The sequence below is a fragment of the Streptomyces sp. T028 genome, from assembly GCF_048159505.1.
Lineage (GTDB): Bacteria > Actinomycetota > Actinomycetes > Streptomycetales > Streptomycetaceae > Streptomyces.
In genome coordinates this window covers 113,438-166,279 of record NZ_JBLRVZ010000015.1, presented here as the reverse complement: position 1 = coordinate 166,279, position 52,842 = coordinate 113,438, and the positions used below count along the sequence as shown (strand labels likewise).

Here is a 52,842-nt window from a genome sequence, read left to right as displayed (position 1 = left end):
TCTTGCGTTTCCGACTCTATCAGATCTTTTCTCGATCCGATTTCCTCGGTGCTTTCCAGGTTCCCGCTTTTGTTTCGCGGTTTCCTTTCCGGCGGTTCCGACTTTATCAGAAGTTCCGGGCCGGTCTGACCGGCGGTCGTTTTCCGATTCATCGGGGGGCTTCTGCGGAATCCATGTTCCGAGTTGCCGATAGATTTTCACTGCTGCCGACCGGACCACATCCAGTTCCAGGCAACTGTTCGAATCTACCTCCCCGCGCACTCCGTGTCAACGGCTCTTGCGGGGCGAGGAGGAGACTAGCAGCTCAGATGGGCGGTTCGCACATCAGGCGGCTGTCGGCACGGTCGCGCTGCGCTCGGTTGCCTCAACGTCGCCCGTGTCGCCGGCGCGTGCCGCTCTGCCGCCCAGGACATAGACGTACGAGAGGAAGGCCAGCTCGGCGGCGACGCCGATGGTGATGCGGGCCCAGGTGGGCAGGCCCGAAGGGGTGACGAAGCCTTCGATGGCGCCCGAGACGAAGAGGACCAGGGCAAGGCCGATCGCCATGGCGATGGTGGCTCTGCCTTCTTCGGCGAGGGCGGTGCGCCGGGAGCGCGGGCCGGGGTCGATGACGGTCCAGCCGAGCCGGAGGCCGGTGCCGGCGGCGACGAAGACTGCGGTCAGTTCGAGCAAGCCGTGCGGGAGGACCAGGCCGAGGAAGGTGTCGAGTCGGCCCGCCGAGGACATGAGGCCGGCGCCGACACCGAGGTTGAGCATGTTCTGGAAGAGGATCCAGAGCACCGGAAGGCCCAGGAAGACCCCCAGGACCAGGCACATCGCAGCGGCCTGGGCGTTGTTCGTCCACACCTGGGCGGCGAACGAAGCGGCCGGGTGGCTGGAGTAATAGGTCTCGTACTGGCCGCCGGGACGCGTGAGCTCGCGCAGTTCTTCGGGGGCCGCTATGGAGGCCTGTACTTCCGGGTGGGTGCCGATCCACCAGCCCAGGAGGGCGGCGACGACGGTGGAGAGGAGTGCGGTGGGGACCCACCAGTGGCGCGAGCGGTAGACGGCGGCGGGGAAGCTCTCCGTGAGGAAGCGCGTGACATCGTGCCAGGAGGCGCGGCGGCTTCCGACGACGGCGCTACGCGCGCGTGCCACGAGTTGGGTGAGCCGGCCGGTGAGGTGGGGGTCGGGGGCTGTGGACTGGATGAGGGAGAGGTGGGTGGCGGTGCGCTGGTAGAGGGTGACGAGTTCGTCCGTCTCTGCGCCGGTGAGGCGGCGACGTCGCCGTAGGAGGGCGTCGAGGCGGTCCCATTCGGCTCGGTGGGCGGAGACGAAGACGTCGAGGTCCATCGGTGTGCCTGCTCCTCGGCTGTGCGTCGGCTGCCGGTGGTGAGGGTCAGCTTGTCGTACTGCGGCGCGATGTGGGCTCAGCTTGGCAGACTGGCCGTTCCAGAGGCAGGTCGGGAAGGGGCGGCGGGCGTGAGTGAGCTGGTGACGGGTGAGGCGGTGGCGTTGGAGCTGCAGCCCGCCAGGCTGCCGAGCAGGGCGCTGGCCGTGTTGCTGGATCTGGTCGTGCTTCTGGTCGTCTATGTGGTTGTGAGTGTCGTGCTCGTGCTGTCGACTGCCTCTTTGGACGAGGCGGCGCGGATGGCGGTGTCGATCGCCACGTTCCTGTTGGTTCTGGTGGGTGGGCCGATCGCGGTGGAGACGCTCAGTCATGGGCGGTCGCTGGGGAAGGCGGCGTGCGGGTTGCGTGTCGTGCGGGACGACGGTGGCCCGATCCGTTTCCGGCATGCGTTGGTGCGGGGTGCGCTCGGGGTGGTGGAGATTCTGCTGACGTTCGGGGTGGTGGCGTGTGTCGCGTCGCTGGTGTCGGCGCGGGGGCGGCGGCTCGGTGATGTGTTCGCCGGGACTCTGGTCGTGCGGGAACGGGTGCCGGTGGGGCGGGGTGGTTTCGTGCCTCCTCCTCCGCCGTGGTTGGCGGGGCGGTTCCAGGAGCTTGATCTTTCGGCGGTGCCGGACGGGTTGTGGCTGGCGATACGCCAGTACCTGGGGCGGATGAATCAGCTGGATCCTCAGGTGGGCTGGGCGATGGCGGGGCGGCTGGCGGGTGAGCTGGCTGAGCGGACGGGGATGCCGGTGCCGCCGGGTGTGCCGCCGGCCGCTTATCTGGCTGCGGTGGTGCAGGAGCGGCAGGTTCGAGAGGCGCGGCGGACGTTCGGGAGTGGTCCGGGTGCGGGTGGGGCGGGTGCGGGTGGTGGCTTCAGCCCGCCGTCGTCGTACGGGCCTGCCGTGCCGCAGGCGCCTTCGGCTCCGCACGGTCCGTCGGCTCCGCACGGTCTGTCGGATCAGGGCGGCTCCTCGGGTGTGGATGGTGGTCGGAGCGAGGGGCGGGGCACCGGGTTCGTGCCGCCTGTGTAGGGCCGTCTGGGGTGCGTTCAGGTGAACGTCGACGGGGGTGATTCGAGGTCGTCGAGTTCGATGCCGGGGGCTGCGAGGACCACGTCGCCGGCGATGTGCACGGTGTGCTGTTCGCCTGTGTCCAGGGCTGTGACCTGGTATTCGTCCACGGTCAAGGGGGCGTTGTCAGTGGCGTGTGTTTCTCTGTTCACGAGGGCCCAGGACTGGTCGACGGTGCGGGGGGCGAGGACCGGGTCGGTGAAGGCGACGAGTCGTACGCGGGTGGCCGCGGAGGAGGGGGTGAGGCGCAGGAGGCGGGTGGTGGCGATGAGGAATGCGGGTGAGGTGCCGGTGAAGGCGTGTGCGGGGGCGTTGCCTTCGGTGGCGTGGGTTCCGGTGGGGTCGGTGCGGACCCAGGTCACGCCGTCCAGTGCGGCGCCGCGGACCTGCCAGCTGCTCGCGTGGAGTTCGAGGCGGAGGGGGCGGCCGAGGTCGTCGAGGGTGAGGTCGACGGAGCCGGTGTGATCGCCGGTGGGGGTGGTCAGCTGGGAGACGTAGCGCCAGCCGGAGGGGCCGGGGGCGCAGTGGAAGTGCTCGTGTGCGAGGGGGGTGTGATCGTGCGGATCGTGGAGCGAATAGCGGCCGCGGGGCATGGGGGTCCTGGGGTCTGACGGGCTGGTCGGGGCGCCGCGGCGGTCCGGCCGAGGGGCCGAAGGGGCAGGCCCCCGACACGGGGGTGCGGGGGCCTGTCTCTGAGGTACTGCTGGACTGCTGCTTGCTGCTGCGGGCTCGGGAGCTCGCGGGCGGCTCAGTAGCGGTAGTGGTCCGGCTTGTACGGGCCCTCGACCTCGACGCCGATGTAGGAGGCCTGCTCCGGGCGGAGCGTCGTCAGCTTCACGCCGAGCGAGTCGAGGTGGAGGCGGGCGACCTTCTCGTCCAGGTGCTTGGGCAGCGTGTAGACGCCGATCGGGTACTCGTCGGGCTTGGTGAACAGCTCGATCTGGGCCAGGGTCTGGTCCGCGAAGGAGTTGGACATCACGAACGAGGGGTGGCCGGTGGCGTTGCCCAGGTTCAGCAGGCGGCCCTCGGACAGGACGATGATCACCTTGCCGTCGGGGAAGGTCCAGGTGTGGACCTGCGGCTTGACCTCGTCCTTGACGATGCCGGGGAGCTTGGCGAGGCCGGCCATGTCGATCTCGTTGTCGAAGTGGCCGATGTTGCCGACGATGGCCTGGTGCTTCATCTTGGCCATGTCGGAGGCCATGATGATGTCCTTGTTGCCGGTGGTGGTGATGAAGATGTCGGCCTTGTCGATGACCTCGTCGAGGGTCGTGACCTGGTAGCCGTCCATCGCGGCCTGGAGGGCGCAGATGGGGTCGATCTCGGTGACGATGACGCGGGCGCCCTGGCCGCGCAGTGACTCGGCGCAGCCCTTGCCGACGTCGCCGTAGCCGCAGACGACGGCGGTCTTGCCGCCGATGAGGACGTCGGTGGCGCGGTTGATGCCGTCGATGAGGGAGTGGCGGCAGCCGTACTTGTTGTCGAACTTCGACTTGGTGACGGCGTCGTTGACGTTGATCGCCGGGAAGAGGAGGGCGCCGTCGCGCTGCATCTCGTAGAGGCGGTGGACGCCGGTGGTGGTCTCCTCGGTGACGCCGCGGATCTCCGAGGCGAGCTGGGTCCACTTCTGGGAGCCCTCGGTGATGGTGCGGTTGAGGAGTTCGAGGATGACGCGGTGTTCGTCGTTCTCGGCGGTGTCGACGGAGGGGACCTTGCCGGCCTTCTCGTACTCGACGCCCTTGTGGACGAGGAGGGTGGCGTCACCGCCGTCGTCGAGGATCATGTTGGGGCCGCCGGTGGGGCTGTTCGGCCAGGTGAGGGCCTGCTCGGTGCACCACCAGTACTCCTCCAGGGTCTCGCCCTTCCAGGCGAAGACCGGGATGCCCTGCGGGTTGTCGGGCGTGCCGTTCGGGCCGACGGCGACGGCGGCGGCCGCGTGGTCCTGGGTGGAGAAGATGTTGCAGGACACCCAGCGGACCTCGGCGCCGAGGGCGACCAGGGTCTCGATGAGGACGGCGGTCTGCACGGTCATGTGCAGGGAGCCCATGATGCGGGCGCCGGCCAGCGGCTGGGCGGCGGCGAATTCCTTGCGGATCGACATCAGGCCGGGCATCTCGTGCTCGGCGAGGGTGATCTCCTTGCGGCCGAAGGTGGCCAGGGAGAGGTCGGCGACCTTGAAGTCCTGTCGGTTGTCGACAGTCGTCATGGTGAGCTGCTCCTCGGGGGTTGGGTCGAGGTGTGGGTACGGCTGGTCTGCGCGGCGGCGGACACAGGGGTGCCCTGAGGGGACACAGGCATGCCCGCGTGCGCGCAGCGCAGTCCGTCGGAGGCCCTCTCTCCCTCGGTCGGTCCGCTTCGGGACCGCCCGACCGCCATCAGCAGCGACGTCTGGCTCTCGTCCAAGCTACACCGGAGGTGGCGGGCGGCCCCAGTCCGTCTGCGAACAGATCGCGCCGTTCCCGGTCGGTGAGGGGGGATGGCCGCAGGGCCCGTCGGTGGTTCGGCGGGCCCTGCGGGGAGGTGTGTCGGGGGTGGTCAGTGGTCGGCGGGGTGCCGGTCGGGGCCGCCCGGGGTGGCCTCGGGGTCGGGGCCCTTGGCGGCTTTGGTCTCGCTGTAGATGTCGGGTTCGAGGTAGATGGCGCGGGCGATGGGGACTGCTTCGCGGATGCGGGCCTCGGCGGCGTCGATGGCGGTGGCGACCTCGGCGGCGGTGTTGTCGTGCCGGACGGCGATCTTGGCGGCGACGAGGAGTTCCTCGGGGCCGAGGTGGAGGGTGCGCATGTGGATGATGCCGGTCACGGTGTCGCCGTCGACGATCGCGGCCTCGATCTTCTGGACCTCTTCGAGGCCGGCGGATTCGCCGAGGAGGAGGGACTTGGTCTCGGCGGCGAGGACGAGGGCGATGAGGACGAGGAGGACACCGATGCAGACGGTGCCGATGCCGTCCCAGATGCCGTCGCCGGTGAGGAGGGCGAGGCCGACGCCGCCGAGGGCGAGGATCAGGCCGATGAGGGCGCCGAAGTCCTCGAGGAGGACGACGGGGAGTTCGGGGGCCTTGGCGCGGCGGACGAACTGGGACCAGGAGAGGGAGCCGCGGAGTTCGTTGGACTCCTTGATGGCGGTGCGGAAGGAGAAGCTCTCGGCGATGATCGCGAAGACGAGGACGCCGACGGGCCAGTACCAGTGCTCGATCTCGTGGGGGTGCTTGATCTTCTCGTAGCCCTCGTAGATGGCGAACATGCCGCCGACGGAGAAGAGGACGATGGAGACGAGGAAGGCGTAGATGTAGCGCTCGCGGCCGTAGCCGAAGGGGTGCTGGGGGGTGGCTTCGCGCTGGGCCTTCTTGCCGCCGACGAGGAGGAGGGCCTGGTTTCCGGAGTCGGCGAGGGAGTGGACGCCTTCGGCGAGCATCGACGAGGAGCCGCTGAAGGCGAACGCCACGAATTTCGATGCCGCGATGGCGAGGTTGGCGCCGAGTGCCGCCACGATCGCCTTGGTGCCGCCTGACGCGCTCATGTGTTCGCGTTGTCCCTTCGCCTGCGTACGTGCCTCGTACGTCCGGTTCGCCGTCCGGGGTCTTTGCCCGGCCTTTGCCGGGGGGCCATTGTTGCAGCCCTGTCCGGCGGCGGTTCGTCAGGTGTCCACAAGGCCGGTCAGACAATCACAGTGGCACGGAAGAGGGTGCCGGCTCCGGACACCTCGGCCTTCTCGCCGGCGGGGACGAAGACCGACTGGCCGGGGGCGAGTTCGTGCTCTCCGGCTCGTACCGTTCCGGCCGTGCAGAGCAGGATCTGCGGGGTGTCGCGGGTGAGGGCGTGGGTGTCGGAGCTCTCGGGGAGGACGTACCGGGAGAGGCGGAACTCGTCGATGGGGGTCTCGTAGACCTCTTCGCCGTCGGGGGACGCCTCGGGGCGCAGGACGCCGGGGTCGCCGGGTTCGAAGCGGACGATGCGCAGGAGTTCGGGGACGTCGACGTGTTTGGGGGTGAGGCCGCAGCGCAGGACGTTGTCGGAGTTGGCCATGATCTCGACCCCGAGTCCGCTGAGGTAGGCGTGCGGGATGCCGGCGCCGAGGAAGAGGGCCTCGCCGGGCTGGAGCCGGACGTGGTTGAGGAGCATGGCGGCGATGACGCCGGGGTCGCCGGGGTAGTGGTGGGCGATGCCGGCGTAGGGGGTGTAGTCGCCGCCGAGGCGGTCGCAGGCGGCGGCCGCGGCCGTGACGGTGTGGGGCATGTCGTCGGGGTCGGCGGTGAGGACCGCGGTGAGGACCTCGCGCAGGGCGGCGTCTTCGGGGTGGGCGTGCAGGAGGTCGACGTAGGGCTTGAGGGAGTCGACGCCGAGGCCGTCGAGGAGGGCGGCGGCCCGGAGAGGGTGGCGGAAGCCGCACAGACCGTCGAACTCGGTGAGGGCGCAGATGAGTTCGGGCTTGTGGTTGGCGTCCTTGTAGTTGCGGTGGGGGGCGTCCGCGGGGATGCCGCGGCGCTCTTCGTCGTCGTAGCCCTCCTTGGCCTGGGCGAGGTCCGGGTGGACCTGGAGGGAGAGGGGGGCGCCGGCGGCGAGGAGCTTGAGGAGGAAGGGCAGGCGGGGGCCGAACCTGGTCACGGCGCGTTCGCCGAGTTCGCGCCGTGGGTCGGTGTCGATCACCTCGACGAGGGTGCCGCGTCCGGTGCGGGACGGGGCGCCGGGGTGGGCGCCCATCCACATCTCCGCCTGGGGTTCGCCGGTCGGCTCGGTGCCGAGCAGGTGCGGGATGGCGGTGGGGGAACCCCAGGCGTAGGGGCGGATGGTGTTGTCGAGGCGGTCCATCGGGTTCTCTGCCTGTCTGTCCGGCGCTGCTTGTCTGGTCGGGCTGTGGTGGGGCCCGCGCTTCACGCGCGTGTGGGCTTCAGCGTGTGGGCTTCAGATCAGGCCTGCGAGGCGAGCGCCAGGTAAACGGCGGCGAAATCCGTGGTGGCGATCAGTTCGGCGAGGGTGACGAGTTCGTCGCCGTCGTCGGGTTCGAGTTCGCTGATCGGCGTGTCGTGGCTGAGGGCCAGGTCGCGGGCGGAGGGGGCGGCGGTGAGGCCGCCGATGGGGCGGTCGCGCAGGAGCACCACGCGCGCGTGCAGGGCGGGGGCTTCCTCGACGCGGTCGCGGAAGAAGTCCTCGGGGTCGGCGCTGGCGGCGAGGGGGCCTGCGAGGAGGGCGCTGTGTTCGGCGAGGGCCTCAGGGAGTTCGGCGACGAGTGCGGGGCGGCCGGCGAGTTCGGCGAGGGCGGAGGCGAAGCGGCGGCCGGCGGGGCCCGCGGAGGTGCCTTCGGTCCAGATCACCGGGAGGGCGTCGGCGAGTTCGGCGGCCAGGGTCTTCGCCGGGTTGCTGTAGGTGGCGATGGCGGGGCCGCAGCGTTCGGCGACCTGGTCGAGGCGGTCGGCGACCTTCTCGAGCGCGTCGCCCGGCGCGGAGAGCAGGGCGATGCGGTCGAGGAGCGCGAGGAGGGGGGTGAGCAGGGCCCACAGGACGCCGGGGGCGGAGGCGGCGACGGGGGGCTGTTCGTCGTGTTCGTACGGGGCGGTCGCCATCGGTACGAACATGCCGTGCGCGGCGTCGGCGGCGTCGGTGAGGGGCGTACGGGCGGGGGCCACGGCGACGACGGTGCAGCCTCGGCGGTAGGCCTGCTCGGCGAGGAGGGCGAGGCCGGGTTCGGTGCCGTCGGGGGTGGCGATGAGGAGGAGGTCGACGGAGCCGGCCCAGCCGGGGAGTTCCCAGCGTAGGGCGCCCGCGGCGGGGGCGACGCCGGTGGGGGCGAGGCGGATGACCGGGCAGGAGGCGCCGGCGAGGGTGCCGAGGAGGTCGGCGACGCAGGTGGCGGCGGCGCCGGGTCCCGCGATGAGGATGGCGCGGGGGCGGCCGTCGGGCTTGAGGTCGTTCACCCCGGCTTCGGCGGCGTGGCGGGCGGCGGTACGCACGCGTGCGCCCGCTTCGGCCGCGCCCCGCAGGAGGGCTCGGCGGTCGGCCTCGGCGAGGGCCTCCGGCGTGTCGAGCAGTGAGTCGTCGAGCATGGCGGGGGTCTCCGATCGCCGGGGGGTCGTCGGGGGTGCCGGGGTGAGGTGCGCGGTGGTGCCGGTTCGGGCGATACGGCGGTGCCGGCGGGCCCGGGCCGGTCGGCGGGGTGGGCTGCGGCCGCGCGGCGGCGGGCCTCTGCGTCAGGCGGGGCGGCGGGCTGCGTTACGCGGGGCGGCGGGCCTCGTCGACGAGGAGGACGGGGATGCCGTCGCGGACGGGGTACGCCAGGCCGCAGTCCTGGCCCGTGCAGATCAGCTCCGCGTCCTGCTCCTTGAGGGGGGCGTGGCAGGCCGGGCAGGCGAGGATCTCCAGGAGGCCGGCTTCGAGCGGCATGAGGTGTCCCTTCGGGTGGGTGTGGGGGCGGCTGGATGTGCCTGGTCAGCGTACCGCTGGTGGGGGTGGGGTGGTGGGTGGTGTCGCCCCGCCGCCTTTACCCGTTCCCTGCCCAGGGGCTGCGCCCCTTCGGCCCCGCCTGGGCTCGCCCCTGGGCCCCGGTGCCCGGGAAGGTTCACGCTCGGATGATGGCCAGGGCCTCGTCCCTGATCTTGGTCATGGTGGGTTCGTCGCGGGCCTCGGCGTTGAGGCGGAGGAGGGGTTCGGTGTTGGAGGGGCGGACGTTGAACCACCAGTCGGCGGTGGAGACGGTGAGGCCGTCGAGTTCGTCGAGGGTGACGTCGGGGCGGCCGGCGTAGGCCGCCTTGATCGCGGCGATGCGGTCCGCCTGGTCGGCGACGGTGGAGTTGATCTCGCCGGAGCCGGCGTAGCGGTCGTACGCGTCGACGAGCGACGACAGGGGGCTCTGCCGGCCGCCGAGGGCCGCCAGGACGTGGAGGGCGGCCAGCATGCCGGTGTCGGCGTTCCAGAAGTCCTTGAAGTAGTAGTGGGCGGAGTGCTCGCCGCCGAAGATCGCGCCGGAGCGGGCCATCTCCGCCTTGATGAAGGAGTGGCCGACGCGGGTGCGGACGGGGCTGCCGCCGTTCTCCTCGACCACCTCGGGGACGGTCCGGGAGGTGATCAGGTTGTGGATGATCGTGCCGCGGCCGCCGTTGCGGGCGAGTTCGCGGGTGGCGACGAGGGCGGTGATCGCGGACGGGGAGACCGGGTCGCCGTGTTCGTCGACGACGAAGCAGCGGTCGGCGTCGCCGTCGAAGGCGAGGCCGAGGTCGGCGGACTCCTCGCGGACGCGCCGCTGCAGGTCCACGAGGTTCGCCGGGTCGAGGGGGTTGGCCTCGTGGTTGGGGAAGGTGCCGTCGAGTTCGAAGTACATGGGGACGACGGTCAGGGGCAGGCCGTCGAACACGGTGGGGACGGTGTGGCCGCCCATGCCGTTGCCCGCGTCGACCACGACCTTCAGGGGGCGGATGGAGGTCAGGTCGACGAGTGAGCGCAGGTGCGCCGCGTAGTCCTTCAACGTGTCGGTCCGTGTGACGGTTCCCGGCACGGCTGCGGGCTCGGGCGCGCCGGTGTCCGTCCAGCGCTCCACGAGTTCGCGGATCTCGGTGAGGCCGGTGTCCTGGCCGACGGGGGCGGCGCCGGCGCGGCAGAGCTTGATGCCGTTGTACCGGGCGGGGTTGTGCGAGGCGGTGAACATGGCGCCGGGCAGGTTCAGGGCCCCGGAGGCGTAGTAGAGCTGGTCCGTGGAGCAGAGGCCGATCTCGGTGACGTGGACGCCGAGTGCCGCCGCCCCGCGCGCGAAGGCGCCGCTCAGGCCGGGTGAGGAGGGGCGCATGTCGTGGCCGACGACGATCGCCTCGGCGCCGGTCACCTGGGCGAAGGCCGCTCCGAAGAGTTCGGCGAGGGACTCGTCCCACTGGTCCGGGACCACCCCGCGGACGTCGTACGCCTTCACGATCTGCGACAGATCAGCAGCCACGGGCCACCCTTCCTGAAAGTCCTGTTCAGTCGCCACAAACTACCCGGAACGGTTCACCGGCTGCTGTGAGTCCGCGCAGTGGACCCGCAGAAGTAACCTTGCGCACCAACCCGGGACACACGGGCGTCGGAGAGTCGCCCGAAAGAGCGGCGCGGCGCCCGGGCGGCGTTGGAGAGCGTCCGGCCGGCGGGAACGCGGTGGGCGAGGCAGGTGACGAGAACGGCCGTCAGAAGGCCTGTGAGGCCCGCGAGATGGGCTTTGGGCGGGGCGGGCGAGTCGGCGGCGGGTTCGGTTCGGGTTCCGTCACGCGGAAAGCGGTTTCTCGCTTCTCCGCCGCTTCATGTGGCTGTGGCCGTGACAAGCGTGCGGCAGCGGGGCGTCGGACCGTGCGCGGTGGGGCCGGGGCGTAACGGGCTCAGTTGTCCGGTGAGCGCAGGACGCGCAGGTGGCCGCGGCGGGCGACCTCCATCGGGTCCGCACCGCGTCCGCCGCCGCCGGCCTGTGCCGCGCGCTCCTGCGGGCGGGCCGCCTCACGGACGGCGTTGGCAAGCGCTTCCAGGTCGTCACCGCTGGGCCGTGCGGGAGCCGAGCCGTCCAGCAGGCGGACGACCTCCCAGCCGCGCGGGGCGGTCAGGCGCTCGGAGTGCTCGGCGCACAGGTCGTAGCAGTGGGGTTCGGCGTAGGTGGCGAGCGGGCCGAGGACCGCGGTCGAGTCGGCGTAGACGTACGTCAGCGTCGCGACGGCGGGTCGGCCGCAGGCGGTTCGCGAACAGCGACGTACAGGGCTCACGACGTTGGACGGTACCGCACTCTTGAGCGGGCCGCGACGACTCTCCACCAGGTCACTCCACCGTGTCGTGTTGTGAAACGCCCCACGGGCCTCTCCAGTCATACCCCGCTGACCTGCACGAACACCAGTCATCTAGAGGAAGAAGACGGAGCCTCTCGGTCATCGGGTGGTGCAAACAGGAACAAATGCCATGAGTTAACCGGTCTCGGAGAGATACGGAATCGAGCCCAACCTTGGCTGGAATGGTCATCCTGCGACATGGGGTACGGGCCGGGCGGGAGCTGTCCGGGATGCCGCGTGGGGGCCGGGCGGCCGGTCTCGGCGGGGTCTACCCTTCCGTAGTGATGGACAGCCCCGTACCGCCCCGTGCCGCAGGCCCCGGGCCCCGCCGCCGCGATCGCCACGGCCGGGGCATGCGGGGACCGATCGCTCCCCCTCAGGTGCCGTTGGCCGCGAGCCGCGCCGACGCGTTCGCCGATCTGGTGCAGGACTCCGTGGAACGGCTGGAGCGGCGCTGGCCGCAGCTCGCCGAGATCGACTTCATGGTCCTCGAGGTGCCGCGCCCGGCCGCGGCCGGGGAGCCGTGGAACGATGAGGCGGTGCCCCTTGGCGGGACGGTTCCCGCGCGCGAGGGACGGCGGCCGCGGGTCGTCGTCTACCGGCGGCCGGTCGAGATCCGCACCAAGGGGCGCGACGAACGGGCCGCGCTGGTGCACGAGGTCGTGGTGGAACAGGTGGCGGAGCTGCTGGGGCTGACCCCGGAGACGGTGGATCCGCGCTACGGCGACGAGGACTGACGACCGTCCCCGTCCGTTCATGTGACCCGGCCGGGTTACTTCTGCAGCACCGCCATGTCCTCGTCCGCCTGGGGGACCTCGACCGTGCCCCGGTCGTCCGGCAGGGTCTGGACGGTGAAGCCCTGGACGCCCTTCCCCGTCGTCGCCAGGGTGCGGGCGGCGTAGACCGGGGTGTCGGTGAGGGGTTCCACCGTCAGGGCGAAGGTGCCCTTCAGGCCTGCCGGGACGGGGAGTTCGACGTCCTGGGTCGTACCGGACTTGATCGTGTACGTCTTGGAGGCGGCCGTTCCTCCCTCGCTGCCCGCGGACGCGGTGACCTTCACCTTGGCGGTCCCCTTGGGGGCGGTCAGGGAGAGGGTGGTGCCCTTGGCGGTGTTGTCGGCGGCGGACGCGCGCGTGCCGACCGGCGCGGAGGCGGGGATGAACGCCGACTCCTGGTTGCCGTCCTTGCCGCGCAGCACCCGTACGGCCGCGACGACCGGCACCGACCGGTCCGTCGGCGTCAGGACGATCGAGCCGGCCTCGCCGCGCGTGACGTCGCCGAGGTCGACGGCGGTCGTCATACCTGCCTTGACGTGCACGGTCTCGTGGCCGGCCGGGGTGATCAGGCCGGTCGGGGAGGCGAGTTGGACCTTCAGGTCGGCGTCGGCGCCGCCCGGCGCGTGGGCGATCAGCCGGACCGCGGTGGCGTCCTTGGGGATGCCGGGGATGACCAGGCTCGGCGCCGGGTCGGTGGCGGCGGCCAGCCAGTCGCCGCCGAGCTTGTCGTCCAGGGCCTGCACCGAGGCGCCCACGCGGCCGCTGCGGACGTTGACGTGGACGGTGACGTCGTCCTCCTTCGCGCCGGTCAGCGTGGACAGCAGGATCGGCTCGCTGGAGTGCGGCGGGACGGTGATGCCCTCCCCCACCGTGGTCTGCAGGGCGCCGTCCTTGCCGTAGAGCTCGATGTCGGCGACGGCGGCGGAGTCGTCCGGGTTGGTGAGGTGGACGTAGTCCGTGCGGTCGGCGGCCGTGCCGGCGCCCGGGAACCAGAACTCCGTGTCCGCGGCGGTGCAGGTGACGCCCTGCAGCCCGCGGCCGGAGCCGGCGGCGACCTCGGTGGTCTCCTGGACCGTCCAGCCGGGCGCGAACTTCCCCTCGGCGGTGCCCATGAGCGCGGGCGACTCCCCGCCGGAGGTGTCCCCGGTGGCGGGCGTGCCGGGCTCCTTGGGGGTCACCACCGATTTGTCGTCCTTCTCGGACTTCTCGTCGGCCTTGTCGCTCTTGTCGGTCTTCTTCTCGTCCGTGTCGGTCGTGCTGTCGTCCTTGTCGCTCGCCTCGTCGTCGGCCGTGTCCGCCGACTCCTCGGTGGCGGCGAGGAGTTCGGCCGTGCCGTCGCCGCCCGTGCCCTTGGTGACGGGCGTGAAGGACGTGTACGACGTCTTGGCGACGTCGGAGGTGCTGGGCGGCGGGCAGAGCAGGCTCGTGCGCTCCACGGGCAGCACGGCGGCCGCCTTGGCGGAGTCGTCCGTACCGGCGGCCTTGGGCTCGCTGAGTGTGGCGAACCCGGTGACGGCGGCGAGCGCGGCCGTGCCGGCGATCAGGGACAGGGTCGTGCGGTTCACTGCTGGCTCCCGTCGGGACGCTCGCTGCCGGTGCCGTGGGGGTGCTGCTGCTGCGCCGGGTCGTAGGCCTGGTCGTAGGCGGGGTCGTAGCCCTGGTTGGCGTAGCCCTGGTCATAGCCGTACGTCTGTTCGTACGGCGCCTGCCCGCCCTGGCCGTCGTAGGCGTAGGGGTCGTACTGGCCGGCCTGGTAGGGGTCGTAGGACTGCTGGTCGTAGGTGCCCGCCGGGTACTGCTGGGTGCCCTGGTACTGCTCGCCCTGGTAGCCGCCGTACTCGGCGCCCGCGTAGCTCGGCTGGTCCCAGTCGCCGTACGACTGCTGTTGCGGGAGGGCGACCGGGGTCTGGTCCGGTGCATCCTCGGGTGCGTCCTCGGATGTCTCCTCCGAAGGAGGAGACGGGAAGTCGTCGTTCTGGAGGGCGGGTTCCTCCGTGTCCTCGGCCTGGGCGCGCAGCCGGCGGGCGCGCCGGCCCTCGCCCTCGACGGCCTCGGCGGCGGCAGGTTGCTGCTCCTCGGGGAGGTCGTCGTCGACGTCGCGGCGGCGGCCGGGCAGGGCGAGGACGACGAGGACGAGCGCCAGGAAGCCCTGGGTCCACAGCCAGACGGTGTGGGTGAAGGGGTCGTCGTAGGTGACGTCCAGCTTTCCGCCGGAAGCGGGGAGTTCGAAGCCCTGGGCCCAGCCGTCGACGGTGATGCGGGTGAGCGGCTTGCCGTCCAGGGTGGCGGTCCAGCCGTCGGCGGCGGCGTCGGCCAGGCGCAGGATCCGGCCGTCGGAGCCCGCCTGGATCGTGGTGTGGATGTCGACCGGGCCCGCGGCGACCGGGGTCGCCGTGCCCTTGCCCGACTCGGTGACGACCGCCGCGCGGGAGACCTCCTGGCTGATCCGCCACAGGGCGCTGCCGTCCTGCTGGCTGAGCCGCTTCAGGCCGGGTGTGGCGTCCAGGACGCGGGTGACCTCGCGGGGCGCGCCCTTGTGGACGAGGACGTATCCGACGGCGAACTTGCCCAGCTGGTCGGCCTGGTCGGCGCCGGAGCCGGCGACGAGGTTGGCGACGACCTTGTCGAGCGGTGCGTTCTCGCCGTCGGCCGCGGCGAGTTCGGCGTCGCCGAGGCGGGCGCCGGAGCCGCGGACCAGCATGTAGTCGACGTGGGCGGCGGAGTCGCTGTCGAGGACGAGGGTGCGGGACTGGTCGCGGTTGCCGGCCTCCTCGGCGACGAACGCGGGCACCTGGACGGCGTCGCGGCGCTCCAGGGGGCCGTCGGCGCCGCCGATCATCCAGCCGGCGGCGAGCAGCAGGGGGCCCGCGGCGGAAACGAAGGCGATGAGGGCGGCGACCGGCTGGCGCCAGCCGAAGCTCTGTTCGGCGACACGCGTGCGTGCGCCGTCGGCGCCGAGGACGGCGGCGGCCAGGAGCGCGATGCCGTAGACGAGGGTGGCGGGTCCGGCCCAGGTGGAGGTGTTGGACAGGACCGCGAAGACGAGCGCCACCAGGGCGACCGCCCAGGCCGTCCAGATTCCGAACTGACGCTCGCCGCGCAGCAGGGCGGCGAGCGCGGCCAGGACGACGCCGATGAGCATCAGCCCGTCGACCGTGCCGGGGCCGCCGGGGCTGGCGGCGAGCAGGTCGAGTGCGGAGGCGGTGGACGGGGCGTAGTCCAGTCCGGCCTGGGTGAAGAAGCCGAACGGGAGCAGCGTCAGCGACCAGGGCGCGAGGACCAGCAGGGGGGTGCCGAGTTGGGCCAGGAGGCGCAGGCCGTAGGCGGTGATGTCGGTGCGGCGTACGGCCAGCACGGCGAGGCCGAGGACGAGCGCGAGGGGCCAGACGATCGGCGTGAACGCGGTGGTGATCGTCAGCAGCAGTGCGTACGCCCACGTGGCGCGCCAGCTGCCGCGGGTTCCCGAGGTGTTCGTCAGGCCGCTCGCGGCGGCGGCCGCGCGCGCGATGAGCGGCAGCAGGACGGCGAGTACGGCGGTGCCGACGCGGCCGCCTGCGAGGGCGCCGGTGGCGGCGGGCAGGAAGGCGTAGACGACGGCGGCCCACGCGCGCAGGAGGCGGGACTCGACGAGGGGGCGAGAGGCGAAGTAGGCGGTGAAGCCGGCCAGCGGCACCGAGCAGACGAGCAGCAGGGTCAGGGCGAGGCCGGTGGAGCCGAACAGGAGGGTGGCGAGGGCCGCGATGACGGCGAGGTAGGGCGGGGCGGACGGGGTGCCGCCCGCGCCGACCGGGTGCCAGGCGTCGATGTAGCGCGACCAGAGCTCGGAGGCGTCGGCCGGGGCGGGCAGCAGGGCGCCGCCCGCGAGGGCGCCGCCGCCGAGGAGGTTCCGGCAGGCGACAAGGGAGACGAGCAGCAGGACCAGGAAGAGCACCGGGCCCGGCTTGCGGGCGATGCGCTTGAGGCGGGCGAACTGCTCGATCTCCAGGAAGTCGGCGTCGTCGCCGCCGGGGCCGGACTCCAGTCCGCCGCCGTGCCGTCCGGCGCCGCCGGCGGTCTCGGTGTCGGAGGAGCCGAAGAGGTCGCCGGCGACCTGTTCGACGGTGGCCCGTACGGTCGCCCCGGGCGGCGGGAACAGCGGCCGCAGTTCGCCCTTGTCGATCCGGGGTGTGCCGCGCCTGCGCCGTCCGGCGATGATCCGCTCGGGCCGCAGCAGGATGCCGAGGAGGCCGCGGATCTCGTCGACTGCCTGTCCCGGTACCTTGCCGACGAGGTAGGCGACCGTGCGCAGCAGGGTGCCGAGGACCAGGCGCAGCAGGATCCAGGGCAGCAGTGCCGTACGGCTGTTGACGAGGAGGGTGTAGACGGCGCCGGCCTTGTCGACCTTGTGCGGGGAGGCGGTGGTGCGGCCCGCGCAGTCGACGGCGCGGCGCTCGCGGGAGGCGGCCTCGGCGTGCCGTACGACGGCGTCGGGGGCGACGAGGACGCGGTGGCCGGCGGCGGTGGCGCGCCAGCACAGGTCGACGTCGTCACGCATCAGGGGCAGCCTGCGGTCGAAGCCGCCGAGTTCCTCGAAGACGTCGCGGCGGATCAGCATGCCGGCGGTGGACACGGACAGCACGGGCCGGACGTGGTCGTGCTGGCCCTGGTCCTGTTCACGGCGGTCCAGGCCGGTCCAGCGGCGGCCGGAGGAGGCGATGGTGACGCCGACCTCGAGGAGTTGGCGGCGGTCGTACCAGCCGCGGAGTTTGGGGCCGACGACGGCCACGTCGTCGCGGCCCAGTTCGAGTTCGTTGTCCACGACGCGCAGGAGTTCGGCCAGGGCGTCGGGCTCGGGGGCGCAGTCGTCGTGCAGCAGCCACAGCCACTGGACCGGTTCGCCGTGCGGGAGCTCCGGCATGTCGTAGGCGTCGTCGCGCCACGTGCGCGTGACGGGGTCCCAGCCGCTGGGCCGCTTCAGGTACGGCAGTTCCTCGGGGGTGAGGACCGGGGCCGTGCGGTTGGCCTCCTCGACGGCCTGGCCGAAGCCGGTGCGCCGGGCGAGGTGCAGGACGCGGTCGTCGCCGAGGGCCTCGGTCACCAGGCGGGCGGAGTCGTCCGAGCTGCCGGTGTCGGCGGCCATGACGGACTGGACGGGGCGCTCCTGGCCGAGCAGCCCGGCAAGCGCGTCGGGCAGCCAGCGGGCACCGTCGTGGGAGACAAGGACCGCGGTGACGACATGACGCGGGAACTCAGGTGTGGCAGCGCCTGTTGACTGGGCTGCCGTGTGGCTGTGCACGGACATCGAGGTACGGGCCCCGGTTCGGTGGACGTGGTGGACGCCTGCGCCGCGTGGGGGCGGCGGGGTGTCTCGGACGAGCGCCCACACTATCGGCTGGGCAGGACGGCGGCCCGCCGCCTGTGGACAACCACCTGCGACGGGCCGTTCACACCCTCGTCCGCCCCTGTGGGGCTCACGCCCGTGAGGGGCTGCTGCCCCTGAGGGGCTCCTGCCGGCGTGGGGCTTGTTCCGCCCGTGCTCGTTCCGCCTGTGCGGGGCGGTGGTTCAGACGGCGGCCTTCTTCAGCCTGCGGCGCTCGCGCTCGGACAGGCCGCCCCAGATGCCGAAGCGTTCGTCGTTGGCGAGGGCGTACTCGAGGCACTCGGAGCGGACCTCGCAGGCGAGACAGACCTTCTTGGCCTCGCGGGTCGAGCCGCCCTTCTCGGGGAAGAACGACTCGGGATCGGTCTGGGCGCACAGTGCGCGCTCCTGCCAGCCGAGTTCCTCGCCCGCGTCGTCGACCAGCAGTTGCTGCACCAGCTCGGTCATGTGCGCCCCTCGCTCTGTCTTTCGCGTCCCCGTGTACCTGGCCGTTTACCGATGGCGGCGCCATGGCCCATTACCGATGTCGGCTGAACGACACGAGTGAAATTACAAGTGTGCTGCTCCGGGCGAGTCAAGCCGAGATCTGCTATTGGGCCCCTTATTCACTCTGCGGAACCAAGGCCGTGCGGTAAGTGTTCAAATCGTCATAAACCTTGACATGCAGATGAGGCCCTGGAGGGCTCGGACCCCGCACAGTGCTTGTACGGGGAAGGACGCCCAGAAGTTCGATCCCGTTGCGACACGCGCGCGGAAGAGAACCGGATCACAGGCGGATCACGGGCTCACAACGGCTTACGCGCCCGGCTTGTGCCTCGTGTGTCCCGGCGGCCGTGTGCACAAACCTTTCGCCTCTCAGATGCACCGGATGAGGTGAACCGCGTCCCACATACCGGGCGTCGAGTTGACATCGACAGGTGTGAACCGATGTCCTTGTGGGCATGCTCGCGAACTCGGCACTCACCACGACCCGCTCCGCCGGGTCCCACGGTGCTGCCCGTGCTCGCTGTAGCTGTTGTTGCTGTTCCAGCTGTTGAGCCCAACGCGCTCCGGCTGCCCCTCCCGGGTCCACCGCGACCCGACTGCTGTTTTCCTTTCGGCCCGCACCAGGGCACCCCTGATCCACCCGTGATCCGGGTGGACGGTACGCGACACCCAGCCGCCCCCCACTCTTCCGCCGAGGACCACCCCACCCCATGAACAGCGACAGCGACCTCCAGATCGCCGGCGACATCCTCGAAGTCCCGCACCTCCTCCAGGCCCCCCGCGAGCACCCGGCCACCGTGGCCGAGTTCGTCGGCCTCGCCCGCTCCCTCGCCGCCGACCGCGCCGAGTGGGAGCACCTCGTCCGGTACGACGCGACGACCCGCTGGTACCACCGGCTGCGCACCGGCCCGGGCTACGAGGTGTGGCTGCTGTCCTGGGTGCCCGGACAGGGCAGCGGGCTGCACGACCACGGCCGCTCCTCCGGTGTGCTGACCGTCCTGGACGGCGAGCTGACCGAGCGCACCGAGCGGGGCAAGCGGGTGCTGGGGGCGGGCGCGCAGCGGGTTTTCGCGCCGGGGTACGTGCACGAGGTGGTCAACGACGCGCTGGAGCCGGCGGTGAGCCTGCACGTGTACTTCCCCGGGCTGACCGAGATGCCGATGCACCACACGGCCTGCGCGGCCGGGGAGACGTACGACGCGGTGGACGCCGTCAGCGCGTAGGGCACGGCCCCTTGGGGCGGTTGTGTGGCCGGTGCGGGGCGGTCGTGGCTCGTATGGGTGGTCGGGTTGTCCACAGGTGGGGGGTTGTCCACAACCGCCCGGCGGGTTGTCGGCGGGGCCTGCGAGACTGGCTCCCATGCGCATTGTGGTTCTGGCAGGCGGCATCGGCGGTGCCCGGTTCCTGCGCGGTCTGAAGCGGGCCGTGCCGGACGCGGACATCACAGTCATCGGCAACACCGGCGACGACATCCATCTCTTCGGGCTGAAGGTCTGCCCGGACCTCGACACCGTGATGTACACGCTCGGCGGCGGCATCAACGAGGAGCAGGGCTGGGGCCGGGCCGACGAGACCTTCCATCTGAAGGAGGAGCTCGCGGCGTACGGCGTCGGGCCGGAGTGGTTCGGGCTGGGCGACCGGGACTTCGCCACGCACATCGTGCGGACGCAGATGATCGGCGCCGGGTATCCGCTGAGCGCGGTGACCGAGGCGCTGTGCGACCGGTGGAAGCCCGGGGTGCGGCTGATCCCGATGACGGACGACCGGGTCGAGACGCATGTCGCCGTCGAGATCGACGGTGAGCGCAGGGCCGTGCACTTCCAGGAGTACTGGGTGCGGCTGCGGGCGTCGGTGCCGGCGGAGGCGGTCGTGCCGGTCGGCGCCGAGCAGGCGAAGCCGGCGCCGGGGGTGCTGGAGGCGATCGCGGCGGCGGACGTCGTCCTGTTCCCGCCGTCGAACCCGGTCGTCTCCGTCGGCACCATCCTCGCCGTGCCCGGCATCCGCGAGGCGATCGCCGAGGCCGGGGTCCCGGTGGTGGGCCTGTCCCCCATCGTCGGGGACGCGCCCGTGCGGGGCATGGCGGACAAGGTGCTCGCGGCGGTCGGGGTGGAGTCGACGGCGGCGGCGGTCGCCGAGCACTACGGTTCGGGACTGCTCGACGGATGGCTCGTGGACACCGTGGACGCGGGGTCGGTGGAGCGGATCGAGGCGGCCGGCATCCGCTGCCGGGCCGTGCCGTTGATGATGAACGACCTCGAAGCGACCGCGGAGATGGCGCGGGAGGCGCTGAAGCTGGCGGAGGAGGTGGGGGCGGCGTGAGCGGTGAACAGGGGATCAAGGAGTATCGCGTGTGGGCGGTCCCCGGGCTGCCCGAGGTGCAGACCGGGGACGACCTCGCCAAGCTGATCGCCGCCGCCGAGCCCGGGCTCGCCGACGGGGACGTACTGCTGGTGACGTCGAAGATCGTGTCCAAGGCGGAGGGGCGGATCGTCCGGGCGGACGACCGGGAGGCCGCGATCGACGCCGAGACGGTACGGGTCGTGGCGCGGCGCGGGGCGCTGCGGATCGTCGAGAACCGGCAGGGGCTGATCATGGCCGCGGCGGGAGTCGACGCCTCCAACACCCCTTCCGGGACGGTGCTGTTGCTGCCCGAGGACCCTGACGCGTCCGCGCGGGTGATCCGGGACGGACTGCGCGACGCGTTGGGCGTCGAGGTCGGGGTCGTCGTCACCGACACCTTCGGGCGGCCCTGGCGCGCGGGGCTCACGGACGTGGCGATCGGCGCCGCCGGGGTGCGGGTGCTGGACGATCTGCGCGGGGGTACGGACGCGTACGGCAATCCGCTGAGCGCGACGGTCGTCGCGACGGCGGACGAACTGGCGGCGGCCGGGGACCTGGTCAAGGGGAAGGCGGCCGGGCTGCCCGTGGCGGTGGTGCGGGGGCTGGCGCATGTGGTGGCGGAGGGTGCGGGGGATGGTGCTGCCGCTCTGGTGCGCGGGGCGCGGGACGACATGTTCCGGCTCGGGACCTCGGAGGCGGTCCGGCTGGCGGTGACGCAGCGGAGGACCGTGCGGGCCTTCACCGACGAGCCGGTGGATCCCGGGGCGGTACGGCGGGCGGTCGCCGCGGCGGTGACGGCGCCGGCTCCGCATCACACGACGCCGTGGCGGTTCGTGCTGCTGGAGTCGGAGGAGCCGCGGGTCCGGCTGCTGGACGCCATGCGGGACGCGTGGATCGCGGATCTGCGGCGGGACGGGAAGTCCGAGGAGTCGATCGCCAAGCGGGTGCGGCGGGGCGACGTCCTGCGGAAAGCGCCGTATCTGGTGGTGCCGTGTCTGGTGATGGACGGCTCCCACACCTACGGGGACACGCGGCGGGACGCGGCCGAGCGGGAGATGTTCGTCGTCGCGGCCGGGGCCGGGGTGCAGAACTTCCTGGTCGCGCTGGCCGGGGAGCGGCTGGGGTCGGCGTGGGTGTCGTCGACGATGTTCTGCCGGGACGTGGTGCGGGAGGTGCTGGAGCTGCCGCAGGGGTGGGATCCGATGGGGGCGGTGGCCGTCGGGCATGCGGCGGAGGAGCCTCGGAAGCGGGGGGAACGGGGGGTGGAGGGGTTTGTCGCGGTGCGGTGAGGTGAGCTTCGTGGTTCGTGCTTCGTGCTGTGCGTCCGTCTGTGCGTCCGTCCGTTCCCAGCGGTTCGCAGGGTTGTTCTCCTGGGGGTGCTCGTAGCCGTGTCAGGACGATTCGCTCCTCGGACCACGCGTACGACCGTGCGCGGGGGGCATGTGGGTGTGCCCGGTGGGGTGCCTCGGCCGGCTCAGGCGGCAGGGGCCGGGGTCGGGGTCGGTGGGGCTGCGCGGATGCTGGTGCGGGAGTGGGTGCCGCAGGGGCCCGTCGATCTGGGGCTGGTGCTGGGGCCGTTGCGGCGGGGGCCCGGGGATCCGACGTTCCGGGCGATGCCGGACGGTTCTGTGTGGCGGGCCAGTCTGACGCCCGCCGGGGCGGGGACGTTGCGGGTGTCGGTGGCGCCCGGTCGGGGTGCCGTACGGGGGGAGGCGTGGGGGCCGGGGGCGGAGTGGCTGCTGGAGCGGTTGCCCGAGCTGCTGGGCGGTGCCGATGAGCCGGAGGTGTTCGTGCCGCGGCATCGGGTGGTGGCGATGGCGTGGCACCGGCGGCCGGGGTTGCGGTTGACGCGGACCGGGCTGGTGCTGGAGTCGTTGATTCCGTCGATCCTCGAGCAGAAGGTGACGACCGACGAGGCGTATCGGGCGTGGCGGTTGCTGGTGCGGAAGTTCGGGGAGCCGGCGCCGGGGCCTGCGGCGGGTGGGCGGTTGTGGGTGATGCCGGCGGCGCGGACGTGGGCGCTGATTCCGTCGTGGGAGTGGCATCGGGCGGGTGTCGACAACAAGCGGGCGTCGACGATTCTGCGGGCTGTGCGGGTGGCGCGGCGGATGGAGGAGGCGGTGGGGATGCCTCCGGAGGAGGCGCGGGCCCGGTTGGAGGTGGTGGCGGGGATCGGGCCGTGGACGTCGGCGGAGACCGTGCAGCGCAGTCATGGGGCGGCGGATGCGGTGACGGTGGGGGATCTTCATCTGCCGGGGATCGTGGGGTGGGCGTTGGCGGGGGATCGGGGGGCGGATGACGCGGTGATGTTGGAGTTGCTGGAGCCTTATGCGGGGCAGCGGCATCGGGCTGCTCGGTTGATTTTGTTGAGTGGGAGGGTGCCGGGGCGGAGGGCTCCGCGGATGCGGCGGGGGGATATCGGGTTGTTGTGAACGGGGGTGGGGGTGCGGGCCGCCTGTTTCTCGCCCCCGCCGCCCTTACCCTTCCCATCCCCCAGGGGCTCCGCCCCTTCGACCCCGCCAGGGGCTCCGCCCCTGCACCCTGGCCCCCCACCACCCCACCAGGGGCTCCGCCCCTTCCACCCCGGCGGGGACTCCGTCCCCTGCGCCCCGGTCGGGGCACTGCACCAGACCCCGGGCCGGGCACTGCACCAGACCCCGGGCCGGGCACTGCACCAGACCTCGGGCCGGGGTCTGGCCCAGACCCCGTCGGGGCCTTGTCCCTTACTCGTTGTGGTCCGCTGGAGGCTGCCGTCCCCAGACCCCCGCTTTGGCCCTGAAAGGGCCTCGTCCTCGAACGCCGGACGGGCTGAGTGCCGTGGGGGTGTGGGGTGACCGGCGCTCGGGGGGTTACTGGTCTGAGGAGAAGCGGACTGCTCCTGGTGGGATTTGGGCGTCGCACCAGACTCGGGCGCCCTCGCCGAGTTCGTTGTCGGGGCCGACGATCGCGCCGTCGCCGATGACCGTGCCGGTGAGGACGGAGCGTTCGCCCACTCGGGCTCGGGTGCCGATGAGGGAGTCGGTGATGACGGCGCCGGGTTCGATGACGGCGCCGGGGAGGATCGTGGAGCCGAAGACCCTCGCGCCCTGCGCCACGAAGGCGCCCTCGCCGACCACCGTGCCGCCGGTGAGTTTGGCGTCCGCCGCGACCCGTGCGGTCGGGAGGATCAGGCGGTCGCCGCAGCGCCCGGGGACAGCGGGGGACGGGGCGCGGCCGAGGACAAGGTCCGCTGAGCCTCGTACGAAGGCCGCGGGGGTGCCCAGGTCCAGCCAGTAGGTGGAGTCCACCATGCCCTGGAGGTGCGCTCCGGCCGCCAACAGGTCGGGGAACGTCTCGCGTTCGACCGAGACCGGGCGGCCCAGTGGGATCGTGTCGATGACCGAGCGGCGGAAGACGTACGCGCCCGCGTTGATCTGGTCGGTGACGATCTCCTCGGGGGTCTCGGGTTTCTCGAGGAACGCCAGGACCCTGCCCGTCTCGTCCGTGGGGACCAGGCCGTAGGCCCGGGGGTCCGTCACCTTCGTGAGGTGCAGGGACACGTCTGCCGACGTCGCCTCGTGCGTGGCCACCAGTCTTCTGATGTCCAGGCCCGTGAGGATGTCGCCGTTGAAGACCAGCACCGGGTCGTCGGGCGCCGAGTGCAGGCGGGACGCGACGTTGCGGATCGCGCCGCCCGTGCCGAGGGGTTCCTCCTCCGTCACGTACTCGATGTGGAGGCCCAGGGACGAGCCGTCGCCGAAGTACGGCTCGAAGACCTCCGCCAGATAGCTCGTCGCGAGGACGATGTGGTCCACCCCCGCCGCCTTCGCCCGCGCCAACTGGTGCGTGAGGAACGGCACCCCCGCCGCCCTGACCATGGGCTTGGGCGTGTGCACCGTGAGCGGGCGCAGCCGGGTTCCCTTGCCGCCGACCAGGAGGATCGCTTCTGTCACCTTCGTCTCTGCTTCCTGCCGGGACCGGCCGAACTGTCATTCGGCCGGCCAGTGTATGCAGACCGTTGTGTGGCGCTTTCCAGGCCGTGCGGTGTTCCGTCCCAGTCCCGAGAGGACTGTCCCCCCGACGGCTGATGAAATGTGCCCCCACCTGGATGTGTTCTCCGGCCGTTCGGGTGCGGCTCCGGCGTGGTCCGGTGCGGTCCTGTTCCGGGGGCCTCCCCTGGCCCCCGGAACTCCGGGCCATGTCCCGCTGTCAGCGGCCCTGGTAGGTCGCCGCGGTCGAGCGGGCCGTGCCGAGCTTGCCGTAGAGCTGCTTGCCCGGGCATTCCGTGGCGAACCCGTCACGGTGACCGGAGATCACATTCAGTCGTACGTTCTTTCCCTTTGCGTAGAGATTCCCACCTCCGGACTTCAGATATGTCGTTGCTTTCGGATTCGCCCCGAAGACACCGAGTTTCCATGCCGTCAGACGCGCGATGGCCTTGACGGTGGCCGAGTTCGGCTTGGCGGAGGTGAAGGTGCCGAGGACGGCGACGCCCATGCTGTTGCTGTTGAAGCCGAGGGTGTGGGCGCCCATGACCGCCTTCGCGACACCGCCGGCACGGCCCTCGTAGATGGTTCCGCACTTGTCGATGAGGAAGTTGTAGCCGATGTCCCGCCAGCCCATGCTCTTGACGTGGTAGCGGTAGATACTGCGGATGGCGGACGGGGCCTGTGCGCAGGTGTAGTTGTTGCCCGTGGCCGTGTGGTGGACGAAGGCGGCCTTGACCGTGGTGGTGTAGCGGAAGCCCGCCTCCCGCATGCTCTCGTCCGCGCCCCAGCCGCGGCGGGTGACGATGCTCGGGCGGGGGCCGATGTACGGGTTCGCCCGCTGGTGAGTCGTCTGGCGCTGCGGCTGGTGCTTCGGTTGGTTCTTCGGTTGGTTCTTCGGCTGGTGTTTCTTTGGCGCTGTCTTTTTTGTCGTCTTTGTCGTCGTCTTCGTTGTTGTCTGCTGTGTTGTGTTCTTTCGGTTCTTCTGCGGCTTGCCGTCCGTCGGGGTGAGCAGTTCGCGTTCCGTCTGTTCGCGGGTCAGGGGCGGGATCTCCGTGGCGCCCAGTGGGGTGAGCGGCGCGTTGGCTGCGGAGGCCGCCCTCTCGGCCGTGGACAGGGCCGTGGTTCGGGTGGGCGGCAGGGCTCGGCTGCGTGGTGCCACCGGGACGTGTTCCGGTGCGGGGGCGCCGGGGTCGACCAGTTCCAGGCGCATACCTGCGGGGAGGGGGGCGGCCGCGGAGCGGGTACGGACGCCTCGGCCCGTCTCTTCCGTACGGCTGAGGGTGTCGGGGTGGACGCGGACCTCGACGCCGTCGGAGTCGCCGACCCAGAGCGGGGCGGTGGCACCGCGGACGTGGCCCGAGGTGCGTTCGGCGGTGCCCGGGTCCGCGCCGTGGTCGGCGTTGTGGGTCTCCACGTCCTGCCAGGCGGACCAGGCGTCGCCGCCGGCCGGGCGGGTGCGGACCTGGACGCGGCCGTGCAGTTCGGCGTCCGGGTCGTCCCAGATGACGCCGAGGAGGGAGAAGCGGTGTACGTCCCGGCGGCGCAGGCCCTGGTCGGCGGAGCCCAGGGCGCGGTCGCGGGTGAGGGAGATGAGGGGGAGGGACTGGGTGCTGCCGGGGAGGTCGGCCGTATCGGCCGCGTCCGTCGTGTTGGGGGTGTCGGGTCTGTCGGGTGTGGCGGCGGCGCCGGCCTCCGCGGTCGGCGCCGGTCGCACTGCCGCCGCCGTGGCGGGCGACGTCAGTGGCAGGGCGAGGGCGGCCGCACAGGTGACACCGATCGAAGTAGCTAGCAATCCACGCATGCGAACGATCGTGGACATAGCCATACATATCTGTCCATCGGTGATGTGACGGACCGTCGGGAGCGTTCCGCCGAACCGGTGGCTCCGTGGGTGCGGGCGTTCGGCCGAACCGGTGGCGCGATGGCGGGTGCGGTGGTGGGGCGGCGCGTACGCTTGCGCGGGTGAACGCCACTGATCGCACCCCTGCCGACCTGCTGCGTTCCGCGCTCGCCGCGGATCCCGCGCGTCCCCTGGTCACCTTCTACGACGACGCCACGGGCGAGCGGGTCGAATTGTCCGTGGCCACCTTCGCCAACTGGGTGGCCAAGACCTCGAACCTCCTCCAGGACGGGATGTCCGCCGAGCCCGGTGACCGGGTCGCCCTGCTGCTGCCCGCGCACTGGCAGACGGCGGTGTGGCTGCTGGCGTGTGCGTCGGTGGGGGTGATCGCGGACGTGGACGGGGATCCGGCTCGGGCGGACTTCGTCGTGGCCGGACCGGGGAGGTTCGAGGCGGGGCTCGCCTGTGGTGGGGAGCGGTATGCGCTCTCGCTCGCGCCGCTCGGGCGGAGGTTCGTGCCGGGGCCGCCGGAGGGGTACGCCGATTACGCCGTGGAGGTGCCGACGTACGGGGACCGTTTCGTGGCGTACGCGGCCGTCGATCCCGAGGCGCCGGCGCTTGTGGTGGCCGGGGCGGAGTACAGCGGGGCGGAGGTCGTGGAGCGGGCGCGGGCGGGGGCGGCGGGGCTGGGGCTGACGGGGCCCGGGTCGCGGTTGTTGTCGGGGCTGCCGTACGACACGTGGGAGGGGCTCGGGGCGGGGTTGTACGCGCCGCTCGCCAGTGGGGGGTCCGTGGTGTTGTGCCGGAATCTGGCGTTGGCCGGGGAGGAGGCGGTGGCTCAGCGGATCGAGAGCGAGCGGGTCACGGCGACGGCCAGGTAGTCGACGCGGGTTCTCGCCCCCGCCGCCCTTACCCTTCCCATCCCCCAGGGGCTCCGCCCCTTCGACCCCGCCAGGGGCTCCGCCCCTGCACCCCGGCGGGGGCTCCGCCCCTGCACCCCGGCGGGGGCTCCGCCCCTGCACCCCGCTGGGGGCTGCGCCCCCCGGCCCCGCTTCGGCCCTGAACGGGCCTCATCCTCAAACTCCCCCAGAGGGGGCACCCCCAGACGGGCTGAATTATCCGAACCGGCGCCAAGAAGCGGAGCCCCCTGCGGGTGAGTGGGGATTCGGACGGGAAGGGCCCGCCCTCAAGCGCCGGACACGCTGGAGTGCAGCGCCAAGCCCCGTGTCGAGCCCGACCCGGCGTCACCCGTTCAGCCCACCCCCGCCCGCGCCCCCGCCTCGCCCACGGCATCGTCGTAAGGGCGGTACTGCACCTCGTACGACCGTACGACCGTACGACCGACCGGATGCGGGAGGGGGAGACGGACGTGGGTGATGTGGGTGGGTCCTCGGGGGTGGGGGCCTCTGCGGGTGGGTGGGGGCTGAGGCGGCGGCGTCGGCGGTGGGTGGCGTACGGGGTGGGGACGCTGGCCGTGCTGGTGGTGGCGAGTGGGGGTGTGGGGTGGGTGTTGTACACGCAGTTGGACGGGAACATCACGCCCGACGAGGCCGCCGCCGCCGAGCTCGCCCGGTATGCGAAGGAGCGGCCGACGGCGTTGGTGAAGGACGCGCAGAACGTGCTGCTGATCGGGTCGGACTCGCGGGCCGGGGAAGACAACGGGCGGTACGGGACGGACTCGGGCACCGAGCGGTCGGACACCACGATCCTGTTGCATCTGTCGGGCGGGCGGCACAGTGCGACCGCGGTGTCCCTGCCCCGGGATCTGATGGTGGATGTGCCTTCGTGCCGGAGCCGGAAGGGGGACGGGTCGCGGACCGAGCCGATGTTCGCGATGTTCAACCACGCCTTCGAGACCGGGGGGTCGGCCTGCACCATCCGGACGGTGGAGAAGCTGACCGGGGTGCGGATAGACCACCATGTCGTCGTCGACTTCAGTGGGTTCAAGGACATGGTCGACGCTGTGGACGGGGTGCGGGTGTGTGTCGGGGAGCCGATTGTCGACGAGGCGGCCAAGCTGCGGCTGCCCGCCGGGGAGGTGACGCTCGACGGGGAGCAGGCCCTCGGCTACGTCCGGGCCCGCAAGTCCCTCGGGGACGGCAGCGACACCGAGCGGATGGAACGGCAGCAGCGGTTCCTCGCGGCGCTCGTCAACAAGGTGCGGAGCAATGACGTCCTGCTGAATCCGGTGAAGCTGTATCCGCTGCTGGACGCGGCCACGTCCGCCCTCACCACCGACCCGGATCTGGCGAGTCTGCGCGGACTCTATGAACTCGTGCGCGGTCTGCGCGACATTCCCACCGAACGTGTGCAATTCCTGACCGTTCCACGGGAGTCGTATGTCTACAACTCCAATCGCGACCAACTGGTCGAGCCGGAGGCGGAGAAACTCTTCGAACAGCTGCGCACGGATGGTCCGGTCGTCGTTTCTCACGAACTTCCCATGAATTCGGGCGGGGTGGAGTCGGGTGAACACGGACCGTACGGGTCCGGGGGCCCCTCCCCCTCGCCACCGGCACCTACGTTCCGCGGCAGCACCGCCGCCGAGGACGGCTGCGGGTAAAGCGCTTGCCAAGTTGAGCGGCCTAGACGAACTCACGTTCAGGGAATTGGGATGGATTGCCCGGTTGTAGGGACGTGGAATTTGTCACGGCCGTCGCTCCATGTCGAACTTGGCGGATAGTGTGAGCGATCCGGTGCACCCGGCCGCGTGGCATGTCCCGGGGTCGTGCACTGATGTGACCGAGTTGAGACTGAGTGACCTAGACGACCCGAGCGCCTTGAGGGGGAAAGGCGCCGCGTGGCCCCGACGGAGGATTGAACAAACCGTGGACGCGCAAGGCCGTGGGCGGGCGGACAACATCGATCCCGCAGACCAGTGGGTGCTCAATCCGAACACCGGCGAATACGAACTGCGACTGAGCCCTTCCGCACCGCAGTCGGCGGTCCCCGGACCCCGTAGGGCCGACTCCCGTGCGGCGGCCCCGTCAGGCGCGTCCGGCGGGGTGCGCGGACGGACCGGGGCGCCGGAGCGGGAGTCGCCGGCGGAGGCGCCGGAGCGGGTTCCCGGGCCGCGCCGCAGGCGTGGGGTGCCGGAGGAGCCGCCGAACAGGCGTGGGCGCCGGCCGGTGAAGAAGAAGTCGAGGGCGAAGAAGATCCTGCTGTGGACCGGCGGGACGATGGCCTTCGTGCTGGTGGGCACCGCCGCTGCGGCCTACCTGTATCTCGAGCACCTCAACGACAACATCACCGCCGTCTCCGACGACGGCGCGAGCACCGGTGGCTTCCAGAAGGACAAGGCCATCAACATCCTGCTGATCGGCACCGACAAACGCACCGGCGCGGGCAACACCAAGTACGGCGACGCCAACAGCGTGGGCCACGCGGACACCACGATCCTGCTGCACGTCTCCAAGGACCGTACGAACGCGACCGCGCTCAGCATCCCGCGCGACCTGATCGTGGACGTCCCGGACTGTCCGACCACGCAGGAGGACGGCACCACCAAGGTCATCCAGGGCGAGGACGACGTCCGCTTCAACACCAGCCTCGGCCAGGAGGAGCGGACGCCGAGCTGCACCGTGCGCACGGTCACCGAGCTGACCGGGATCCAGGCGGACAATTTCATGGTCGCCGACTTCAACGCGGTCAAGACGCTGACCACGGCGGTCGGCGGTGTCGAGGTGTGTCTGGCGAAGGACATCGACGACCCGGACTCGCATCTGAAGCTGTCCAAGGGCACGCACACCATCGAGGGCGAGCAGGCGCTGGCCTTCGTGCGGACCCGGCACTCGGTGGGCTTCGGCGGCGACCTGAGCCGGATCGAGATCCAGCAGCAGTTCCTCGGCTCCCTGATGCGCAAGCTGAAGTCGAACGACACCCTCACCAGCCCCACCAAGATGATCAAGCTGGCGGAGGCGGGCACGGAGGCGCTGACCGTCGACGAGACGCTCAACAGCATCACCAAGCTGAAGGACCTGGGCCTGGAGCTGGGCAAGCTCAATGTGAAGAACCTGACCTTCACCACCGTGCCGGTGCTCGACAACCCGGCGGAGAAGGTCAAGGCGACGGTCATCCCGAACCCGACGACCGCGCCCACGGTCTTTCAGATGATCAAGGACGATGTCTCCTTCACCGAGGTGAAGCAGAAGGCCAAGGAGTCCAAGAGCGCGGCCGCCGCCGAGGCCGCCGCCCGGCTCAAGGGCACCAAGTCCGCCGCCTCCGAGGTCCGGGTACAGATCATGAACGGCGGAGCCCCGGCCGGCAGCGCACAGGAGACTCTTAACTGGCTGCAGAATGATGAGGGCGTGACGAAGTCCGAGAACGCGGGCAACGCGCCGGAGGAACTGAGCAAGACGACGCTCGAGTACGACCCCGACCAGGCAGATCAGGCCCGCCGGCTCGCCGACATCATGGGCCTGCCGGGCACCGCGCTGAAGCCGGGGAAGAGCGTCACCAACGCCCAGGGTCTGCCGACGATGACGCTGACGCTGGGCAAGGACTTCAAGGGCGCGGGCGTTTCGCTCACGGCAACGGCGACGGTGCCGGACTCGGTCCAGAAGTCCACGGCGGACAAGGTCCAGTGCGCGAAGTAGGTAACCCTACGGGCCCGTCGTGCGTCTGACTTGACGCGGGACGGGCCCGTGTCAGGCGCACGGCGTGGAGGGGCTGGGGAATTGGCGACGACAAGCGGGGTGCGGGGTGAGGTTCCCGGGGTCGAGGACACGATGTCCCTGACCCCGGTGGGCAAGAACGGCTCCGACGACGAGGGCGGGGCCACAGGCGGCGGCCGCCGCGGCACGGACCGCAAGCGCCGCAGACGGCGGGTGCTGCGGTGGTCGGCGACGGTGCTGGCGCTGGTCATACTCGGCGGCGCGGGTGCGGGCTACCTCTACTACGAGCACCTCAACGCCAACATCAAGAGCGACGACCTCAACCTCGGCGACGCGAAGGACCGCGCGGCCAAGACCGAGGCGAACGCGGCCGGTCAGACCGCGCTGAACATCCTGCTGATCGGCTCCGACGCGCGGGACAGCGCGGAGAACCAGAAGCTGGGCGGCGCGAAGGACACGTACGGGGGCACCCCGCTCGCGGACGTCCAGATGCTGCTGCACGTCTCGGCGGACCGCAGCAACATGTCCGTGGTGAGCATGCCCCGCGACACGCTCGTCGACATCCCCAAGTGCACGGACCCCGACACCAAGAAGACGTACGCGGCGAGCACCCGGTCGATGACCAACGAGTCCCTGGGCCGCGGCGGCCCGGGCTGCACCGTGGCCACCTGGGAGAAGCTCACCGACATCCACATCGACCACTTCATGATGATCGACTTCTCGGGTGTGGTGTCGATGGCCGACGCGATCGGCGGCGTCCCGGTGTGCGTGGACGCCAACGTCTACTCGCACACCAGCAGCGGCAAGGGCTCCGGGCTGAAACTGGAGAAGGGCACGACGTCCATCAAGGGCAAGCAGGCCCTGCAGTGGCTGCGTACGCGCTACGGCTTCGAGGACGACACCGACCTCGCCCGCGCCAAGGCGCAGCACATGTACATGAACTCGATGGTCCGCGAGCTGCGCGCCAACGCCAAGCTGACCAACCCCAACAAGCTGCGCAAGCTCGCCGAGGCGGCCACGAAGGCGATCACCGTCGACGACGGCCTGGACACCATCACCAAGATGTACGACCTGGCCACCGAGCTGCAGAAGGTGCCCACCGAGCGCATCACGATGACGACGATGCCGAACGCGTACGACACGGTCCAGACGGGCCGTGTGGTGCCCACCGAGGACGCCGACAAACTGTTCCGGCTGGTGCGCGAGGACATCGCCCTCGACGGCAAGGACGAGAAGAAGACCACGGCGAGCCCCTCGCCGACGGTCACCGACACGGCCGCCGCGGACGACGAGATCGCGGTGCAGGTCCACAACAGCACCCGTACCGGCACGCTCGCCCCGGTCGTCGGGCGCGCGAGCGCGGTGACCGGCCTGCTGCAGGACAAGGGCTTCGACAAGGCCGTCGCGGACACCTCCGCGGCCACCTCCGAGGAGACCACGGTGATCCGCTACCCGAGCGCCGACCTCCAGGCCGACGCCCTGCGGGTGGCGAAGGTGCTCGGCGTCCCGACGAGCCAGGTGAAGAAGTCCACCGACGTCTCCGGGGTCACGCTCTACGTCGGCGGGGACTGGCGGTCGGGGAACAAGTACACGGTGTCCGAGAAGGAGGACGACGACAAGACGCCCGAGTCGGCCCAGGCGATGAACGGCGCCGACGACTCGCAGTGCATGCACGTGGACCCGAACTACACCTGGTAGTCCGGGTCCGGGAGGCTGCTGTGGCGGTGCTCAGCTCGACGAGCTGCTGAGGACCGCCGGGCGGCGCGAGGCGATGACCTTCCTCGCCAGCGACTTCGGGCTGGTGAGGAAGCCGAAGCCCCACGACATGTGCATGGTGGCGAGGGCGACGGGGATCTGCAGCCGCGCCTTCAGCGGCAGCCCTTTGCCGGCCGGCAGCGACCCGGCGGCGATCGCCGCGAGATAGCCGCCGGGGATCAGGAACCCGAGCGGGGTGAGCGCGGCGCCCACGACCAGACCGGCGGCTATCGCGCACACCGCGGTGGGCGGGGCGAGGTAGCGCAGGTTGATGGAGCCCTCGTGGTAGCGGGCGACGACGTGCCGCCAACGGCCGTAGTCCTTGTACTGCTTGGCGAGCGCCTTCACCGAGGGCCGCGGGCGGTACGACACCCTGAGCTCCGGCGAGAACCAGATCAGCCCACCGGCCTCGCGGATGCGGAAGTTCAGCTCCCAGTCCTGGGCGCGGATGAACTCCTCGTTGTAACCGCCCTGCTGTTCGAGGGCCTCGCGGCGGAACACGCCGAGGTAGACCGTCTCGGCGGGACCGGCCTGGCCGCCGGTGTGGAAGGCCGCGTTGCCGACGCCGATCTTCGAGGTCATGGCGGCGGCGACCGCGTGCTCCCAGTCGTTCTCGCCCTCGGCGTGCATGATGCCGCCGACGTTCTGCGCACCGGTCTCCTGAAGGAGCCGTACGGCGGTGGCGATGTAGTTCGGGGAGAGCATGCCGTGCCCGTCGACGCGGACCACGATCGGATGGCGGGAGGCCTTGATCGCGGCGTTGAGGGCGGCGGGCGTACGGCCGGTGGGGTTCGGGACGGTGTGCACGCGCGGGTGTTCTGCCACGAGCTCGGCGGCGATCTCGTCCGTACGGTCCTTGGACGGACCGAGGGCGATCACGACCTCCATCTCGCCGGCGTACTCCTGCGCGAGGATCGCTTGGACGGCTCCGCGCAGATGCCGCTCCTCGTCGAGGACGGGCATGATGACGGACACGGCGGGGAGCTGCACGTCGGGCTTGGCGTTCATAGGACGCTCACGTTACCGCGAACGGGGGACACCGGTGCGCGCCGCCGGGTGCGCTGCACCGGGCGGCAGATCGTACGGGCCTACGGTACTCACGGCTTCCCCCACCCCTCTCACCCGCCCTCTCCCCTCTCCCCGCCCGTCTCCATCGCCCCTCGGCGTCGCCCGGAGGTGTCCCGCATGCCCACCACACCGCCCCGGCCCCGGCGCCGTCCGCCGCGCCCCCCGCTGCACCGGGTACGGCGCGGGCGTCCGCGCTGGGCCATGCGGGCGGCGACCACGCTCTCGGTCGTCGTCCTCGCCTCCGCCGGGATCGGGCACGCCCTGGTCGCCGGCCTCGACGCGGAGATCGTCCGGGTCGACCCCTTCAAGGACATGAAGAACCGGCCGCGGGCCGGGCACGGCATGAACGTGCTGCTGGTCGGTACCGACGGCCGGGACAAGGTCACGGAGGCCGAGCGGCGGCGGTTCCGGCTCGGCGGGGCACCCTGCCACTGCACCGACACGATCATGATCGTGCACATCTCGGAGGACCGGGAGCGGGCGAGCGTGGTGAGCCTGCCGCGTGACTCGTACGCCGAGACGCCCCCGCACACCGACCAGGTCAGCGGGCGGGAGCACCGGGGGCATCCGCTGAGGCTGAACGCGGCGTACGCGGAGGGCGGTCCGCAGCTGACCGTGCGCACGGTGGAGAACATGACCCATGTGAAGATCGACCACTATCTGGAGGTCGACTTCACCAGCTTCATGAAGACCGTGGACGTGCTGGACGGGGTGAAGATCTGCACCACGCGCCGGCTGCGGGACACGTACACCGGTCTCGATCTCCCGCCGGGCGAGCACACGCTGAGGGGCGGGGCGGCGCTGCAGTACGTCCGTGCCCGGCACGCCGACGCCTCCTCCGACCTCGGCCGGATGAGGCGTCAGCAGCGGTTCCTGGCCTCGATGGTGGACCGGGCGACGTCCTCGGGGATCCTGCTGAACCCGCTGAGGTTCCGGGACGTGACCCGGGCGGTGCTGGGGTCGGTGCGGGCGGACCGCGGCTTCGGCACGGACGAACTCCTCGATCTGGGGCGGGCGATGCGCACCTTCTCCCCCGCCTCCTCCGAGTTCACGACGGTGCCGATCGGCCGCCTCGGCTTCGTGGTGCCGGGCATCGGCTCGACGCTGAAGTGGGACCCGGTGAAGTCGGAGCGGGTCTTCCGGGCGCTGCGCGACGACAAGCCCCTGGCCTCCGCCCCGCCGCGGCCGAAGCCGAGCCCGAGCGCGCAGGCCCCCCGGGTGGAGGTGGCGCCGGAGCGGATCCTGGTCCAGGTCGAGAACGGCACGGCGACCAGAGGCCTCGGCGGGCGCGTGGACGCCGCCCTGGCCACGGCGGGCTTCCGCACCACCCACCGCCCGGTCGACTCCCCCACCCGTGACGTACGGCGCACGGTCGTCGTCCACGACCCCCGCTGGGACCGCTCGGCCCGCTCCCTGGCCGCCGCCCTCCCCGGCAGCGAACTCCGCGCCGCACCGGGCCTCGGCCCCACCCTGAAGGTCGTGGCGGGCACGGACTTCCGTGACGTACGAAAGGTACGGGGGCCGGAGCCGACGGCGCCGGAGCCGGTGGCGCCCGAGTCGGAGGTCGTACGCGGGAACGAGGTCGGGTGCGCTTAGAACAGTCCCTGGGGCGTTGGAACAGTCCCAGGGGCGTACTCGGATGGCGGTCGGGGCGGTGGGGGCGTAGGACGGTAGTGCACGGGGCCCGCCCCGGGCCCCTCAGGCCTCCAGGAGGAGCCATGACCCAGCAGCAGTCGGCCATGACGGCGATGAGCAAGGAGATGCAGGACTGCGTCCAGGCGTGCATGTCCTGCCACACCGTCTGCGAGGAGACCATGAGCTCCTGCATGCAGATGGGCGGCCAGGCCCAGATGCAGATCATGCGGGCGCTGATGGACTGCTCCGAGATGACCCGGATGTGCGCCGACATGATGATGCGGCGTTCGCCCATGTCGGCGGAGATGTGCGCGATGTGCGCCAAGGCCTGTGACATGTGCGCCGAGGCGTGTATGTCCATGCCGGACGATCCGCAGATGATGCGCTGTGCGCAGGCGTGTCGCCGCTGTGCCGAGTCGTGTCGCACGATGGCGGGCGCCCGTATGTGAGGTGCCGGACGCGGTCAGGGGCACCCCGTGGGGTGCCCCTGGTCGTGCGGTGCGCTCAGCCGAACAGCGGTGCCAGTTCCCGCTCCAGGTCGGCCGGTTCGCGGTAGTGGACGGCCCGCATGCCGAGCGCGGCGGCCGCTTCCACGTTCTCCGCGGTGTCGTCCACGAACAGACACCGCTCGGGCCGTACGCCGGCCCGTGACGCCCCGAGTTCCAGGATCCGCGGATCGGGCTTGACGAGGCCGACGCGGGCGCTGCTGACGACGTCGTCGGCGAGGTCGGTCAGGCCCATCGCGGCGAGGTCGGCCTCCAGGCCGGTGGTGGCGTTGCTGACGAGGACCAGCGGCACCCGGGTGCGGGCCCGGCGCAGCAGGGCGACCACCTCGTCGTCGGCGTGGAAGGGCGATTCGAGGAGCGCGGTGCCGAGCGACCAGGCGGTCTCCTCGTCCTCGACCAGACCGGCCAGGCCCTCGGCGATGGCGGCCACCCACTCCTGCTCGGTGATCCGGCCGAGCAGCAGCGGGCCGTCGACCTCCGGGGAGAACGCCACCTTCTTGGTGGTGCCCTCCGCCAGCCCGGCGGCGCGTTCCAGCGCCTCCAGATGGGCGGAGTCGAAGTGGCGTATCACGTTGTCGACGTCGCACAGCACGGCGTCGAAGGGCCGGCCGGACGCCGGTCTGTCCCCACCCTGGTCAGTCACTGGTCACCGTGACCTTCTCGTCGTTGTTCAGTTGGTTCACCAACTGCTTCACCTTCGTCTTGTCCCAGACGAGGTTGCCGCCGGAGGAGCCGGAGATCGGCATGTTCATCGACACGCCGTCGCCGCCGTTGACGCCCTTCATGGCGAAGAACATGGACGCCAGGTCGTACAGCCCCATGTCCTTGTCGACGATCAGGGAGTCCAGGCCCGCACCCATGGTCGGGTAGAGCTTGAACGGGTTCAGGAGCGTGCCCGGGGTGGCCACCTGGTTGGCGAGGGCGGCGAGGAACTTCTGCTGGTTCTTCGTACGGTCCAGGTCGGAGCCCGCGAGCGCGTACCGGGTACGGACGAAGGCGAGCGCCTCCTCGCCGTTCAGGGTCTGCTTGCCGGCCTTGAAGTCGGCGCCGGAGTACTTGTCCTTGAAGGCCTTGTCGATGGTGATCTCGACGCCGCCGACCGAGTCCACGATGTTCGCGAAGCCGGCGAAGCCGATCTCGACGTAGTGGTCGATGTGCAGGCCGGTGTTGTACTCGACGGTCCGCACGAGCAGCGTCGGGCCGTCCTCGGCGTAGGCGGCGTTCAGCTTGGTGTGCCGGCCGCTGCCCTTGAAGGTCTTGCCGGACTCGGAGCCGACGTACGTCGGGATCTCCACGTCCGAGTCGCGGGGCAGCGAGATCAGCGTGTCGCCATTGGACCCGACGTGCAGGATCATCATCGAGTCGGTGCGCTTGCCCTCGGCGGAGCCGGTGTGGAGCTCCTTCTTGTCCTCGGCGGACAGGCCCTCACGGCTGTCGGAGCCGACGATGAGGTAGTTGGTGCCGTCGCCCTCGGAGGGCCGGTCGATGACCTTGGAGAGGTCGACCTCGCGGCGCAGCTTGGAGTCGGCCCAGAAGTAGGTGGAGACCGAGGTCACGACCACGACGACCGCGACGGTGATCGCGGTCCACTTGATCCGGCGGCGCCAGTCCGGCGTGGGGCGGGAGCCCTGCGGGTACGCGCCCTGCGGCCCGCCCGGCCCGCCGGGGCCGCCCGGGGAGCCGTAGACCTGGCCCGAGCTGTAGCCGCTGTCGTAGCCGGACTGCTGGGCGTTGGTGTAGTCGCCGTGTCCCTGGCCGCTGACGTACGACGGCTGCTGCGGGACACCGGCGCCGTGCGGCGGGGCGGCGGGGTCGCGCCGGACCTGCCGCATGACACGCGGGCTCTCGGGCTGCGCGTTCGCGCTGCCGTTTCCGTAGCGGGAGCCTCGGTCGTTGCCGGACCATCCCTCGGGCCAATCGTTCATGCCGAACAGTGTGCAGGCTGCGGCTGTGTCCCTTACAAGGGGTGTCGGAAAATCAGCGCTCCGCTGTTGCCAAGCTGACACAAAATCCCGGCTTGTCCCCCTCGGCATAAGGTGGAGGTCATGACAGACCAGGTCACCGCAGTGGACTCGGACCTCCCGGACATCCCGGGCAAGCCCACGTCCGCGTCCCGCACCACCCTCAGCCACATCATGACCCACAACGACACCAACCTCCTGGGGACGGTGCACGGCGGGGTCATCATGAAGCTCGTCGACGACGCGGCGGGCGCCGTGGCCGGCCGGCACTCCGGCGGGCCCGCCGTCACCGCGTCCATGGACGAGATGGCGTTCCTGGAGCCGGTCCGCGTGGGCGACCTCGTCCATGTCAAGGCGCAGGTGAACTGGACCGGCCGGACCTCGATGGAGGTCGGCGTCCGGGTCCTGGCCGAACGCTGGAACGAGTCGGCGCCGCCCACCCAGGTCGGCTCGGCCTATCTGGTCTTCGCCGCGGTGGACGCCGACGGCAAGCCGCGCGTGGTCCCGCCGGTCCTCCCGGAGACCGACCGCGACCGCCGCCGTTACCAGGAGGCCCAGATCCGCCGCACGCACCGGCTGGCCCGCCGCCGCGCGATCCGCGAACTGCGGGAACGACGGGTGGCCGAGGGGTACGAGGACTGACTAGGAGATCAGGTTCTCCAGCTTGTCGAGGCTCTGGGTCCAGCCCTCGTCGTGCAGCGCCCGGCGTCGCTCGGTCGCGAAACCGGTCTGGGTGAGGAGGAGTTCGGCCGCCGTGCCGCCGAGGTCCCGGAGCGAGAGCGTCACCACCGTCTCCCGGTCCTCGGGATCGGGGTCCTCCCACCGGAAGGTGTAGGACAGCCGCTCCGGAGGGACGACCTCCAGGAACTCCCCCACCACGTCGAACGGCTCCCCTTGCGGTGGCCGCATGACGATCCGGTACCCGCCTCCCGGCCGCAGGTCGCTCTCCGCCCCCGGAATGGAGAATCCGTCGGGGCCCCACCACCGGGCGAGTTCCTCCGGGTCGGTCAGGGCCCGGAACACGGCCTCCCGCGGCACGGGGAACACCCGGCGCATCCGCAGTTCGAGCCCCTCGTCCCGCGTCATCGGGAACCTCCTCGGCCGAAGCCGTCGAGACGGACCCCTCCGCCATCGTAAGCCGCGGCGGGAGGCCCGGATCGCCGCCGGGCCCGGGAGACGACGGCCACGGCCCCCGGCACGTCGCCGGGGGCCGTGGCCGTTCGCGGGCGGGGCCTACGGCAGGTTGCGGGCCATCACGATGCGCTGGACTTGATTCGTGCCCTCATAAATCTGGGTGATCTTCGCGTCGCGCATCATGCGCTCGACCGGGTAGTCGCGGGTGTAGCCGTAGCCGCCGAGGAGCTGGACGGCGTCCGTGGTGACCTCCATCGCCACGTCCGAGGCGAAGCACTTGGCGGCGGCGCCCTGGAAGGTGAGGTCGCTGTCGCCGCGCTCGGACTTGGCGGCGGCCGCGTACGTCAGCTGGCGGGCGGCCTCGATCTTCATGGCCATGTCGGCGAGCATGAACTGGATGCCCTGGAAGTCGGCGATCGGCTTGCCGAACTGCTTGCGCTCCTGGACATAGCCCTTGGCGTAGTCGAAGGCGCCCTGCGCGACACCGAGGGCCTGGGCCGCGATGGTGATGCGGGTGTGGTCGAGGGTCGCCATCGCCGTCGCGAAGCCGGTGCCCTCCTCGCCGATCATGCGGTCGGCGGGGATGCGGACGTTGTCGAAGTAGACCTCGCGGGTCGGGGAGCCCTTGATGCCGAGCTTCTTCTCCGGGGCACCGAAGGAGACACCCGGGTCGGACTTCTCGACGACGAAGGCCGAGATGCCCTTGGAGCGCTTGGTGGGGTCGGTGACCGCCATGACGGTGTAGTACTCGCTGACGCCGGCGTTGGTGATCCAGCGCTTCACACCGTTGAGGATCCAGTGGTCGCCGTCGCGGACCGCCTTGGTCTTCATGCCGGCCGCGTCGGAGCCCGCGTCCGGCTCGGAGAGGCAGTACGAGAACATCGCGTCGCCCTTGGCGAGCGGCGTCAGGTACTTCTTCTTCAGGTCCTCGGAGCCCGAGAGGATGACGGGGAGCGAGCCGAGCTTGTTCACCGCCGGGATGAGGGAGGACGACACGCAGGCGCGGGCCACCTCCTCGATGACGATCACGGTCGCCAGGGCGTCGGCGCCCGCGCCGCCGTACGACTCGGGTACGTGCACCGCGTGCAGATCGCTCGCGACCAGCGCGTCCAGCGCCTCCTGCGGGAACCGGGCCTCCTCGTCCACCGCTGCGGCGTACGGCGCGATCTTCGCCTCGGCCAGTGCGCGGATGGCGTCCCGGAGCATGTCGTGCTCCTCGGACGGGCGGTACAGGTCGAAGTCAGCCGATCCGGCCAAGGTTGCTCACGCTCCAAAGACGCTAGCGTTACCGACGCTAATTACCGTTAAGTAACTCAAATTTTAGAGGCCTGACCGCGCGTCTGACACGTGAGCTGGACAACAGAAGGAAGCCTTGGGGGAAAGCGCCCGGTGAGGGGCTCCGACCCGCCCTGGCCCGCCCGGATATGCTCGGGCGCGCGCACCCCTGCTTACTCTCCTGGAGCATCCATGAGCCTCAAGATCACCGTGATCGGCACCGGCTATCTCGGGGCCACCCATGCCGCCGCCATGGCCGAGCTGGGCTTCGAGGTGCTCGCCCTGGACGTGGTCAAGGAGAAGATCGAGAAGCTGGAGCGCGGCGAGACCCCGATGTACGAGCCGGGGCTGGAGGAACTGCTGCGCCGGCACGTGGCCGGGATCGAGGGCTCCACCGGGCGGCTGCGCTTCACCATGGACTGGGCCGAGGTGGGCGCCTTCGGCGATGTGCACTTCGTGTGCGTGAACACCCCGCAGAAGCACGGCGAGTACGCCTGCGACATGTCGTACGTCGAGTCCGCGATCGGCTCGCTCGCCCCGCATCTGGCCCGGCCCGCCCTCGTCGTCGGCAAGTCGACGGTGCCCGTCGGCTCCGCCGAGCGGCTCGCCCGGACGATCGCCGAGCTGGCGCCCGTCGGCGCGGACGCCGAACTGGCCTGGAACCCGGAGTTCCTGCGCGAGGGCTTCGCCGTCGAGGACACCCTGCACCCCGACCGGATCGTCGTCGGTGTGCGCAGCGAGCGGGCCGAGAAGCTGCTGCGGCGGGTGTACGCGACGCCGGTCAAGGAGGGGTCGCCGTTCGTCGTCACCGACTTCCCGACCGCCGAGCTGGTGAAGACCTCCGCGAACTCGTTCCTCGCGACGAAGATCTCCTTCATCAACGCGATGGCGGAGGTGTGCGAGGCCGCCGGCGGCGATGTCGCCAAGCTGGCGGAGGCCATCGGGTACGACGACCGCATCGGCAAGAAGTTCCTGCGGGCCGGGATCGGCTTCGGCGGCGGCTGTCTGCCCAAGGACATCCGTGCCTTCATGGCGCGCGCCGGTGAGCTCGGCGCCGACCAGGCACTGACGTTCCTGCGGGAGATCGACTCGATCAACATGCGCCAGCGCGGGCAGATGGTGGAGCTGGCCCGGGACGCCCTCGGCGGCGGCTCCTTCCTGGGCCGCCGGGTCGCCGTGCTCGGCGCCACCTTCAAGCCCGACTCGGACGACGTCCGGGACTCGCCCGCGCTCAACGTCGCCGGGCAGATCCACCTCCAGGGCGGCCAGGTGACCGTCTACGACCCCAAGGGCATGGAGAACGCGCGCAGGGTCTTCCCGACGCTCGGATACGCCGACTCGGCCCTGGAGGCCGTACGGGGCGCCGACGTCGTACTCCATCTGACGGAGTGGCGTGAGTTCCGGGAGCTGGACGCGGCGGCGCTCGGGGAGGTCGCGGCGGTCCGGCTGATCCTCGACGGGCGCAACGCCCTGGACCCGGCGGTGTGGCGGAAGGCGGGCTGGACGTACCGGGCGATGGGCCGTCCCACGGCGTGAGCGTGCCTGCCTGAGCGCAGGGTGACGCCGGTTCGGCCGAGGCTCAGTCGGCCGAACCGGCGTCTGCGTGCATTCTGCCGTACGCGAGTGCCGTATGCGGTGCGAACTCCCTGTACGTCTGCCTGTCGATCTCCTGTGAGTTGTCGATCTCCTGCGAGTTACGGGCGGCGGCCGTGCGGGCACGTGTCCCCCATGGCATCCGTCGTGCGTTTCCGTTCCGTCGTGCTGGACTGTCCCGACCCGCGCGCCCTCGCCGAGTTCTACGCGGGCGTCCTGGGCGGCACCCCCTGGTTCGAGGAGGGCGAGGAGGACTGGTTCGTCCTCCAGGTCCCCGGCGGCCCCCGGCTCGCGTTCCAGGAGGTCGAGGGGTACACCCCGCCCGAGTGGCCGCGCCCCGACCGCAATCCCCAGCAGTTCCACCTCGACCTCGACGCCGGTGCCACCTGGGCGGAGGTCGACGCGGCCCATGAGCGGGTGCTGGCGCTGGGGGCACGGCCGCTGGACCTGGAGGACCGGGAGAAGAAGGACTTCCAGGTGTACGCGGATCCGGCTGGGCATCCGTTCTGCCTGTGCCGGATCGAACACCCGTAGGGCGTTCGTGGCGTACGGCCCGCCCACCGGGGACGGGCTGAGAGCCTGTCCCCGGTGGGCGGGCTCTCAGGCGTCGAGGGACTCGATCGTCGCGTTGGACGGCGCCTGCCGGGTGCGCAGATCGCGGGAGACGTCCTCCGCCGCGCCCAGTACGCGCACCGCGTTCTGCCAGGTCAGCTTGGCGATGTCGGTCTTGGACCAGCTGCGGTCGAGGAGTTCCGCGATGAGGTTGGGGTAGCCGGAGACGTCGCTGAGGCCGTCGGGGGTGAAGGCCGTGCCGTCGTAGTCGCCGCCGATGCCCAGGTGGTCGATGCCGGCGACCTCGCGCATGTGGTCGAGGTGGTCGGCCACGGTCGCGGCGGTGGGGACCGGGCGGGGGTTCGTCTCCTCGAAGGCGCGGTGGACCTTCATCGCCTCCGGGGTGGTTTCCAGCGGGTGGAAGCCATGGGCCCGCATGTTGTCGTCCGCCTCGGCCGTCCAGTCGACCGCCGCCTGGAGCACGAACTTGGGCACGAACGTCACCATCGCGACGCCGCCGTTGGCGGGGAGGCGTTCGAGGACGTCGTCCGGGATGTTGCGGGGGTGGTCGCAGACCGCGCGTGCGGAGGAGTGCGAGAAGATCACCGGGGCGGCCGTGGTTTCGAGAGCGTCACGCATCGTGGTCGCCGCCACGTGCGAGAGGTCGACGAGCATGCCGATCCGGTTCATCTCGCGCACCACCTCGCGGCCGAACGCGGTGAGGCCGCCCGCCTTCGGCTCGTCGGTCGCGGAGTCCGCCCAGTCCACGTTGTCGTTGTGGGTGAGGGTCATGTAGCGCACGCCGAGCGCGTACATGCCACGCAGGGTGCCCAGGGAGTTGGCGATGGAGTGGCCGCCCTCGGCTCCGATGAGGGAGGCGATACGGCCGTCCTGGCGCGCCCGCTCCATGTCGTCGGCGGTGAGGGCGGGCGCCAGGTCCGCCGGGTACCGGGCCAGCAGCTGCCGTACGCAGTCGATCTGCTCCAGGGTGGCCGGAACCGCGTCCGGCAGGTCCGCGCGGACGAACACCGACCAGAACTGGGCGCCGACCCCGCCCTCGCGCAGCCGTGGGATGTCGGTGTGCAGGTGGGCGGCTTGGGAGACGGCGATGTCGCGGGCGTCGAGGTCGTAGCGGACCTGTGCGCGCAGCGCCCAGGGCAGGTCGTTGTGGCCGTCGACGACGGGGAACTCGGCGAGGAGTTCCCGGGCTGCCTCGACGGAGGTCGGAGCCGAGTTCAAGGCCGTCACTTCCCGAAGCCGAAGCCGTTGCCCGAGCCCTCGACCTTGGCGCGCAGCCGCTTGCCCTTCTCGGTGGCCTGGTCGTTCAGCTCCTGCTGGAAGTCGCGCATCCGGGCGAGGAGGTCCTCGTCGTGGGTGGCGAGGATCCGGGCGGCGAGGAGGCCCGCGTTGCGGGCGCCGGCGACGGAGACCGTGGCGACGGGGACGCCGGCCGGCATCTGCACGATGGACATCAGGCTGTCCATGCCGTCGAGGTACTTCAGCGGGACGGGCACGCCGATCACCGGGAGCGGGGTCACGGAGGCGAGCATGCCGGGCAGGTGGGCGGCGCCGCCGGCGCCCGCGATGATCACCTTCAGGCCGCGGTCGGCCGCCTGCTCGCCGTAGGCGATCATCTCGCGGGGCATGCGGTGCGCGGAGACGACGTCGACCTCGTAGTCGATCTCGAACTCGTCGAGGGCCTGGGCGGCGGCCTCCATGACGGGCCAGTCGCTGTCCGAACCCATGACGATGCCAACAACGGGGCTCATTCGGTGATCGTGCCTCTCAGGTAGCCGGCTGCGTGACGGGCGCGCTCCAGCACGTCGTCGAGGTCGTCGCCGTAGGTGTTGACGTGGCCGACCTTGCGTCCGGGCTTCACGTCCTTGCCGTACATGTGGATCTTGAGCTGGGGGTCGCGGGCCATGCAGTGCAGGTAGGCCGAGTACATGTCCGGGAAGTCGCCGCCGAGGACGTTGGCCATGACCGTCCAGGTCGCGCGCGGGCGCGGGTCGCCGAGGGGGAGGTCGAGGACGGCGCGGACGTGGTTGGCGAACTGGGAGGTGATCGCGCCGTCCTGGGTCCAGTGGCCCGAGTTGTGGGGGCGCATCGCGAGCTCGTTGACGAGGATGCGGCCGTCGCGGGTCTGGAACAGCTCGACGGCGAGGTGGCCGACCACGTCCAGTTCCTTGGCGATGCGCAGGGCCATCTCCTCCGCCTGGAGAGCGAGGACGCGGTCCAGGTCGGGGGCGGGCGCGATGACCGTGTCGCAGACGCCGTCCACCTGCCGGGACTCGACGACGGGGTAGGCGACGGCCTGGCCGTGCGGGGAGCGGACGACGTTGGCGGCGAGCTCGCGGACGTAGTCGACCTTCTCCTCGGCGAGGACGGGGACGCCGGCGCGGAACGGGTCGGCGGCCTCCTCGGCGGTCTCGACGACCCACACGCCCTTGCCGTCGTAGCCGCCGCGGACCGTTTTGAGGACGACGGGGAAGCCCTTGCCCTCGGCCGCGAACCGGACCACGTCCTGCTGGTCGGTCACGATCCGGTGCCGGGGGCAGGGCACGCCGATCTCGTCGAGTTTCGCGCGCATCACGCCCTTGTCCTGGGCGTGCACCAGCGCGTCCGGGCCGGGGCGGACGGGGATGCCGTCCGCCTCCAGCGCCCTGAGGTGCTCGGTGGGAACGTGTTCGTGATCGAAGGTGATCACATCGCACCCGCGCGCGAAGTCACGCAGCGTGTCGAGATCGCGGTAGTCGCCGATGACGACATCGCTCACGACCTGCGCCGCCGAGTCCTGGGGGGTGTCACTGAGGAGCTTGAACCTGATGCCCAGCGGAATGCCCGCCTCGTGTGTCATACGAGCGAGCTGGCCTCCGCCGACCATGCCGACTACCGGGAACGTCACGCCCCCAGGGTATCGGCCACGCCGACCTGGCCGGATGCCGCGCCCACCGGGGCGGGGATCCTGGGTTCTCACCGGTCTTTTCCCCGGCTCACACCGGCCGTTCACCGCCTTCTTCCCGACCCGTTCCCGACCCGTGGGGCGCAGCACAGGAAACCGACAAGAGTGGTGGTTAGCATGGCTGGGTTGACGCAACCGAGACCCGGACGGGGGCCTTTTCGACCATGGCGCATGGTTCCTCGGGGCAAGCACGGCTGCGGCGCGTAGCCCGTGAGCTGGTCAGATTCGGGGCTGTGGGCGGTGCGGGGCTGCTGGTCAACCTCGGCGTGTTCAACCTCGTACGGCATCTCACGGATCTGCCGGTGGTGCGGGCCAGTGTCATCGCGACCGTCGTGTCGATCGTCTTCAACTACATCGGGTTCCGGTACTTCACCTACCGTGACCGCGACAAGAGCGGGCGTACGCGGGAACTGACGCTGTTCCTGCTGTTCAGCGCGGTCGGACTGGTCATCGAGAACGGGTTGCTGTTCGCGGCGACGTACGGGTTCGGGTGGGACAGTCCGCTGCAGAGCAACGTGTTCAAGTTCCTCGGCATCGGGGTCGCGACCCTGTTCCGGTTCTGGTCGTACCGGACGTGGGTGTTCCGCGCCCTGCCCGCGAAGGAGGCCGTGGCCGGCGCCGAGTCCTTTCTGACGGTGGCGGAGGAGTCCCTGATCGGGGAACAGACGGCACGCAAGGCGAAGGCCGGGCAGCGGGTCGGCTGACGCCGGGTCCTGCTTCTTCGGGTCTTCCCTGTCCGGGTCCCACCTCTCCGGGATCTACCTCACCATCGGTTCCTCGTCGTGCTGGGTCCTCTTCTGGGGGGCCGTGCGGGAGAGGAAGAGGCCGAAGACCGGGGGCTGGGCCTGGAGCATCTCCAGACGGCCGCCGTCCGCCTCGGCGAGGTCCCGGGCGACCGCGAGGCCGATGCCCGTGGAGTTGCGGCCGCTGATCGTACGTTCGAAGATACGGGCGCCGAGGTCGGCGGGGACGCCGGGGCCCTCGTCGGTGACCTCGATGACCGCCTGGTTGCCGGTGACGCGGGTGCGCAGGGCGACCGTGCCGCCGCCGTGCATGAGGGAGTTCTCGATCAGGGCGGCGAGGACCTGGGCGACCGCGCCCGGGGTGCCCACCGGCCGCAGGTGGCGCTTGCCGGAGCTGACGATGGCGCGGCCCGCGCTGCGGTAGGCGGGGCGCCACTCGGCGAGCTGCTGCTGGATGACCTCGTCGAGGTCGAAGGAGACGGCGGAGCCGGTGCGCGGGTCGCGGGCGTTGGTCAGGAGGCGTTGCACGACGTCCGTGAGGCGTTCCACCTGGGCCAGGGCGATCGTCGCCTCCTCCTTCACCGTGTCGGGGTCGTCGGTGAGGGTGATCTCCTCCAGGCGCATCGAGAGCGCCGTGAGGGGGGTGCGGAGCTGGTGGGAGGCGTCGGCGGCGAGGCGGCGCTCGGCGGTGAGCATGCGGGCGATACGTTCCGCGGAGGAGTCCAGGACATCGGCGACCCGGTCCAGTTCGGGGACGCCGTACCGCTTGTGGCGGGGGCGGGGGTCGCCCGAGCCGAGGCGTTCGGCGGTCTCCGCGAGGTCGGTGAGGGGGGAGGCCAGTTTGTTCGCCTGGCGGATGGCCAGCAGGACCGCCGCGACGACCGCGAGCAGCGCCACCAGGCCGATGATCAGCAGGGTGCGGCCGACCTCGCGGGTGATCGTGGAGCGGGGCTCCTCGACCCGGACGGTCTCGCCGCTCTCCCCCCGCTCCTCGGCGTGGATGACCTCACCGCCGGGCTTGGTGCCGACCTCGATCGTCTCCCGCCCGGGGATGGTGATCACGGCATAGCGGTCCTGCGTGACCTGGTCGCGCAGGATCTCCGAGGTGACGTCCTCGGAGCTGAGCAGCCGGCTGTCCACGATGCCGACCAGCCGCACCGCCTCGGAGTCCACCCGCTCCTGGGCGCTGTTGCTGATCGTGCGGCTCTCGACGATCACGAGGGAGACGCCGAACACGGCGATCACCACGAGCACGACGGCGAGGGTGGACTGGATGAGACGGCGACGCACAGGGCCCTCCGGACAGTGACTTCTCGAGGCCGGTGCATGCACCCACCTCAGGGGCGCGGGGCCCTGGCATCATGCGGCTCCGCCGCGATGGGGGTCCCCCCGCTCGAGCGAAGCCGAGAGTGGGGGGAGCGACCAGCCACGGTCAGTCCGCACCCGACCACGCGGCCCGAGGCCTCCTAGCTCTTCTCGAACCGGAAGCCCACCCCGCGCACGGTGGCGATGTAGCGGGGGTTCGCCGCGTCGTCGCCGAGCTTCTTGCGCAGCCAGGAGATGTGCATGTCGAGGGTCTTGGTGGACGACCACCACGTGGTGTCCCAGACCTCGCGCATCAGCTGGTCGCGGGTGACGACCCGCCCCGCGTCGCGCACGAGGACCCGCAGCAGGTCGAACTCCTTCGCCGTCAGCTGCAGTTCCTCGTCGCCCATCCAGGCGCGGTGCGACTCGACGTCGATGCGCACCCCGTGGGTGGCGGGCGGCTGCGCGGGCTCGGCGGCACCGCGCCGCAGCAGGGCCCGTACGCGGGCGAGGAGTTCGGCGAGCCGGAAGGGCTTGGTGACGTAGTCGTCCGCGCCCGCGTCGAGACCGACGACGGTGTCCACCTCGTCGGCGCGCGCGGTCAGGATGAGGATCGGCACGGCGTGTCCCTCGGAGCGCAGTCGGCGGGCGACCTCGAGGCCGTCCATGCCGGGCAGGCCGAGGTCCAGCACGACCAGGTCGACGCCGCCCTGCATCCCGGCGTCGAGTGCGGCCGGTCCGTCCTCACGCACCTCGACCTCGTACCCTTCCCGGCGCAGTGCGCGGGCCAGCGGCTCCGAGATGGACGCGTCGTCCTCGGCGAGCAGTACACGGGTCATGAGCTGATGGTAGACCGCGGGGGGCACGGCCCGAAGTGTGATCGGCGGTGCGGTTTCTTACCCAGGGACATGCCGGACAATCGGCCCGCCACGCCGGAGGGAATCTTGGTACGTACCTACGGTCGACGGGTGGCAAGATAGTGCACACCTTCGAAACCCTGCCGCGGTTCCTTGATCACCTGTGATCTGCACCTCAAACCCATTCATTTCCGACACTCTCCTGACGTATGGTGAAACAACGCCTGTAGCACCGTGGCGACCTTTGGCGCACCTGACGCCGAAGGTCTCTTTTGTGTGCGGGCCGGTGCGGGGCACGCTCCCTCCGGCCTTGAAAGGAATGACCTCTGGCCGGGCCTCTGCTCACGCGACGCGCGTAGAGGCGTGGATCCCGGTGGTCGCCGTCCACCGCCCCGCGATCCGGGGCGGACTCCCCGAGGGCCGCTCGAGCAGCGCGTCCCGACCAGCAAGGAACGACCATGGCGTCCAGCCTGACGAAGGACTCGGTCCGTCCGGGCACCCCCGGCTCCGGGAAGACCTTCTTCGGCCACCCCCGCGGACTGGCCACCCTCTTCATGACCGAGATGTGGGAGCGTTTCTCCTACTACGGCATGAAGGCCCTGCTCCCGCTGTACCTGGTGGCCCCGGGCGGCCTGCACCTGAGCGCGGCCACCGCGACCGCGATCTACTCGGTGTACCTGTCGCTCGTGTACCTGCTCGCCCTCCCCGGCGGCTGGTTCGCGGACCGCGTCCTCGGCCCCCGCAAGACCGTCGCCGTCGCCGGCGCGATCATCATGCTCGGCCACCTCACCCTGGCCCTGCCGAGCGCCGGCACCTTCTACGCGGGCCTCGGGCTCGTCGCGGTCGGCTCCGGTCTGCTGAAGGCCAACATCTCCACCATGGTCGGCCACCTCTACGAGGGCCCGGACGACCCGCGCCGCGACGGTGGCTTCACCGTCTTCTACATCGGCATCAACCTCGGCGCCTTCGCCGCCCCGTTGGTCATCGGCACCGTCGGCGAGAACGTCAACTGGCACCTGGGCTTCGCCCTCGCCGCCCTCGGTATGGCGCTCGGCCTCGTCCAGTTCCTGCTCGGCAGCCGTCACCTGAGCTCCCGCTCGGACGTCGTGCCGACCCCGATGACCGCCGCCGAGAAGTCCGCGACCCTGCGCAAGGCCGGTCTGTGGGCCGCCGTCGCCGCCGTCTTCTACACGGTCGTCGTCGTCACCGGCCACTACACCCTGAACTGGCTGCTGGTGCCGATCACCGTCGCCGGTCTGGTCATCCCGGTCATGGTCATCGGCCGCATCAAGCGGGACAAGGACCTCGACCGCGCCGAGCAGTCGAAGATGTCCGCGTACATCTGGTTCTTCGTGGCCGCGGCCGTGTTCTGGATGATCTACGACCAGGGCGGTTCGACCGTGTCCCTGTTCGCGGACTCCTCCGCCGACAACACGGTCTTCGGCTGGGAGTTCCCGGTCTCCTGGTACCAGTCGGTCAACCCGGTCATGATCATGGCGCTGGCGCCGGTCTTCGCCTGGGCCTGGCTGGCGCTGGCACGGCGCGGCAAGGAGCCGAGCACCGCGGTGAAGTTCGCGATGGGCCTGGTCCTGATCGGCGCGTCCTTCTTCCTCTTCCTCGCCCCGCTGGCGATCGCCGACGGCGGTCACAAGGCGGCCGCGATGTGGCTGGTGGCCATCTACTTCGTCCAGACCGTGGGTGAGCTGACGCTGTCGCCCGTGGGTCTGTCGGTCACCACGAAGATGGCGCCCGCGAAGTACGCCTCGCAGATGATGGGTGTCTGGTTCCTCGCGGTCACCGCGGGTGACGCGACCACGGGGCTGCTGTCCATCGCCGGGGTCGACCTGAACAGGACGGGGATCGTCGGTCTGCAGGCGGCGCTTGCGGTGATCGCCGGTGCGGCTGTGTGGATGTACCGGAAGAGGGTTCGGGAGCTCATGGGGGACGTTCACTGATCGTCTTCTGACTGAGGGCCACCTCGTTCTTTGAACGGGGTGGCCCTCTTGTACTGCTCTACCGCACATGCCTTCTTCCCGGCATGAAGGTGAAGACCGCCGCGCCCAGGAGGACTGCCGTGCCGGCCACCAGGCCCAGGGCCTTCAGGGAGGCGTGGTTCTCGGCGCCCGTTTCCGCGAGGCCGCCGCTGGTCGACGTACTCGACGAGGATGAACCGCCGGAGGCTCCGCTCGCCTGTTCGTCGGTGTCGAGGGTGAGGGAGACGGCCGTGCTGTCGGGGGTGCAGGTGGTGGTCGTGCCCATGGCCTCGATGGTGAGGACGCCCGGGGAGAGCGTGGACTCGCCGGTCGCGCCGGGCTTGTAGGTGCCCACCAGGTCCGGGATCTCGATCGGGTCGCCCTGCGGGATCGCCTCGGCGTTCAGCGGGCCCTCCACCTTCACCGAGCCCGAGTCGGCGCCGCCCAGCACGACCTGCATGGTCGGCTTCACCTTGCCGGCCGGGATGTCGATCGGGCTGTCCATCACCGACTTCTTGAACTGCACGGTGAGGTCGTAACTCCCGCCGTCCTTCTTGGCGTTGATCTGGATCGGAGAGGTCGCCTTCTTCACCCCGAGCGGAGAGTCGCACGTGTAGGGGATGTCCACGACCTTGCCGGTGAAGTCGGTCTGGCCGTCGGCGTCACCGGTCGCGCTCGCCGACGCGCTGGGCGATTCGGATGTGCCGGCGGACGCACTGGCGGATGCGCTGGCCGACGGGGACTGGCTCCCGCTCCCCGACGGGTCGGGCGACGCGCTCGAACTGCCGTCCCCCGCCGTCACCGTGATCGTCGCGGCCGACTGGACCGTCTCCGACGGGGTGCAGGTGGTGTTCGTCCCCAGCGCGTTGACGACGTACGCGTCCGGCGTCAACGTCACCTGGCCCGCCGCCGTCAGCTTCAGTGTGCCCTTCATGTCGGACAGCACCATGTCGCCGCCCTTGGGGATCGCCGGGTTCTCACGCGGGCCGGTCATCGCGATGTCCGTGCTCTGTGCGCCGGCCGCCTTCAGGGTGCCGGACGGCTGGACCGAGTTCGCGGGCAGGTCGATGATGTCGGGGTTCTTCGACGCGGCCTGAGTGAACTTCCAGACGACGTCGACGGTGTCGCCGACCTTCGCCGTGGCCGGTGCGGTGATGTCGACCTTGGTCGTGCCGTCGATCTCCGGCAGGCCCACACCCGAGGGCGGCACACAGTGGGTGGCGTAGGAGACCTCGGCGGCCTGGGCCTGCCCCGCGGTCACGCCGAGCAGCGCGGCGGCCCCGGCGAGCAGGACGGCGGCGCCCGCCGCCGCGCTCCTCCGTCCGGCCCCGCGCGGGGGTGGTACGGCTCTCTCACTCACTTGGTTCCCTTCCTGCCGGGAGTCGAGGACTCGTCGGGTGGTCGTCGTGCGGTGCGGAGAGCCGGCCCGCCGTGGCCGGACTCGTGTCCGGCGTGAACCACGGCAGGGTCGCGGAGGTACTGGCCGGGACCGGTGAGGGGTCCTCGGCGCCGTAGCCGTCGGGTCCCTGCCCCTCGGGTCCGTGTCGGTCGCGTCCGTGTCGGTCGGGTCCGTGTCGGCCGAGTCGGTGCGCACGAGGCGTTCGGCGTCGTCCCTGGCGGGTCCGTGGCCGTACCCGGTCCACCACCGCCATCCCGATCCGGAAAACCGCCGCCGGCACCACCAGGCAGAGCAGGATCCAGAACAGGGTCACGCCCCAGGGCCGGCCCACGCCCCACGGCTGCTCCGCGAGGACCTTGCCGCCGTACTTCAGGGAGACGGTGTAGTCGCCGTGGGCGCCCGCGGAGAGTTCGACGGGCAGCTTCACGCGCGCCTTCCCGCCGGGCGCGATCGTGCCGCGCCACTGCCGCTCGTCCCACTGCGGGGCGAACACCCCGTGCGCGGTGCCGACCTGGAACACCGGGTCCTTCACGGTGGTGGTGCCGAGGTTGCCGACGGTGAGGACGAGCGTGCGGGAGGGCGGCGCGCCGAACCAGGTGAGCAGCCCGCTGGACCCTTCGAGGCGGGTGTCCGTGAGGATCGCGAGCCGTCCCGTGGACGGCTCGGCGGGCAGCGGTTCGACGGCGTGCCCGGCCACCTCGAAGACGACGTCGGTCTGCGTCTTCGTGCCGGTCGCGGTGGCCACGTGCACCACGCAGGGGCAGGGCACGGGCGGCTCGGCCACCGGGAGCGCGCGGGTGAAGCGGCCCTCGCCGTCGGTGGTGACGGCACGGCCGTCGGCGTTGGCGCAGGAGTTGGTGCCGCCGATCACCCCTCGGGCCGGGGTGGCCTGACCGCAGATCAGCAGCATCAGCAGGGTGCGCGGCCGCCAGCCGCCGCCGCTGACGGTGAGTGAGGCGCCGGTTCCGGCCTGGGCTGTGGAGAGGGTGACGGTGGGTTTGCCGGCCGCCGTCGCCGTGCCCGTGAGCGGGAAGGGGAGCAGGAGCAGGGACAGGGACAGGAGGAGAGCGAGAAGGACCGGTGCGGAGGCCCGGAGTCTGCCGTTCACGTATCCGTCCCCCTCGCATCGGCCTCGCGCCTACGACGTCGTACGACCGCCAGGGCCCCCGCCCCCACGGACAGCGCGCCCGCGGCCGCGCCTGCCGCGTCCCACGGCACGAACCTCGCCTCGGCGTCGCCGGTGGCGCGTGCGGCGCCGGGGGCGGTGACCGTGAGGCGCACGGTCACCGCGTCCAGGGCGGGGCGGTCGGGCCACGGCTCGTCGAGCCGCAGCCGGCGGCCCGGCGGCAGCCGGACGGGCAGGGTGCGCGGGGCGCGCTCCAGTACGGTGCCGAGGACACCGTCCGCGCGCACCGCGAGCCGGGGGACGAGGTCCGTCGTCCCCCGGTTGACCAGCTCGTACGTGATCCGGTCACCGTGCACGGCCACGTGCTCGACGGTCAGCGCGGACAGCGCCGGGCCGCCGACCCGCACCAG

Annotated in this window: 44 protein-coding genes (1 of these 44 running past the window's edge); 17 read left to right on the top strand and 27 right to left on the bottom strand. The window is 71.1% G+C overall.

Going from position 1 to position 52,842, the window contains the following annotated elements:
* Positions 1 to 324: 324 nt before the first annotated feature.
* The gene (locus ACLZN2_RS16610; RefSeq protein ID WP_416979230.1) at positions 325 to 1,332 is read right to left on the bottom strand and encodes a stage II sporulation protein M; all 1,008 of its coding nucleotides are present in this window, start codon (positions 1,330 to 1,332) and stop codon (positions 325 to 327) included.
* Between the two features lie 129 nt (positions 1,333 to 1,461).
* Here ACLZN2_RS16610 and ACLZN2_RS16605 point away from each other — a divergent pair, with 129 nt between their 5' ends.
* Positions 1,462 to 2,403 carry an RDD family protein gene (locus ACLZN2_RS16605; protein WP_416979229.1) on the top strand — a complete coding sequence of 314 codons (942 nt, stop codon included), beginning with the start codon at positions 1,462 to 1,464 and terminating at the stop codon, positions 2,401 to 2,403.
* Between the two features lie 17 nt (positions 2,404 to 2,420).
* Here the strand turns inward: ACLZN2_RS16605 and ACLZN2_RS16600 are convergent, their stop codons facing one another.
* The 8 genes from ACLZN2_RS16600 to ACLZN2_RS16565 all read right to left on the bottom strand — a co-directional run bounded on the left by ACLZN2_RS16600 (position 2,421) and on the right by ACLZN2_RS16565 (position 11,194).
* Entirely contained in the window at positions 2,421 to 3,035 is a 615-nt protein-coding gene (locus tag ACLZN2_RS16600; RefSeq protein WP_416979228.1) for a hypothetical protein, read from the bottom strand.
* Positions 3,036 to 3,190: 155 nt separating this feature from the next.
* Positions 3,191 to 4,648: an adenosylhomocysteinase gene (ahcY, locus tag ACLZN2_RS16595; RefSeq protein WP_416979227.1), complete on the bottom strand. Its 1,458-nt coding sequence runs from the start codon at positions 4,646 to 4,648 to the stop codon at positions 3,191 to 3,193.
* A gap of 329 nt (positions 4,649 to 4,977) precedes the next feature.
* Positions 4,978 to 5,958 carry a cation diffusion facilitator family transporter gene (locus ACLZN2_RS16590; protein WP_416979226.1) on the bottom strand — a complete coding sequence of 327 codons (981 nt, stop codon included), beginning with the start codon at positions 5,956 to 5,958 and terminating at the stop codon, positions 4,978 to 4,980.
* 137 nt (positions 5,959 to 6,095) lie between these two features.
* A complete protein-coding gene (gene manA / locus ACLZN2_RS16585; RefSeq protein ID WP_416979225.1) occupies positions 6,096 to 7,247 on the bottom strand; it encodes a mannose-6-phosphate isomerase, class I in 1,152 nt (383 codons plus the stop codon).
* Between the two features lie 98 nt (positions 7,248 to 7,345).
* On the bottom strand, positions 7,346 to 8,479 hold the full coding sequence (locus ACLZN2_RS16580; protein ID WP_416979224.1) for an SIS domain-containing protein: 1,134 nt from the start codon (positions 8,477 to 8,479) through the stop codon (positions 7,346 to 7,348).
* A 166-nt stretch (positions 8,480 to 8,645) separates the two neighbouring features.
* A complete protein-coding gene (locus ACLZN2_RS16575; RefSeq protein ID WP_020940431.1) occupies positions 8,646 to 8,816 on the bottom strand; it encodes a Trm112 family protein in 171 nt (56 codons plus the stop codon).
* A gap of 175 nt (positions 8,817 to 8,991) precedes the next feature.
* Positions 8,992 to 10,356: a phosphomannomutase/phosphoglucomutase gene (locus ACLZN2_RS16570; RefSeq protein WP_416979223.1), complete on the bottom strand. Its 1,365-nt coding sequence runs from the start codon at positions 10,354 to 10,356 to the stop codon at positions 8,992 to 8,994.
* A gap of 415 nt (positions 10,357 to 10,771) precedes the next feature.
* Positions 10,772 to 11,194 (bottom strand): DUF3499 domain-containing protein, encoded by a 423-nt coding sequence (locus ACLZN2_RS16565; protein WP_059196228.1) that lies wholly within the window; start codon positions 11,192 to 11,194, stop codon positions 10,772 to 10,774.
* 296 nt (positions 11,195 to 11,490) lie between these two features.
* Here ACLZN2_RS16565 and ACLZN2_RS16560 point away from each other — a divergent pair, with 296 nt between their 5' ends.
* Positions 11,491 to 11,943: a metallopeptidase family protein gene (locus ACLZN2_RS16560; RefSeq protein ID WP_416979222.1), complete on the top strand. Its 453-nt coding sequence runs from the start codon at positions 11,491 to 11,493 to the stop codon at positions 11,941 to 11,943.
* 35 nt (positions 11,944 to 11,978) lie between these two features.
* On the opposite strand, the gene ACLZN2_RS16555 is transcribed toward ACLZN2_RS16560, so the two are convergent.
* The 3 genes from ACLZN2_RS16555 to ACLZN2_RS16545 form a co-directional block, all read right to left on the bottom strand.
* A complete protein-coding gene (locus tag ACLZN2_RS16555) occupies positions 11,979 to 13,547 on the bottom strand; it encodes a DUF5719 family protein (protein WP_416979221.1) in 1,569 nt (522 codons plus the stop codon).
* Complete coding sequence (locus tag ACLZN2_RS16550; protein WP_416979220.1) at positions 13,544 to 17,263, bottom strand: glycosyltransferase; 3,720 nt, start codon at positions 17,261 to 17,263, stop codon at positions 13,544 to 13,546. Before ACLZN2_RS16550 ends, ACLZN2_RS16555 begins: the two co-directional genes overlap by 4 nt.
* A 261-nt stretch (positions 17,264 to 17,524) precedes the next feature.
* Positions 17,525 to 17,788 carry a WhiB family transcriptional regulator gene (locus ACLZN2_RS16545; protein WP_030792866.1) on the bottom strand — a complete coding sequence of 88 codons (264 nt, stop codon included), beginning with the start codon at positions 17,786 to 17,788 and terminating at the stop codon, positions 17,525 to 17,527.
* A 749-nt stretch (positions 17,789 to 18,537) separates the two neighbouring features.
* Between ACLZN2_RS16545 and ACLZN2_RS16540 the strand changes: the two genes are divergently transcribed.
* The 4 genes from ACLZN2_RS16540 to ACLZN2_RS16525 all read left to right on the top strand — a co-directional run bounded on the left by ACLZN2_RS16540 (position 18,538) and on the right by ACLZN2_RS16525 (position 22,599).
* Positions 18,538 to 19,050, top strand: coding sequence for a cysteine dioxygenase (locus tag ACLZN2_RS16540; RefSeq protein ID WP_416979219.1), 513 nt, complete (start codon positions 18,538 to 18,540; stop codon positions 19,048 to 19,050).
* A gap of 136 nt (positions 19,051 to 19,186) precedes the next feature.
* Positions 19,187 to 20,146: a 2-phospho-L-lactate transferase gene (cofD, locus tag ACLZN2_RS16535; RefSeq protein ID WP_416979218.1), complete on the top strand. Its 960-nt coding sequence runs from the start codon at positions 19,187 to 19,189 to the stop codon at positions 20,144 to 20,146.
* A complete protein-coding gene (locus ACLZN2_RS16530) occupies positions 20,143 to 21,456 on the top strand; it encodes a coenzyme F420-0:L-glutamate ligase (RefSeq protein ID WP_416979217.1) in 1,314 nt (437 codons plus the stop codon). Before cofD ends, ACLZN2_RS16530 begins: the two co-directional genes overlap by 4 nt.
* Before the next feature lie 99 nt (positions 21,457 to 21,555).
* Entirely contained in the window at positions 21,556 to 22,599 is a 1,044-nt protein-coding gene (locus ACLZN2_RS16525; protein WP_416979216.1) for a DNA-3-methyladenine glycosylase family protein, read from the top strand.
* A gap of 417 nt (positions 22,600 to 23,016) precedes the next feature.
* Here the strand turns inward: ACLZN2_RS16525 and ACLZN2_RS16520 are convergent, their stop codons facing one another.
* Together ACLZN2_RS16520 and ACLZN2_RS16515 are read right to left on the bottom strand one after the other, a co-directional pair.
* Positions 23,017 to 24,099: a sugar phosphate nucleotidyltransferase gene (locus ACLZN2_RS16520; protein WP_416979215.1), complete on the bottom strand. Its 1,083-nt coding sequence runs from the start codon at positions 24,097 to 24,099 to the stop codon at positions 23,017 to 23,019.
* Between the two features lie 256 nt (positions 24,100 to 24,355).
* Positions 24,356 to 25,936, bottom strand: a complete 1,581-nt coding sequence (locus ACLZN2_RS16515) for a peptidoglycan recognition protein (protein WP_416979214.1) — start codon at positions 25,934 to 25,936, stop codon at positions 24,356 to 24,358.
* A gap of 161 nt (positions 25,937 to 26,097) precedes the next feature.
* Here ACLZN2_RS16515 and ACLZN2_RS16510 point away from each other — a divergent pair, with 161 nt between their 5' ends.
* From ACLZN2_RS16510 to ACLZN2_RS16495, 4 genes are all read left to right on the top strand, one after another.
* Positions 26,098 to 26,856: a TIGR03089 family protein gene (locus ACLZN2_RS16510; RefSeq protein WP_416979213.1), complete on the top strand. Its 759-nt coding sequence runs from the start codon at positions 26,098 to 26,100 to the stop codon at positions 26,854 to 26,856.
* Positions 26,857 to 27,323: 467 nt separating this feature from the next.
* Positions 27,324 to 28,538: an LCP family protein gene (locus tag ACLZN2_RS16505; protein WP_416979212.1), complete on the top strand. Its 1,215-nt coding sequence runs from the start codon at positions 27,324 to 27,326 to the stop codon at positions 28,536 to 28,538.
* 265 nt (positions 28,539 to 28,803) lie between these two features.
* Entirely contained in the window at positions 28,804 to 30,570 is a 1,767-nt protein-coding gene (locus ACLZN2_RS16500; RefSeq protein WP_416979211.1) for an LCP family protein, read from the top strand.
* Positions 30,571 to 30,702: 132 nt separating this feature from the next.
* Positions 30,703 to 32,286 (top strand): LCP family protein, encoded by a 1,584-nt coding sequence (locus tag ACLZN2_RS16495; RefSeq protein ID WP_416979242.1) that lies wholly within the window; start codon positions 30,703 to 30,705, stop codon positions 32,284 to 32,286.
* A 30-nt stretch (positions 32,287 to 32,316) separates the two neighbouring features.
* On the opposite strand, the gene ACLZN2_RS16490 is transcribed toward ACLZN2_RS16495, so the two are convergent.
* Entirely contained in the window at positions 32,317 to 33,351 is a 1,035-nt protein-coding gene (locus ACLZN2_RS16490; protein ID WP_416979210.1) for a glycosyltransferase family 2 protein, read from the bottom strand.
* Positions 33,352 to 33,528: 177 nt separating this feature from the next.
* Here ACLZN2_RS16490 and ACLZN2_RS16485 point away from each other — a divergent pair, with 177 nt between their 5' ends.
* Entirely contained in the window at positions 33,529 to 35,007 is a 1,479-nt protein-coding gene (locus tag ACLZN2_RS16485; RefSeq protein ID WP_416979209.1) for an LCP family protein, read from the top strand.
* A 122-nt stretch (positions 35,008 to 35,129) separates the two neighbouring features.
* Positions 35,130 to 35,495, top strand: coding sequence for a four-helix bundle copper-binding protein (locus ACLZN2_RS16480; RefSeq protein ID WP_416979208.1), 366 nt, complete (start codon positions 35,130 to 35,132; stop codon positions 35,493 to 35,495).
* A gap of 55 nt (positions 35,496 to 35,550) precedes the next feature.
* Here the strand turns inward: ACLZN2_RS16480 and ACLZN2_RS16475 are convergent, their stop codons facing one another.
* Positions 35,551 to 36,195 (bottom strand): HAD family hydrolase, encoded by a 645-nt coding sequence (locus ACLZN2_RS16475; protein WP_416979207.1) that lies wholly within the window; start codon positions 36,193 to 36,195, stop codon positions 35,551 to 35,553.
* Positions 36,188 to 37,477, bottom strand: a complete 1,290-nt coding sequence (locus ACLZN2_RS16470) for an LCP family protein (protein WP_416979206.1) — start codon at positions 37,475 to 37,477, stop codon at positions 36,188 to 36,190. The genes ACLZN2_RS16475 and ACLZN2_RS16470 overlap by 8 nt, the downstream gene beginning before the upstream one ends.
* A 120-nt stretch (positions 37,478 to 37,597) precedes the next feature.
* Between ACLZN2_RS16470 and ACLZN2_RS16465 the strand changes: the two genes are divergently transcribed.
* Positions 37,598 to 38,155, top strand: a complete 558-nt coding sequence (locus ACLZN2_RS16465) for an acyl-CoA thioesterase (RefSeq protein ID WP_416979205.1) — start codon at positions 37,598 to 37,600, stop codon at positions 38,153 to 38,155.
* Here ACLZN2_RS16465 and ACLZN2_RS16460 read toward each other — a convergent pair whose 3' ends face one another.
* Positions 38,156 to 38,599: an SRPBCC family protein gene (locus ACLZN2_RS16460; RefSeq protein WP_416979204.1), complete on the bottom strand. Its 444-nt coding sequence runs from the start codon at positions 38,597 to 38,599 to the stop codon at positions 38,156 to 38,158.
* A gap of 147 nt (positions 38,600 to 38,746) precedes the next feature.
* Positions 38,747 to 39,904 carry an acyl-CoA dehydrogenase gene (locus ACLZN2_RS16455; RefSeq protein WP_416979203.1) on the bottom strand — a complete coding sequence of 386 codons (1,158 nt, stop codon included), beginning with the start codon at positions 39,902 to 39,904 and terminating at the stop codon, positions 38,747 to 38,749.
* Positions 39,905 to 40,114: 210 nt separating this feature from the next.
* Between ACLZN2_RS16455 and ACLZN2_RS16450 the strand changes: the two genes are divergently transcribed.
* On the top strand, positions 40,115 to 41,458 hold the full coding sequence (locus ACLZN2_RS16450) for a UDP-glucose dehydrogenase family protein (protein ID WP_416979202.1): 1,344 nt from the start codon (positions 40,115 to 40,117) through the stop codon (positions 41,456 to 41,458).
* Between the two features lie 192 nt (positions 41,459 to 41,650).
* Positions 41,651 to 42,049: a VOC family protein gene (locus ACLZN2_RS16445; protein ID WP_416979201.1), complete on the top strand. Its 399-nt coding sequence runs from the start codon at positions 41,651 to 41,653 to the stop codon at positions 42,047 to 42,049.
* 66 nt (positions 42,050 to 42,115) lie between these two features.
* Here the strand turns inward: ACLZN2_RS16445 and ACLZN2_RS16440 are convergent, their stop codons facing one another.
* The 3 genes from ACLZN2_RS16440 to ACLZN2_RS16430 are packed head-to-tail and all read right to left on the bottom strand — an operon-like array spanning position 42,116 to position 44,972.
* Positions 42,116 to 43,306, bottom strand: a complete 1,191-nt coding sequence (locus ACLZN2_RS16440; protein ID WP_416979241.1) for a dipeptidase — start codon at positions 43,304 to 43,306, stop codon at positions 42,116 to 42,118.
* 5 nt (positions 43,307 to 43,311) lie between these two features.
* Positions 43,312 to 43,836: a 5-(carboxyamino)imidazole ribonucleotide mutase gene (gene purE, locus ACLZN2_RS16435; protein WP_416979200.1), complete on the bottom strand. Its 525-nt coding sequence runs from the start codon at positions 43,834 to 43,836 to the stop codon at positions 43,312 to 43,314.
* A complete protein-coding gene (locus ACLZN2_RS16430) occupies positions 43,833 to 44,972 on the bottom strand; it encodes a 5-(carboxyamino)imidazole ribonucleotide synthase (protein WP_416979199.1) in 1,140 nt (379 codons plus the stop codon). The genes purE and ACLZN2_RS16430 overlap by 4 nt, the downstream gene beginning before the upstream one ends.
* A 221-nt stretch (positions 44,973 to 45,193) precedes the next feature.
* Here ACLZN2_RS16430 and ACLZN2_RS16425 point away from each other — a divergent pair, with 221 nt between their 5' ends.
* Positions 45,194 to 45,733, top strand: coding sequence for a GtrA family protein (locus tag ACLZN2_RS16425; RefSeq protein ID WP_416979198.1), 540 nt, complete (start codon positions 45,194 to 45,196; stop codon positions 45,731 to 45,733).
* Between the two features lie 54 nt (positions 45,734 to 45,787).
* Here ACLZN2_RS16425 and ACLZN2_RS16420 read toward each other — a convergent pair whose 3' ends face one another.
* Positions 45,788 to 47,062 carry an ATP-binding protein gene (locus ACLZN2_RS16420; protein ID WP_416979197.1) on the bottom strand — a complete coding sequence of 425 codons (1,275 nt, stop codon included), beginning with the start codon at positions 47,060 to 47,062 and terminating at the stop codon, positions 45,788 to 45,790.
* 176 nt (positions 47,063 to 47,238) lie between these two features.
* Positions 47,239 to 47,916, bottom strand: a complete 678-nt coding sequence (locus ACLZN2_RS16415; RefSeq protein ID WP_416979196.1) for a response regulator transcription factor — start codon at positions 47,914 to 47,916, stop codon at positions 47,239 to 47,241.
* 476 nt (positions 47,917 to 48,392) lie between these two features.
* Here ACLZN2_RS16415 and ACLZN2_RS16410 point away from each other — a divergent pair, with 476 nt between their 5' ends.
* Positions 48,393 to 49,889 (top strand): oligopeptide:H+ symporter, encoded by a 1,497-nt coding sequence (locus ACLZN2_RS16410; protein WP_416979195.1) that lies wholly within the window; start codon positions 48,393 to 48,395, stop codon positions 49,887 to 49,889.
* Between the two features lie 58 nt (positions 49,890 to 49,947).
* On the opposite strand, the gene ACLZN2_RS16405 is transcribed toward ACLZN2_RS16410, so the two are convergent.
* The 3 genes from ACLZN2_RS16405 to ACLZN2_RS16395 form a co-directional block, all read right to left on the bottom strand.
* On the bottom strand, positions 49,948 to 51,198 hold the full coding sequence (locus tag ACLZN2_RS16405) for a hypothetical protein (protein WP_416979240.1): 1,251 nt from the start codon (positions 51,196 to 51,198) through the stop codon (positions 49,948 to 49,950).
* Positions 51,199 to 51,259: 61 nt separating this feature from the next.
* Positions 51,260 to 52,414 (bottom strand): hypothetical protein, encoded by a 1,155-nt coding sequence (locus ACLZN2_RS16400; protein ID WP_416979194.1) that lies wholly within the window; start codon positions 52,412 to 52,414, stop codon positions 51,260 to 51,262.
* Positions 52,411 to 52,842 carry the 3' portion of a hypothetical protein gene (locus tag ACLZN2_RS16395; RefSeq protein WP_416979193.1) on the bottom strand. It continues 447 nt past the right edge of the window, so 432 of the gene's 879 nt are visible here — the last part of the coding sequence; its start codon lies off the right edge, out of view; the stop codon is at positions 52,411 to 52,413. The genes ACLZN2_RS16400 and ACLZN2_RS16395 overlap by 4 nt, the downstream gene beginning before the upstream one ends.

What these genes read in the sequence shown, in the direction of transcription:
- purE (WP_416979200.1), bottom strand. Translation starts at nt 43,836, where the DNA reads ATGAGCCCCGTTGTTGGCATCGTCATGGGTTCGGACAGCGACTGGCCC.
- ACLZN2_RS16460 (WP_416979204.1), bottom strand. Translation starts at nt 38,599, where the DNA reads ATGACGCGGGACGAGGGGCTCGAACTGCGGATGCGCCGGGTGTTCCCC.
- ACLZN2_RS16545 (WP_030792866.1), bottom strand. Translation starts at nt 17,788, where the DNA reads ATGACCGAGCTGGTGCAGCAACTGCTGGTCGACGACGCGGGCGAGGAA.
- ACLZN2_RS16575 (WP_020940431.1), bottom strand. Translation starts at nt 8,816, where the DNA reads ATGCCGCTCGAAGCCGGCCTCCTGGAGATCCTCGCCTGCCCGGCCTGC.
- ahcY (WP_416979227.1), bottom strand. Translation starts at nt 4,648, where the DNA reads ATGACGACTGTCGACAACCGACAGGACTTCAAGGTCGCCGACCTCTCC.
- ACLZN2_RS16445 (WP_416979201.1), top strand. Translation starts at nt 41,651, where the DNA reads ATGGCATCCGTCGTGCGTTTCCGTTCCGTCGTGCTGGACTGTCCCGAC.
- ACLZN2_RS16580 (WP_416979224.1), bottom strand. Translation starts at nt 8,479, where the DNA reads ATGCTCGACGACTCACTGCTCGACACGCCGGAGGCCCTCGCCGAGGCC.
- ACLZN2_RS16505 (WP_416979212.1), top strand. Translation starts at nt 27,324, where the DNA reads ATGCGGGAGGGGGAGACGGACGTGGGTGATGTGGGTGGGTCCTCGGGG.
- ACLZN2_RS16450 (WP_416979202.1), top strand. Translation starts at nt 40,115, where the DNA reads ATGAGCCTCAAGATCACCGTGATCGGCACCGGCTATCTCGGGGCCACC.
- cofD (WP_416979218.1), top strand. Translation starts at nt 19,187, where the DNA reads ATGCGCATTGTGGTTCTGGCAGGCGGCATCGGCGGTGCCCGGTTCCTG.
- ACLZN2_RS16415 (WP_416979196.1), bottom strand. Translation starts at nt 47,916, where the DNA reads ATGACCCGTGTACTGCTCGCCGAGGACGACGCGTCCATCTCGGAGCCG.
- ACLZN2_RS16610 (WP_416979230.1), bottom strand. Translation starts at nt 1,332, where the DNA reads ATGGACCTCGACGTCTTCGTCTCCGCCCACCGAGCCGAATGGGACCGC.
- ACLZN2_RS16495 (WP_416979242.1), top strand. Translation starts at nt 30,703, where the DNA reads ATGTCCCTGACCCCGGTGGGCAAGAACGGCTCCGACGACGAGGGCGGG.
- ACLZN2_RS16600 (WP_416979228.1), bottom strand. Translation starts at nt 3,035, where the DNA reads ATGCCCCGCGGCCGCTATTCGCTCCACGATCCGCACGATCACACCCCC.
- manA (WP_416979225.1), bottom strand. Translation starts at nt 7,247, where the DNA reads ATGGACCGCCTCGACAACACCATCCGCCCCTACGCCTGGGGTTCCCCC.
- ACLZN2_RS16425 (WP_416979198.1), top strand. Translation starts at nt 45,194, where the DNA reads ATGGCGCATGGTTCCTCGGGGCAAGCACGGCTGCGGCGCGTAGCCCGT.
- ACLZN2_RS16560 (WP_416979222.1), top strand. Translation starts at nt 11,491, where the DNA reads ATGGACAGCCCCGTACCGCCCCGTGCCGCAGGCCCCGGGCCCCGCCGC.
- ACLZN2_RS16590 (WP_416979226.1), bottom strand. Translation starts at nt 5,958, where the DNA reads ATGAGCGCGTCAGGCGGCACCAAGGCGATCGTGGCGGCACTCGGCGCC.
- ACLZN2_RS16515 (WP_416979214.1), bottom strand. Translation starts at nt 25,936, where the DNA reads ATGCGTGGATTGCTAGCTACTTCGATCGGTGTCACCTGTGCGGCCGCC.
- ACLZN2_RS16490 (WP_416979210.1), bottom strand. Translation starts at nt 33,351, where the DNA reads ATGAACGCCAAGCCCGACGTGCAGCTCCCCGCCGTGTCCGTCATCATG.
- ACLZN2_RS16550 (WP_416979220.1), bottom strand. Translation starts at nt 17,263, where the DNA reads ATGTCCGTGCACAGCCACACGGCAGCCCAGTCAACAGGCGCTGCCACA.
- ACLZN2_RS16465 (WP_416979205.1), top strand. Translation starts at nt 37,598, where the DNA reads ATGACAGACCAGGTCACCGCAGTGGACTCGGACCTCCCGGACATCCCG.
- ACLZN2_RS16485 (WP_416979209.1), top strand. Translation starts at nt 33,529, where the DNA reads ATGCCCACCACACCGCCCCGGCCCCGGCGCCGTCCGCCGCGCCCCCCG.
- ACLZN2_RS16480 (WP_416979208.1), top strand. Translation starts at nt 35,130, where the DNA reads ATGACCCAGCAGCAGTCGGCCATGACGGCGATGAGCAAGGAGATGCAG.
- ACLZN2_RS16540 (WP_416979219.1), top strand. Translation starts at nt 18,538, where the DNA reads ATGAACAGCGACAGCGACCTCCAGATCGCCGGCGACATCCTCGAAGTC.
- ACLZN2_RS16470 (WP_416979206.1), bottom strand. Translation starts at nt 37,477, where the DNA reads ATGAACGATTGGCCCGAGGGATGGTCCGGCAACGACCGAGGCTCCCGC.
- ACLZN2_RS16410 (WP_416979195.1), top strand. Translation starts at nt 48,393, where the DNA reads ATGGCGTCCAGCCTGACGAAGGACTCGGTCCGTCCGGGCACCCCCGGC.